Source organism: Plantactinospora sp. ZYX-F-223 (genome assembly GCF_039649625.1).
In the GTDB taxonomy this organism is placed as follows: Bacteria; Actinomycetota; Actinomycetes; order Mycobacteriales; family Micromonosporaceae; genus Plantactinospora.
In genome coordinates, this window is the sequence record NZ_JBDJAV010000055.1 from 1 (window position 1) to 57,254 (window position 57,254).

Sequence of the window (57,254 nt, forward strand, 5' to 3'; positions counted from 1 at the left end):
CACCGGTTGTCGGCCCCGGCCCGCACCCCGAAGCCGTCTCACATGTCGGTTAGCCCGCACCGCCCCCGGCGTCTGACCGGTCAGTCGGCGGCGGCAGGTGCGTCGGAAGTCCTTTCAAGAAATCTGGCGACTGAATTGTGGATGTCTTCGATGGTTCTGGTCCATACAAAGGGGTTCGGGCTGTTGGCCCAGGTGTCGACCCATCCGCGGACGTCTCGGTTGCCGGGGCGCCGACCCGGGTGCCCGCCGGACCCGAGGAGATCCTCGGCGGCCAGGGCGAACCAGCGTTCCACCTGGTCGAGCCAGGACCAGCCGGCCGGTGTGAGGTGGACGTGGAAGCGGGAGCGCCGGTCCAGCCACGTCCCGACCGTCGGCGCCCGGTGGAGGTCCTGGTTGTCGCAGACGACGTGCACCTCCAACCCGGCGGGCACGGCCCTCTCGATCGCGACGAGGAACCTCCGGTATTCGACGCCTCGGTTACGGCGGTGCCGTTGGCCGGTCACGATGCCGTCAGTGGGGTCGAAGGTGCCGAACCGGCTGGCCGGGCCGGGGCGCCACAGGTCCGGTACCGGATTTCGGGGCGTCGCCGGGTTGGTCTGCTGGCAGCGGTCTCCGGCCCGCGTCGGTGATCCAGGGTCCACGCCGAGCACGACCGCCCGGTCCGGCGGGTTGTGGTAGAGGCCGACCACGTCGACGACCCTGGACACGAACGCCGGATCGGTGGCGAGCGTGAACCCGTCCTGGACGTGCGGCTTGAGGTCGAACCGCCGCCAGATCCGCCCGACCGTCGACGGGGAGAGTCCGCTGTGCGCGGCCATCGACGCCCGGGACCAGCGCCGCGCGTCCTGCGGCGTCGACTCGAACGTGGCATGCAGCACCCGCTCGACCTGGTCCGCCCGGACCGACGGCCGGCCGGCGCGCCGCTTGTCGGCGAGCCCGGCCATCCGCTGCGCCGCGAACCGGGACCGCCACTTGCCCACCGTGGGCAGTGAGACGCCGAACCGGGCCGCGACCTCGGTGTTCGTGGCGCCGTCGGCGCACGCCAGCACGATCCGGCAGCGCAGGGCGTACGCCTGTGTGGAGTGTGCCGCGCGGGCCCCCCGGATCAACAGGGCTCGTTCCTCGTCGGTGAGCACCAATTCGATCTTTCCCCGCCCCCGTGTCATGGGCTCGATTATACATCGACGCAAACGAATTAAAGGCGCGTTCCCGTCGCAGGTGTCACCAATGATCGATAACGCGATATCCGCTTCTGGACAGCACGCGGAAGTCGTCGGTATGTTTCCGACCAGTGCCCGAGGTGAGGGAAGTCCGCTGTCGCAACGTCGCGGTGGCCCCCGTGGAATGACATGGAGACCGCCTTAAGTGACCACCAGCGATCTGCAACTACAGATGACATCGATCTGCGCGGAAGTGCTGAATCGGTCTACTCTCGGACCGGACGACGATCTGATCGAACTCGGCATGGACTCGGTCGCCGCGGTGGAGATCGTCACCCGGGTCGAGACGACCTACGGGGTGGACGTCGTCGACGTCATCTTCGACACCCCCACGGTGACCCGCCTCTGCGACGTCGTTTCCGGGGCCACCCGACGTGGCGAACCCCATGCCGCCGCCTAGCCCGCTGGCCGAGCCGGATCTCGCGGTCACCACCAACCTGCTCGACCTCGTCTCGGACGCCGCCGAGGCGTACGGCGACCGTCCGTACCTGCTGCCGGCCGAGGAGGGCGGCCCCGCCGTCACCTTCGCGGACGTGCTGACCTTCACCAGGGGCTGCGCCGCGCTCCTCGACGAGTACGACGTGCCGCCGGGGGCCCGGGTCGCGACGGTCATGCACAACTCGCCCCTGGCGGCGCTGCTCTTCCTCGGCGTCATCGCCGCGCAGCGCACCCTGGTACCGCTGAACCCGAAGTCCGGGGCGGGCGAACTGGACGCACTCCTGGCCCACTCCGGGCCGGTGTTCGGGTTCGGACCCGCATCGACGCCGGCACGGCTGCGGGCGGACCTGCGCTGGAGATCCGTCGACGACGAGGCGGCGGTCCTCGCCGACATCCTGGCCCGGGGCGCGGCGTACCGGGGGGAACTGGCCGGACGCGGCGACGACGGCGGTCGCGACGCCGAGATCGTCTACACCTCGGGATCCACCGGTACGCCCAAGGGCGTCGTGCTGTCCCACCGGGCCCTGCTCGCCAACTCGCTGGCGATGGTGCACTGGGCGGACGCCGGCCCGGACGACGTCCTGCTCAACGTCGTCCCGCTGTTCCACGCCGGCGGCCAGGGGTTTCCGACCCTGACCCCGCTCTGGTCCGGCGGCCGGACCGCCTGCGTACGCTCCGAGCTGGCGATGGTGCGGTTCTGGAACTACGTCGACCGCTACCACCCCACCTGGACCCTGGTGGTCAACGCCTACCTGGCGAACCTGGTCGAACGCCCGGAACGACCGGCCGCGAGCCGGCTCAAGGGCGTCCTGGCCGGCGGCTCGGCGCTCAGCCCGGAACTGATCCACCGGTTCGAGGGCACCTTCGGCATCCCGGTCTACCAGGTGTACGGCATGACCGAGATGACCTCGCTGACCACCGTGGAACCGCGGGACCGCAAGCCGGGCGAGCCGCGTACCGCCGGAGCGCCGGTGTCGTTCGCCCGGGTCCGGGTCGTCGACCCGGCCGGCCGCGACGTTCCGGCCGGCGAGAACGGCGAGGTGCTGCTGAGCGGCCCGAGCATCTTCACCCGGTACGAGCACGCGCCCGAGCTGACCCGGCAGCGGTGCAGTGACGACTGGGTCCGCAGCGGTGACCTGGGACATCTCGACGATAACGGCGAGCTGTCCATCGTCGACCGGATCGACAGCATGGTCATCGTCAGCGGCGAGAACGTCTATCCGGCCGAGATCGAGAACGTCGTGCCCCAGCTCGAAGGCGTCGAGGATGCCGTGGTCGCCGCCCTGCCGCACCCGGTGACCGGTGTGGAGCTGGTGCTCGTCTACCGCCTGCTCCCCGGCGCGGTCGCCCGGGAGGACGAGTGGCGCGGCACGCTGCGCAGGAACCTCAGCACCTTCAAGGTGCCGCGCCGGTTCGTCGCCATCGAGGAGATCGGGGTCGACAGCTTTCCGCGTACGCCACTCGGAAAGATCCAGCGACCGGAGGTCCAGCGACTGGCGATCGCACACCTGACCTGAAGCGGTATGGCGACCGCAGTCCGGAGGAACGGGGGGACATCTGTAAAAAGGGTGTGGCGGACAAGTTACAACAACGTTTAGCGACGAGAATGCAGATTCCTTTTTGGTCCCAATAGTGTGTGGTTGTCGACGCGAGGTGGTTCTCCATGTCAGTCCAGATCTTCGACGACGAGGAAGTCGTAGTCCGCACCCCTGAAGAGCTGAAGCGCATGCCTCGCGGCTATCAGAAGGCGCTGATCAGCCAGATCATGATCAATACGGAGGGCGAGCTCTCCGGCGGGGACGACTACACCATGATGTTCCTGCCGCTGGCCCCGAACGCCGAGGAGCGCCAGGTGTGTGCGGAACGCGCGGCGGAGGAGTACGACCACTACAAGATCGGCAAGCGCGTACTCGCCGAGATCGGCATCGACACCTCGCACATGGAGAGCCAGACGATCGAGGAACGCCGGCTCTTCGCGGACAAGCGGCTGCACGAGTGCACGACCTGGGCCGAGCGGGGGATCTACTCCTACATCGGCGAGGAGAGCGCGCTGATCATGATCAAGGAGTTCGCGCAGGGCAGCTACAAGCCCTGGGCCGACGCCGTCCGGACGATCATCCTCGACGAGAAGATCCACATCGCGCACGGCGCGCGGGTCTGCCGCAACCTGGCGACCACCGAGGAGGGTCGCGCGCAGTTGCAGGCCGGGCTGAACCGGCTCTGGCCGGTCTTCCGGGACCTCTTCGGCACCCCGGAGTCCGAGCGCGCCAAGCGGGCGGTCCGGTACGGGCTGCGCAGGACCACCAACGCCGAGGCGCTGGCGCAGTGGGAGAAGACCGTGACCCCGCGCATCCACGCCCTCGGCCTCGTCGTGCCCGACTGAACCTCTCAGCCCGAACACCGCGCGGCGCACGCGCCCCGACCTGCCCCCTGCGGCCACGGCGGACCGCGGGCAGAGGTCGAAGAGGTGCACCTGCGCGCCGAGCAGCCGGACCCGAGGACCCGAAAGGACGTCGTGCCATGCCCACGCCGATCGTGATCAATCCACGGACACCGTCCCGCCGGGAGGCGAAGGCCAAACTCCAGTCGCTGCTGGCCGGCCGCCCCGACCTGGCCGAGCGGCTCCAGGCCGTCCGGGACATCGGGCTGCGGGTCAGCGCCTGCGAGGTGCACCTCACCACCACCTGCAACATCCGCTGCAAGGGATGCTGGTATTTCGAGGGAGGCTTCGACGGGGCCGTCCGGGAGACCTCGGACCCGGTGCTGATCGCCGAGTTCGTCGACTCGCTCGTCGCCCGGGGTGTCACCCAGGCGACCCTGATCGGCGGTGAGCCGACGCTGGTACCCGCGCGGATCGCGCCGTTCGTCGAGCGGCTGCCGTACATCACCATCTCGACCAACGGGCTGCGGCCGGTGCCGCGCGCCGGGCTGGAGAACGTCGCGGTCGCGATCAGCCTGTTCGGCGGCGGCCCGCTGGACGACGCGCTGCGCGGGTACCGGGTGAACGGCTCGGCCTTCTCCGGGCTCTTCGAGACCGCGCTCGGGCACTACCGCAACGACCCGAGGGTGATCTTCGTCTTCGCGCTCTCCGAGGAGGGCCTCCAGTACGTCGAGCCGACCGTGCGGGCGATCCGGGACAACGGCAACCAGGTCACCTTCAACTTCTACTCGGCGCACGGCAGCGACCACGCGCTGCGGATCGAGAACGAGCGGCGCACCCTCGACGAGGCGTTGCGGGTCAAGGAGTCCTATCCGGAGACCGTGGTCAGCCACCCGTACTTCATCGAGACGCTCATCTCCGGGCGTACCCACTGGGGCGGGCAGTTCGGCTACGACGTCTGCCCGAGCATCAGCGTCGACCACCCCGACCACGCCGAGCGGATCCGCAACGGCAATCCCGTGCTGGACGGCTTCGCGGTCTACGGCGCCGACTACCAGACCCTCCAGTTCTGCTGCACCTCCGGCAACTGTGCCGACTGCCGGGACAGCCAGGGCGTCTACAGCTGGCTGCTGGTCAGCATGAACCGGTTCCTCGACGACGTGGGCCGGCTGGAGACCTGGCTGGACCTGGCCGAGAGCTACTGGCGGCAGTGGTACTGGGCGCAACTGCACTCCGCCAACTTCGCCCGCCGCGCACCGATGGCGGCCTAGCCACCCGATCCGACCGAAGGAGCCCGCGTATGTCCTCGCCATCGACCTCCGTCACCGCCTCCGCCGTCGAGGAGCGCCTCCGCGCCGAGCTGATCGACCTCGGCGTCGAGGAGGAGGCGATCACCCTGGACGCCAAGTTCGACAAGCTCGACATCGACTCGCTGGACGTCGCCGACCTGATGGCCATGGTGGCCAAGGAATACAAGGTGGAGATCCCGCGCAGCGAGCTGGCTGACGTCACGATCGGGCAACTCGTCGAGCGGATCGTGGCGGGCGTGTCGCGTTGACCTCGCTGCTGAGCCTGGACAAGCGCACCTACCTGGTCACCGGGGTCCTGAACAACGAGTCGATCGCCTGGCACGTGGCGGCCGCGCTGCAACGGGAGAACTGCGAGGTCGTGCTGACCTCGTACGGGCGGGTCGCCCGGATCACCCGCAAGGTGGCGGAGCTGCTGCCGTCCCGCCCCGAGGTGCTGGAGCTGGACGTCATGTCCGACCAGAGCGTCGACGCGCTGGCCGGCACGGTCGAACGCCGCTGGGGGCATCTGGACGGGGTGGTGCACAGCATCGCCGCCGCACCGCCGGAGGCGCTCGGCCCGGGGTTCGGCAGTACCCCGGCCGGTGAGGTGCTCGACGGGTTCCGTGCATCGTCGTACTCGTTCCAGCAGCTCAGCACCGCACTGGCGCCGCTGCTGGCGCGGGCGCCCGGCGGTGGTGCGGTGGTCGGGCTGACCGTCGACTCCGCCCGGGCGCTACCCGGCTACGGCTGGATGGGCGTCTACAAGTCGGCACTGGAGGCGATCGCCCGCTATCTGGCGATGCATCTCGGACCGTCCGGCATCCGGGTCAACCTGGTGGCCGCCGGCCCGATCGAGACGGTTTCGGCGCGCGGCGTGGGCACCTTCGCCGCGCTCGCCGAGCAGTACGAGCGGTGGGCGCCGCTCGGCTGGGACCGGGCCGACCCGGCCCGGGTGGTCGGGGCCGTGCTCTTCCTGCTCTCGGACCTGTCCCGGCACACCACCGGGCAGGTGGTGCACGCCGACGGCGGGATGCACGCCGTCTTCGGCGGAGTCGACCCGGCCGCCGGCAGCACGGCGTCGCGGCCGGACGTCACGGCCGGCTGACCACATACCGCGGGGAGGGAACGTGCGTCTCGTCGTCAAGGGGACGAGCGAACCGCTGGTGGGCGAACTCGACGTACCGGCGTCGAAATACCACGCCCACCGCGCGCTGATGCTGGCGTCACTGGCCGACGGGACCAGCCGGATCCACGGCGGCTGCGGCGCCGGCCACGTGCAGCACACCATCCGGGCCCTGCGCGACCTCGGCACCTCGGTCACCGTCACCGGCGACACCTTCCTGGTACGCGGCGGCCGCTACCGGCCGCGCCGCCCGGACATCTCGGTCGGCAGTTCCGGTACGACGCTGTACTTCCTGACCGGGCTGACCGCGCTGGCCGAGACACCGGTGACCATCACCGGCCAGAAGTACTTCCGGCGCCGGCCGATCCGGCCGCTGCTCGACGCGCTGGCCGGAATCGGCGTGGAAATCACGTCGGCGGACGGGTTCCTGCCGATCCGGGTCGCCGCCCGCCCGCCGGCCGGGGGCCGGGTGGAGATCCCCGGCACCCTCTCGCAGTGGATCTCCAGTCTGCTGCTGGTCGGCGCGTTCGCGACCGGCCCGACCGTGGTCGAGGTGGTCGGACCGTTCAACGAGCGCAGCTACGTCGACCTGACGATCGCGATGATGCGGCGGTTCGGCCTGCACGTGGCGGTGCACGGCGGCGGGCGGCGGTTCGAGATCGAGCCCGGACAGCGGCCCACCCCGGCGGTGGTGCACCTGCCGCCGGACGTCGGCGCGGCGGCGTTCGGCCTGGCCGCGACCGCCCTGCACCCCTCCGACGTGCTGTTCCGCAACCTGCCGGCGGTCGCCCCCGGCGAACTCGACCATCCGGAGGCCGACCTCTTCGCCAGCCTGCGGGTGATGGGGCTGCCGCTGCTGCGGGACCCGGCGACCGGCTTTCTCCGGGTCCGGCACGACGGGTCCAGGCTCGATCCGGTCCGCGTCGACTGCCGGGCCGTCCCCGACATGCTGCCGGTACTCAGCGTGCTCGGCGCGCACGCGCACGGCAGCACAGTACTGGAGCACGTCGCGCACGTCCGGCTCAAGGAGTCCGACCGGGTCACCGCGATGCTGCAACTCAACCGGATGGGCGGGCGGCTGCGGCTGGACGGCGACCGGCTGGTCTGCGAGGGCGTCCCGCGGTTGCGCGAGGCGGACCTGTCGTCGTTCAACGACCACCGGGTGCTGATGGCGCTGGCGGTGGCCGCCACCCGGGCCGGCGGGCAGAGCCGGTTGACCTATCCGAACGCGCACCGGATCTCCTATCCGCAGTTCCTCGACCAGATGAACTCGATCGGCCTGAACATGTCGGTGGACCGCTCCCGGGTCACCCGTACGCCGCGCCGGCCGGCCCTGCCCACGCCGGCCCGGCTGGCCGCGACCCCGGTCTCCGAGCTGGTCCGCCGGCACGCCCGGCAGCGCCCGTACGCCGACGCGGTGGTCGAGGTCGAGTCGCCGGGCCGGCCCGGTGGGGTGTTGAGTTGGCGCGACCTCGACCGGCGGGCCGACCAGGCGGCGGCCCTGCTGGTGGAGCTCGGTGTCGCCCCGGGCGACGTGGTCGCCTGGCAACTGCCGAACTGGTCCGAGTTCGTGGTGCTCGCGCTGGCCGCCACCCGGATCGGGGCGGTCTGCTGCCCACTGATGCCGTTCTTCCGGGAGCGGGAGGTCGAGTCGCTGCTGCGCCGGTCCCGGGCCCGGGTACTCGTGATCTGCGCCGAGTTCCGCGGCCGGGCGTACGTCGCCGAGACCGCATCGGTGCTGGACCGGCCCGACCCGCCGGAGGTGGCCCACGTACTCGTGGTCGGCGGCACCGGTCCGCTGCCGGCCGCCACCGGCGCCGTACGGTGGCAGCGGTTCGCCGAGGCGCTGGCCCGGCAGCGCCCGCACGCCGCGACCCTGGCCGCCCGGGCACCCGCCCCGGACGCCCTCGCGCAGCTCCTCTTCACCTCCGGCACCTCCGGGGAGCCGAAGGGCGTGCTGCACCGGATGGCGACGCTGACCCGGGCCGCCGCGATGCAGGCCCGGCACCTCGGACTGACGGCGGAGGACCGGCTCTTCATCCCCTCGCCGCTGGCCCACCAGACCGGGTTCCTCTACGGGATGTGGCTCGGCGTCGTCCTCGGCGCCCCGATGGTGCTGCAACCGATCTGGGACGGCCCGGCCGCCCTGGCCGCGCTGCACCGCACCGGCGGCACCTTCGTGCAGGCCGCCACCCCGTTCCTGGCCGACCTGGTCGAGGCGGTCGAGGACGGCGGCAAGCCGCCGCCGGCCCTGCGGGTCTTCGTCGCCACCGGCGCCGCCGTGCCGCGCGCGCTGGCCGAGCGGGCCACCCGGACCCTGGAGGCGGCCGTCTGCGGGGCCTGGGGCTCCACCGAGTCCTGCCTCGGCTCGCTCTCCGCGCCCACCGACGAACCCGCCCGCGCCTGGGGCACCGACGGCCGGGCGCTGTCCGGGGTCCGGCTGCGGGTGACCGACGAGCACGGCAACGTGCTGGCTGCCGGGGCGGAGGGCAACTTCGAGGTGGCCAGCACCTGCCTCTTCGCCGGCTACCTGGACCATCCGGAGTGGACGGCGGCGGCGCTCACCCCGGACGGCTGGTACCGCAGCGGCGACCTGGCGGTGATCGACGAGGCGGGCTTCGTCCGGATCACCGGCCGGGTGAAGGACGTGATCAACCGGGGCGGCGAGAAGATCCCGGTGGCCGAGGTCGAACAGTTGCTGCACGGCCACCCCGCCGTCCGCGAGGTCGCGATCGTCGCGATGCCGGATCGGCGGCTCGGCGAGCGGGCCTGTGCCTTCGTCGTGCCGAGGCAGCCGTTCACCTTCGCCGAGCTGCGGCGGTTCCTGGACGAGCACCGGGTGGCCAAGCAGTACTGGCCGGAGCGGCTGGAGACCGTGCCCGAACTGCCCCGCAACGTGGTGGGCAAGGTGCAGAAGTACGTGCTGCGGGAGCGGCTGCGCGACACACTCGGCGAGGAGGAGCAGTGAACGGCAACGACGACCCCTCGTTCGCGACCCTGGTACGCGAGGTCGAGTCCTTCGTACGCGGACCCGGCGAGGAGTACGCGGCGACGATCGAGCGTGCCCGGGAGGTCCCACCCGAACTCTGGACCGAGCTGCGCGACCGGGGCTACCTCCGGCTGGCCGCCCCCGCCGAGTACGGCGGCGCCGGCCTTTCCTTCAGCCGCTACCTGGAACTGCTCGAACTCTTCTCGATGTCGCACGCCTCGCTGCGGATGATCGTGCACGTCTGCAACGGCGTCTGGCGGGCGATGGACCAGTTCGCCACCGACGAGCAGCGCAAGCGGTTCGTGCTGCCGCAGGTCGCCGGGGACCTGCGGGTGGCGTTCACACTCACCGAGCCGACCGCCGGCACCGGGGCGGACCTGCGCGCCAGCGTGGTCCGGGACGGCGACACCTACCACCTCTCCGGCGAGAAGCACCTGATCACCTTCGGGGCGAGCTGCGACTACTGGCTGCTCTTCGCCCGGCTCGCGGGCACCAGCGGCAAGGACGGCACCGTCGCCCTGATGGTGCCCCGGCAGGTGCCCGGGGTTCGGGTCGAGCCGATGCCGGACACCATGGGCGTACGCGGCACCGATCACGCCCACCTGGTCTTCGACCGCGCGCCGGTACCGGTGGCCAACCGGCTCGGCGAGGAGGGCGCCGGGCTGGCGGTCGCGCTCGGCGGCTTCCTCACCCCGAGCCGGATCGGGGTCGCGATGACCTGCGTCGGCCTGGCCCGCCGGGCCCAGGAGCTGGCGGTCGCGCACGCCGGCCGGCGGGTCACCTTCGGCAAGCCGCTCGCCGCCCGCCAGGCGGTGTCGTTCGCGCTCGCCGAGAACGCCGCCGACATCGAGGCCGCCCGGCAGCTCACCCTGCACGCCGCCCGGCGGTGGGAGACGGGCGGGACCGACGCCGGGGCGCTCTCCTCGATGGCGAAGCTGGTCGCGGTGGAGATGCTGACCCGGGTCACCGACAAGGCGCTCCAGGTGCACGGCGGGATCGGCTACTGGGAGAGCAGCCCGATCGAACGCGTCTACCGGGACGCCCGCGCCCAGCGGTTCGAAGAGGGCACCAACGAGATCCAGAAGACCGTGATCGCCCGAGAGATCCTGGGAGGGATCCGGTGACCAGTTATCAGGGTACGACCGCGTTGATCACCGGCAGCTCGCGCGGCATCGGGCGGGCGCTGGCGCTGACCCTGGCCCGGGGCGGCGGCACGGTGGTGGTCAACTACAAGAAGAACGCGGAGCTGGCGGAGCAGACCCGCAAGGAGATCATCCAGCTTGGCGGCACGGCGCTCACCGTCGCCGCCGACGTCGAGCAGCCCGAGGAGATCGACCGGCTCTTCGCGGCGGTGGAGGCGGAGTTCGGCCGGCTCGACTTCTTCGTCTGCAACGCGGCGGCCAGCTCCTTCAAGAACATCCTCGATCTGAAGCAGCACCACCTCGACCGCTCCTACGCGATGAACACCCGCTCCTTCGTGCTCGGCGCCCAGCACGCGGTACGGCTGATGCGCGACGGCGGGCGGATCGTGGCGCTCTCCAGCTACGGCAGCATCCGCGCCTATCCCACGTACGCGAACCTCGGCGCGGCCAAGGCCGCCATCGAGGCGTGGGTCCGCTACATGGCCGTCGAGTTCGCCGGCCGGGGCATCAACGTCAACGCGGTGAACGGTGGCATCATCGAGACCGAGTCCTCCGAGTACTTCTACCAGGTCCCCGGGATGGCACCGCTGGACACCGTGCTGCCCCGGATCCCGAAGGGCCGGATGGGCAGCGCCCAGGAGGTCGCCGACGTCGTCGCGTTCCTGCTCTCCCCGGCGGCCGAGTACGTCACCGGGCAGACGCTGGTGGTCGACGGCGGGCTGTCGATCGTCGCCCCGCCGTTCACCCAGGACCTGAGCGCACCGCTGGTATGAGCAGGCTCGAACACGTCTTCCGGGCCGGCCGGATCGGCCGGCTGGTGCTGCCGCACCGGGTGGTGATGGGCGCCATGCACCTCGGCTGGGAGACCCGGGACGACGGGGGAGCGGCGCTGGCCGCGTTCTATCTGGCCCGGGTCCGGGGCGGTGCCGGGCTGATGGTCACCGGCGGCACGGCGGTGAGCCCGGCCGGTGCCGGCGGTCCCGGGTACGGCGTGCTGACCGACCCGGCGTTCCGGCACCGGCTGCGCCGGGTCGCCACCGAGGTGGCCCAGGCCGGTGGCCTGCTCGCCCTGCAGCTCTTCCACGCCGGGCGGTACGCCAAGCCGGGCCCGGCCGGCCCCCGGCCGGTCGCGCCGTCCGCGGTGTTCAGCCCGTTCTCCCGGCAGCTTCCGGAGGCGCTGCCCGGTGCAGAGGTGGAGCGCACCGTCCGGGACTTCGCCCGGGGCGCCGTGCAGGCCCGCGAACTCGGCTTCGCCGCAGTGGAGATCATGGGCTCCGAGGGGTACCTCGTGGACCAGTTCCTCTCCCCGCTGACCAACCATCGCGACGACGAGTGGGGCGGCGACCCGGTACGCCGGATGCGGTTCGGTGTCGCCGTGGTCCGGGCCGTCCGCGAGGCGGTCGGTCCCGACTTTCCGGTGATCATGCGGATGACCGGCGCCGACCTGATGGCCGGGGGCACCGACCGGGAGACCGTACTCCGGTTCGCCCGCGCGCTGACCGACGCCGGGGCCGACGCCCTGAACGTCGGGGTCGGCTGGCACGAGTCGCCGACCCCCACCGTCCAGGCGGTGGTGCCGCCGGGGCACTGGGTACCGGTCGCCACGGCCGTCAAGGCGGCGGTCGGCACGGTACCGGTGATGGCGAGCAACCGGATCACCCGGCTGACCCAGGCCGAGGCGGTGCTGGCCGGTACCTCCGTGGAGTTCGTCTCGATGGCCCGGCCGTTCCTCGCCGATCCGGCACTGGTCGACCGGACCCGCCGGGGCCTGCCGGTCAACGTCTGCGTCGCCTGCAACCAGGCCTGTATCGACCGCTCGCTGGTCGACAGCCCGGTCTCCTGCATGGTCAACCCGGCCGTCGGGCGCGAGCCCGTGCCGGCGGCGGAACACGGCGGGCGGCCCGGCACGGTCGCGGTACTCGGCGCCGGCCCGGCCGGGCTGACCGCCGCCCACCGGCTGGCGCTGGCCGGGCACCGGGTGACGGTCTACGAGGCGGACCGGGACCTCGGTGGCCAGTTCCGGCTGGCCTGCCGGGTGCCGGGCAAGGCCGACTACGCCGACGCGATCGGTTACCTGGTCGCGGAGCTGACCCGGCTCGGCGGCGACATCCGCACCGGCCGGCCGGTCACCGCCGCCGACCACGGCCTGCTCAGCGGCTACGACGGGATCGTGCTGGCCACCGGGGTACTGCCGAGACCGGTGCCGATCCCCGGTGCCGACCTGCCGCACGTGTGTGACTACGCCTCGGCGTTCTCCCCCGGAGCGCTGGGGGAGCGGGTGGTGGTGGTCGGCGGCGGCGGCGTCGCGGTGGACCTGGCCCACCTGGCCAGCCATCCCGGGTCAGACCGTCCGGCCCGGCAGGTGACGGTCCTGCACCGGGGCGACCGGCTCGGGCCTCGGCTGGGCCGGTCGACCCGGTGGGCGATCCTCGCGGCCCTGCGGGACCAGGGGGTGCGGATCCTGCCGGGGGTCCGGGACCTGCGGATCGATGCCGACGGGGTGCACCTGGTCGATGCCGAGGGGACGCCCCGGACGGTGCCCGCCGACACGGTGGTGATCGCCGCCGGCCAGCTCCGCAACGACGCCCTGGTGGCGACGGTACGCCGCACCGGGGTCTGGTACCGGGTCGTCGGCGGCGCCCGGGACACGTCGGGGCTGGACGCCGTCCGGGCGTTCGACGAGGGCTACGCCGCCGCACAGGCGTTCTCCGGCGTACGCGGACGAGACCGGGTCGAGGAGCAGGTATGAGCAGTTCGGAGCGGGCTTCCGCGCTCGGGGTGCTCCGGCGGGTCGCCGCCGACCGCTGGCGGATCCTCCGGCTGCTGCCCCGGGCCGGGTGGCCGGCGGTGACCGTCGCGGCACTCAACAACCTGCTGCTGGCCGCCGCACCGGTGCTGTTCGTCGTCGAGACGAGCCTGCTGGTCGGCCGGCTGCCCGCCGCGGTCCGCGACGGCGTCGACTCGGCCGCCTTCGACCGGCTGGTGACCGCGTTCGTGGTCGCGGCCGGGGCGCTGTGCGCGCAGCAGTTGCTGGCGCAGCTCCAGGTCGCGACCGGGCTGCTGGTGCAGCGCCGGATTGACGGCGAGGTCGCGGACGAGCTGATGGACGCCGCGCTGAGCAGCGTCAGCATGGCGCCGCTGGAGGACCAGGCCCGGCTCGACCAGCTCACCGAGGCGTCCCGCGAGGTCGAGCACGGCATCCAGAGCCCGGGAGCGGCCTGCGCCGGGATGCTGGCCCTGGTCGCCCGCTACGGGCAACTGGCCGGGTACGCGGCAGTGGTCGGCGCGGTCTTCTCCTGGCCGGCCGGGATCGGGCTACTCGTCGCCGTCCTGGTGTTCCGGCACGGCCAACGCGGCGGCCTGCGCAAGTACGCGTCGATATACGGCTCGATCGTGCCCCGGGTACGGAAGCTCAGCTACTTCCGTGGCGTCGCCACCGGCCTGCCGGCGGCCAAGGAGATCCGGATCTTCGGTCTGCTGCCCTGGCTGCGCGACCAGTACCGGTCGGCGTACCTGGACTGGATGCGTCCGGTCTGGGCGGAGCGGCGCCGGGTCTACCTCAAGCCCTACTTCGGGTACACCGCGCTCGGGCTGCTGGTCGTGGTCGCGCTGCTCGCCGCGCTGGGCCGGGGCGGTGCGACCGGGCAGGTCGACCTCACCCAACTGGCGCTGGTCGTCCAGGCCACCCTGGCGGCGATCCAGCTGGGTGACTTCTATCCGGAGGCCGACGTGCAGACCCAGTTCGGCATGAACGCCTACCGGGCGGTGCGGGACTTCGACGCCGGGATGCGCGCCTCGGCCGACCCGGCCGCGGCTACCGGACCGCCCGGCACCGCCGCACCCGCGCCGCGACCCGGCGCCGGACCGACCGTCCCGGCGGCGATCAGCTTCGAGTCGGTGTCGTTCCGCTATCCGCACCGGGCCACCCCGGTCTTCACCGACCTGGAGCTGACCCTGCGTCCCGGGGCCTGCACCGCGATCGTCGGGCTCAACGGCGCCGGCAAGACGACCCTGGTCAAGCTGCTGACCCGGCTGGCGATCCCGGACTCGGGCCGGATCACGGTCGACGGGCGCCCGATCGACGAGATCCCGACGGCCCGCTGGCGGCGGAGCCTCGCCGTCATCTTCCAGGACTACCTGCGCTACCCGAGCAGCGCGGCGGAGAACATCGCGCTCGGCGCCGTCGAGTACGCCGGGGACCGTGCCGGCATCCGGGCCGCCGCCGAGGCCGCCGGCATCCTCGACGCGCTCGACGCACTCCCGCTGGGCCTGGAAACGCCACTGAGCAGCCAGTTGCGCGACGGGGTGGAGCTCTCCGGCGGCCAGTGGCAGCGGCTGGCCATCGCCCGCGCGCTGTTCGCCGTCCGGCACGGTGCCTCGGTGATCGTGCTCGACGAACCGACGGCGAGCCTGGACGCCCGGGCCGAGGCACGCTTCTTCGACGAGGTGGTCGCCGCCACGGCCGGGGTGACGAAGGTGCTGATCTCGCACCGGTTCGGCACCGTCCGCCGGGCGGACCACATCGTCGTACTCGCGCAGGGGCGGGTCGCCGAGGAGGGCACGCACGAGGAACTGCTGCGCCGGGGCGGCCGGTACGCCCGGCTCTTCGCACTTCAGGCGGCCCGGTTCCGCGACGGGCCCGACCGTGCCCCGGTGGGCACCGCCGGAGAGCGGAGGGTCGGATGAGTCGAGGACTGCTGTCGGCCGCCTGGACCCTGTGGCGGACGTCGTTGCGGCAGGACCGGCGCAAGGCGGTCACCGCGCTGGCCCTGGTGGTCGCCGGTGCGGCGGCCTGGCCGCTGGTGGCGGTGCTGCTGCGTACCCTCTTCGACGCCGCGAGCGCTGGGCGCCCGGTGGCGGCGAGCCTGGCCGGGATCGGCGTGGCCGTGCTGCTGATCGCCGGACTCACCCTCGGGCACTTCGCGCACATCGCCTACTTCGAACTCTCCGAACTGGACGTGCTGCACCTGCACCAGGAGTTGATGGCGGCCACCAACGGGTCGCCGGGGATGGCGCACCACGAGCGGCCGGACCTCGCCGACAAGGTCGCGGTGCTGGAGCAGGACATCGAGCAGTTGCGGGTCGGCCTCCAGGCGGTGCTGACCGGGGTCGGGCTGGCCGTCGCCATGGCGCTGACCACGGCGGTACTCGGCTCGCTGCACCCGCTGCTGCTGCTCCTGCCGCTGGTCGCCGTACCGCCGCTGCTGGCCGGCCGGTGGGCGGAGCGGATGGTGGACCGGAGCCGGGAGGCCACCGCCGAGACCACCCGGCGGGCGCTCGGGCTGTTCCGGCTGGCCACCTCCGCCGCCGCCAGCAAGGAGCTGCGGGTCTTCGGCCTGGAGAACGAGGTGCGGCACCGGCACCGTGGACTGTGGCAGGACGCCACCGGCCGGCTGTGCCGCAGCCAGACCGTGGCGAGCCTGGTCCGGATGCTCGGCCAGTCGGCCTTCGCGGTCGGCTACATCGTCGCGGTACTGGTCATCCTGCGCGACGCCGTCGCCGGGCGCCGCAGCGCCGGTGACGTCATCCTGGTGATCGCGATCGCCGCCCAGGTCAACCAGCAGGTGGCCGCGGCGGTCGGGGTGTTGCAGGACCTCCAGCGGCTGCGCAGCGTCTACCAGCGGCTCGACGAGGTGCACGAGCTGGTCCGGGCCGACGAGCCAGCTCCCGCCCGGTCGCCCGGCACCCTCGCCCCGGCGCCGGACCGGCTGCGCGACGGCATCCGGCTGGTCGGCGTCGCCCTGCGGTATCCGAGTGCGGACCGGACCGTGCTCGCCGACCTCGATCTGCACCTGCCGGCCGGCAGCACGGTCGCGGTGGTCGGCGAGAACGGCGCCGGCAAGACCAGCCTGGTCAAGCTGATCTGCGGTCTGCTCCGGCCGACCGCCGGCCGGATCCTGGTGGACGGCGCCGACCTGGCCGAGCTGTCGGCGCCGGGCTGGCACGAGCGGATCGCGGCCGGCTTCCAGGACTTCGTGCGGTTCGAGCTGCCGGCCCGGCACACCGTCGGCCTCGGCGACCTGCCCCGGCTCGACGACGAGGCGGCGGTGCGGACCGCGTTGGACCGGGCCGGCGCCGGCGACCTCGCCGGAGCGCTGGAGGCGGGCCTGGACACCCCGCTCGGCAAGAGCTACACCGACGGCGTCGAACTCTCCGGTGGCCAGTGGCAGAAGCTCGCCCTCGGCCGGGCGCTGATCCGGGACGACCCGCTGCTGGTGGTGCTCGACGAGCCGACCGCGGCGCTGGACGCCGAGGCCGAACACGCGCTGTTCGAACGCTACCGGCAGCAGGCCGCCCGGGTCGGCCGGCGTACCGGTGCGGTCAGCGTCTTCGTGTCGCACCGGTTCTCCACCGTCCGGCTCGCGGACCTGATCGTGGTACTCGCTGACGGCCGCGTCGAGGAGGTCGGCAGCCACGCCGAGCTGGTCAGCGCCGGCGGCCGGTACGCGGAGATGTTCGACCTGCAGGCCAGGGCGTACCGATGACCAGGGCAGCCGATCCCGCCCGACCCAGGGTAAGGAGGAGATCGCAGTGACCAGTGCGACGTACACCGGGGAGTTCGACCCGTTCTCCCCGGAAGCCATGGACGACCCGTACCCGGCGTACGCCGAACTCCTCCGGCACGAGGAGCCGCTGTACCTGGAACAGCGGGACATGTGGCTGGTGATCCGCTACGACCACGTCCGCGCGGCGGCGAAGGACCACCCGGGCCTCTCCTCGGCCGAGGGGATCGCCTACCACCGTTCGGCGCTGCCGGTGCTCTTCGGCATCGACCAGCCGGACCACACCCGGCTGCGCGGGCTGATCAGGCACGCATTCTCGCCCCGGGGCGTGCAGGTCTGGCGCACCTTCATCGAGCGGGCCTGCGGCGAGCTGCTCGACGAGGCACTGGCGACGGGCGACGTCGACATCGTGCAGCAGACGATGATCCCGCTGCCGGTACGGGTCATCACCACCATCGTCGGGGTACCGGGCGACGACCTCACGACCCTCAAGCTCACCGCCGGGGTGCTGGAGAGCTTCATCCCGAACGCCCGGGTCGGGCCGCGCGCCGAACTCGAACCAGACGATCCCGCCGAGTCGGCACTCCGGCTCAAGGCCGCCAAGCAGACGCTCTCCGCCGTCGCCGGCCTCACCGGCTTCCTGCGTGGCGTCCTCGAACAGCGGCGCGCCCAGGCACCCCGGGGCGACCTGGTCTCGAAGCTCTTCGCGGTGGAGCAGGACCGGGTGAGCGAGGACGAGATCCTCTGGCTCTGCCTGACCCTCCTGGTCGGCGGCCAGGAGACGATGACGCACTTCCTGGGCAGCATGGTGGACGCCCTGCTGCACCACCCCGACCAGTTCCGGATGGTGCGCGAGCGGCCCGAGCTGATCCCGGCGACGATCGAGGAGACCGCCCGGTTCTATCCGGCGGTGCAGAACGTCTTCCGGACCGCCACCACCGATGTGCTGGTCGGCAACACCCGGATCCCGAAGGACGCCCGGGTGGAGCTGTCGTTCGCGGCGGCGAACCGGGACCCGCGCCGCTTCCCGGACCCCAACCAGTACCGGATCGACCGGATCACCGACGGCCACCTCGGGTTCGGGGCCGGCATCCACACCTGCGTCGGCGCGCACCTGGCCCGGCTCCAGGCGGCGACGTTCCTGCGCCTGCTCATCGAGCGCACCGACGACATCGAGCTGATCGGCGAGCTGGTCAAGGTGCAGAGCCCGGCGTTCCGGGGGCTCGACCACCTGCCGCTGCGGCTGACCCCGAGGTCCGGCACCGGAGCGCCGGCCGGCGCGGACAGCCGGACCGGAACGTCCTGAGCGGGAGAAGCCGAGTGACTGACGTGACCGAGACCGGCCGGGCCGGTACCGCGACGGGGCCGGACTGCGTCCGCCTCGACTTCGCCGCGGGAGAGCCGGCCACCGCGCCGTTGACCTGGGCCCAGCTGGTGATGTGGGGCCCGATCCAGTGGTTCGGCAAGGAGGCGAACCAGTTCAACCTCACCGGTACGCTGGTGCTCGCCGCGCCGACCGACCGGGCCCGGGTGCTGGCGGCCCTGCGTACCCTGGTCGAGCGGCACCAGGCGTTGCGGAGCCACTACGTCGACGCCGCCGACGGGCCCCGGCAGCGGGTCGCCGCCTCGGGTTCCCTGGACGTCACGGTGCTCGACGACCGGGCCGAGCCCGCCCAGGTCCTCGACGAGCTGACCGCGCGGCTGGCCGACGCCGCGTTCGACCACGAGGTCGAGTGGCCGCTCCGGCTCGGCTGGACCGTCGACCGGAACGGCCTGGTGACCGGGATCGCGCTGGTCGGATCGCATCTGGCCCTCGACGGCTGGGCGTTCACCACCCTGGTCGACCTGCTGCGCGAACAGCTCGCCGACGATCCGGCAGACCCGCATCTCGGCGGGGGTGCGGGTGAGCACGAGTCCGCGGACGACCGGCAGCCGAGCCGGGCGGGGTCCGGGCCGGCACCGACGCGTACGCCGGCCGGACCGGCCGGTGCCGGCTTCCAGCCGGTCGAGCAGGCCGTCCTGCAGTCCTCACCCGACGGCGAACGGCAGGGCCGGCTCGCGTTGCGGCACTGGGAGGACGCCCTGTCGGCGGCGCCGGCCTCGATGTTCGACCTGCCCCGGGCGGAGACCGGCGACCATCCCATCGAGCGGCACCTGCTGGACTCCGTCGCGGCCGCCGAGGCGGCGTCCTGGCTCGCGGCGCGTACCCGGACGTCCTTTTCCAGCGTGTTGCTCGGGCTGACCGCGATGATCCTGACCGCGTACAACGGCCACCACACCTGCGTACTCAAGCTGATCGCCGGTAACCGGCTCGACCGGCGCAGCCGCGAGCTGATCGCGATCAACGCCCAGGACGCCTTCCTGGCGTTCCCGGTGCCGGAGACCGACCTGCTCGACACCGTCCGGCAGGTGCACCGTCCCGCCTTCGACGCCTACCGCCGCGCCCAGTACGACCCGGTCGCGCTGGACGCCCTGCTCGCGGAGACCGGCCGGCGCCGGGGGGTCGGCTTCGACCTGTCGGCGTACTTCAACAACGGGCACCGGGGCAGTGACTGGCCGGCGGCCAGCCCGGACCTTCCGGCGGTGCGGCTCGACCGGCTCCGCCGGGAGTCCCGGTACACCCGGCTCGACCCGCTGTCCAAACACGACATGAAGTTCATGGTCGCCGCCAGCAACCCCGGCGGCGGGGTGTGCCGGCTCGGGCTGCTGGTCGACACGGCGTACCTGCCGGGGGCGCTCGGCGAGGTGATCGTGCGGGGGATCGAGACGCTGCTCTGCGCTGCGGTCACCGGCGAGGTCCGGTCCGCCGACATCGCCGCCCGGATCGGCATGACGCCCGCCCGGCGGGGCCCGGACTGGGTGCGTACCCCGGACGGTTGGGTCCGCCCCGACGACATTGCGGAGCTGGTACGCGAGGCTGCCGGTGGTGCCGCGACCGGGGTGTTCGCGCCGGACCGGGCCGATCCCGGGGGGGCCCGGGAGCTGACCGCGTACGTCGCCGCCGGGCGGATCTCGCCCGAGGAGCTGCACCGGCGGGTACTCGACGCGTTGCCCGGCCGGCCCGGCCTGGTGGCGCCGGCCGAGTACGTGATCTGCGAGCCGGTCCGCCGGGTCGGCGCCGGCTTCGACGCGTGGCGGGACGCCACCGTCGTCGCCACCGGATCCGGGCGGTCCGGGTGAGCGGGCGGGGACCGGAATCATTATCGTGGGTCGATCTCAGGTGCACCTGTGGCGACCGGTAGTGTGCGCTGAGTAGTTGGAGGGATGTCGGTGCAGAACGGGAGTTCTCGGGGGATGATCGCGGACGGCGTCGTCATCACCGGCATCGGCGCGGTCACGCCGCTCGGCCTCGACCGGGACAGCACCTGGCAGGGTCTGCTCGCCGGCAAGTCGGGCGTCGGCCCGATCACCACGTTCGACGCGGGTGACCTGGCCACCAGGATCGCCGCCGAAGTGCGCGGCTTCGTACCGGAGGAGCACTTCACCGCCAAGCGGATGCGCCGGATGGCGCGGTTCAGCCAGTTCGCGGTGGTCGCCGCGCGGGAGGCGGTCGCCGACGCCGCGCTCACCATCGCCCCGGACCTGGCCGAGCGGGTCGGTGTGGTGGTCAACGCCGCGGTCGCCGGCTTCGACACGGTCGAGGCGGCCACCCGCAGGCTGACCGGGCCCGACCCGGCCGCGCCCGGCGCCCACTTCGTGCCGGCCTCGCTGACCAACATGCCCGCCTGCGAGGTCGCCATCGACCTCGGCGCGCACGGTCCGGTGAACGCCAGCGCGCTGGCCTGCGCCAGCGGCACCTACGCGCTGCTGGACGCCGCCCGGCTGATCCGGGCCGGCGAGGCCGACGTGGTCGTCTGCGGTGGCACCGACGCGGCGATCACGCCGGTGATGTTCGCCGGCCTGGTCAGCATGGGGGCGATGTCGGAGCGCAACGACGACCCGACCGGCGCCAGCCGGCCGTTCGCTGCCGACCGGGACGGGTTCGTCTTCGGCGAGGGCGCGGTCGTGATGGTCCTGGAGTCGGCCGCGCACGCCCGGCGACGCGGCGCGACCTGGTACGCCGCCGTCGCGGGCGGGGCACTGACCTCCGACGCCTTCCACGTCAGCGCGCCCCGGCCGGGCGGGGCGCACGCCGCCGCGGCGATCCGGCAGGCCCTCCGGCGCGCCGAGGTACGCCCCGAGGCCGTCGACTACATCTGCGCACACGGCACCTCCACGAAGGCCAACGACCTGACCGAGACCGTCGCGATCCGCTCGGCGCTGGGCGGGGCCGCCGACCGGGTCGCGGTCAGCGCTCCGAAGTCGATGCTCGGCCACCTGATCGGGGCCGCCGGTGCGCTCGGCGCCATGGTCTGCGCCATGGCGATCCGGGAGCGGCTGGTGCCGCCGACCATCAACCTGCACCAGCCGGATCCGGAGTGCGATCTGGACTACGTGCCGCACCAGGCCAGGGAGATGCCGGTGCGGACCGCACTGACCAACGCGTTCGGCTTCGGCGGGCAGAATTGCGTCGCCGTGTTCACCGCTGCACCCTCGCCGGGAGATTGCGAATGACAGTTCAGTTTCCGTTGACCCGCACCGACCACCCGACTCCGGAGCAGACCCGGAAGGAGATCCTCGCCGATCCCGGGTTCGGCCGGTACTTCACCGACCACATGGCGACGGCCGTCTGGACGCCGGACGCCGGATGGCACGACCACCGGGTGACCGCGCTGGCGCCGTTCACCCTGCACCCCGGCTCGGCGGTACTGCACTACGCGCAGGAGATCCTCGAAGGACTCAAGGCGTTCCGGCACGCCGACGGCAGCGTCTGGCTGTTCCGGCCGGCGCTCAACGCCCGCCGGTTCGCCGCGTCGGCCCGCCGGATGATGCTGCCCGAGATGGACGAGGAGACCTTCGTCGAGAGCGTCGCCGCGCTGGTCCGCGCCGACGACGCCTGGGTGCCGGGGTACGGCGGCGAGCAGTGCCTCTACCTCCGGCCGTTCATGTTCGCCTCGGAGGCGTTCCTCGGGGTACGTCCGGCGAAGCACGTCAGCTACTGCGTGCTGGCCTGCCCGGCCGGGCCGTACTTCCGCAACGGCGTCACCGGGGTGACGCTCTGGATCAGCACCCGGTACAGCCGGGCGTCGATCGGCGGCACCGGCGCGGCGAAGTGCGGCGGCAACTACGGCGCCAGCCTGGCCCCGCAGGCCGAGGCGGTGGAGCACGGCTGCGACCAGGTGCTCTACCTGGGCGGGGAGAACCGGCGCAACATCGACGAGTCGGGCACCATGAACGTCTTCTTCGTGACCCGGGACCAGCAGCTCGTCACCCCGACCCTCGGCACCATCCTGGACGGCGTGACCCGGGACAGCGTGCTCAGGCTGGCCGCCGAGCACGGGCTCGCGCCGGTCGAGCGGTCGATCGACATGGCCGAACTGCGCGACGGGCTGGCCAGCGGATCGATCACCGAGGCGTTCGCGGCCGGTACCGCCGCGGTGATCACCCCGATCGTCGGGCTCAAGTGCGAGGAGTTCTCCAGCACGGTCGGCGACGGCAAGCCGGGCACGTACACCCAGCAGTTCCGCGAGCACCTGCTGGACATCCAGTACGGCCGGACCGCCGACCCCGCCGGCTGGATGTACCGGGTGAGCTAGTGAGCGCACCGATCGCCGTCGTCGGGATGGCCGTCCGCGCGCCGGCCGGGGTGAGCAGCCTCGACGCGTACTGGTCGGCCGTCGTGCACGCCCGTGACCTCACCGGCGAACTGCCCGCCGACCGGCGTGGCGCGTTCGGGGCGCAGTGGGACGGCATGGTGACCCGGGGCGGTTACCTGGACGCCCCGTTCGACTTCGACCCGAAGTTCTTCGGCATCTCGCCGAAGGAGGCCCGGGTGCTCGACCCGCAGCACCGGCTCCTGCTGGAGGTGGTGTGGGAGGCGTTCGAACACGCCGCGATCCCGGTCGCCGACGTGGCGGCGGGCACCGGCGTCTTCGTCGGGATCACCGGCCGGGACTACCGGCAGTGGCTCTCCGGCGAGCCGAACCCGTACTCGACGATCGGCAACGGGCACAGCTTCGCCGCCGGCCGGGTCGCGTACACCCTCGGGTTGCAGGGGCCGGTCTTCGCGCTGGACACCGCCTGCTCGTCGTCGCTGGTGGCGGTGCACCAGGCAGGCCGGGCGCTGGCGGCCGGCGACTGCGACACCGCGGTCGCCGGCGGGGTCAACCTGATCCTGGCGCCGAGCACCACCCGCTGGGTGAACCAGACCGGCGCGCTGTCGCCGGACGGCCGCTCGCGCCCGTTCGACGCCGCCGCGAACGGGTTCGTCCGGGGCGAGGGGTGCGGCATGCTGGTGCTGAAGCGGCTGGCCGACGCCCGCCGCGACCGGGACCGGATCCTCGCGGTGCTGCGCGGCACCGGGATCAACCACGACGGTCGGACGTCGGCGTTCACCGCGCCGAACATGTCGGCGCAGGCGAAACTCATCGACTCGGTGCTGGCCGCCGCCGGGGTCTCCGGGCAGGAGATCGGCTTCCACGAGGCGCACGGCACCGGGACCCCGCTCGGCGACCCGGTCGAGATGGCCGCGATCGTCGCCGCGCTGGGCCGCCGCGACGACCGGCCGCTCTACGTGGCCTCGGTGAAGGGCAACGTCGGGCACACCGAGGCGGCGGCCGGGGTACTCGGGCTGGTGAAGGCGATTCTCTGCCTGGTCCGGCGCACCATCGCGCCACAGGCGAACTACCGGACACTGAATCCCCGGATCGACCTCTCCGGGACCGGCATCGACATCCCGGTCGAACCGGTGCCCTGGGACGGCCGGCTCGGCGACTGCGCCTCGACCAGCTCGTACGGGATGAGCGGCACCAACGCGTACGCGGTGCTCTCCCCGGCCCCACCGGTCGACCCGGCGGTGGACCTGCCGGCGGCACCCGGGTTCCTGGTCTCGGCCGCCACCCCGGCCGCGTTGGCCGCGCTGGCCCGCCGCTACGCCGCGCACCTGGGTACGCTGCCCAACCGCGATTTTCCCGCCTTCGCCGGCACCGCCACCGCCGGACGTACCCGGCTGAAGCACGCGGTCTGGGTACGCGCCGCCGAGCCGCGCGACGCGGTGCCGGCGCTGATCGCGCTCGCCGCCGGCTCGGCGCACCCGGCCGTCCGCCCGCTCGACGCCGACGAGCCGGTGCCGACGCCGCCGGGCCGCGCGGTCGTCTCCCTGCCGGGCTATCCGTGGCAGCGCGGCAGCTATCTGGCCACCGTTTCGGCGTGACCGTCGGCCAGCGCCAGCCGGGTGGCCCGGGAGGGGAGCGCGAAGTGCAGCGTCGAGATCGCGACCAGGTGCTCACGACGGTCGCTGACCCGGACCTCCACCACCGCCGACCGGCTGGCCAGCTTGACCACCTCGGCCGCGACCCGCAGGATTCCGGGCTCGGCCGGTTCGAGGAAGCTGACGCTGCTGTGCGCGAGCGCCATCGCGGGCGTCGGGCCGACCAGGACGTTGACCGCGACGAAGCCGGTCAGGTCGATCGCCCAGAACATCGCCGGCCCGGAGACCGCGCCGTCCAGCCGGCGTTCCAGGCCGTGCGGGCCGGCTGCGCAGACCACCCGGGCACCGTCGACGGTCTCGATCCGCAGCCGGTCGGTGCCGGAGATGACCTCGGCGAGCCAGGCCCGCGCCTCGTCGAGCGGCATCACCGCTTGGCTGCGCATAGAGAACACTATATGCGTCGACCAGGTGGCCGCCGGGACGACGCGGCGCCGACGCACCGGGCGCGGCAACCTGGGCATCGATTGCCATGGATTGCATCGGTGCGCGCCGGAGCGTACCGTGCGTCCACGAGCCGGATCATCCAGTAACGCGCCAACGGACTGTGCCCATCCCACCCCCGAGAGCAGGGCAGCGATCGTCGGGGGCCCGCGCCGGTGGCCAGTCCGCCCTGCCCCGGTACCGGGGCCTCAGCTCGAGGTAGGTCATGAAGAGACGACTCGCTGCCTTCGGCGCCGTCCTGCTCGCGGTCGCCAGTTCCGTCCTGATCTCCGTCGGACCGGCGGATGCCGCCGTCGGCCTGCACGTCAGCGGCCGGAACATCGTCGAGGCGAACGGCCAGACGTTCGTCATGCGCGGCGTCAACCATCCGCACGTCTGGTACACCAACCAGACCAGCTCGTTCGCCAACATCAAGGCGCTCGGTGCCAACACCGTGCGCGTCGTACTCGGCAGTGGCCAGCGGTGGGGCCCGTCCACCGATGTCGGCGCCGTGATCTCGCTGTGCAAGCAGAACCGGCTGATCTGCGTCCTGGAGGTGCACGACACCACCGGCTACGGCGAGGAGGCGGCAGCCGCCTCACTCGACGAGGCGGTCGACTACTGGATCAGCCAGCAGAGCGCGCTGGTCGGCCAGGAGAACTACGTCGTCATCAACATCGGCAACGAACCGATCGGCAACACCGACGCGGGGCAGTGGACCGCCGCCACCACCGGGGCCATCGCCAGGATGCGCGCCAACGGCTTCCAGCACCTGCTGATGGTCGACGGACCCAACTGGGGCCAGGACTGGCAGTACGTCATGCGGGACAACGCCCAGACGATCCTGGACGCCGACAGCCAGCGCAACACCGTGCTGTCGATCCACATGTACGCGGTCTTCAACACCGCCGCCAGCATCACCGACTACCTCAACCGCTTCCAGTCCAACGGCTGGCCGCTGGTCATCGGCGAGTTCGGCTGGCGGTTCAACTCCGGCGAGGTGGACCACGAGACGATCCTGTCCGAGGCGAACGCCCGTGGCCTGGGCTATCTCGGCTGGTCGTGGAGCGGCAACACCGACCCGATCCTCGACATGGCCACCAGCTTCGACCCGACCCAGCTCACCACCTGGGGCGAGCGGATCTTCAACGGCGCCAACGGCATCCGGGCGACCGCCCGGCAGGCCACCATCTACGACAGCGGGACACCCGGCCCGACCACTCCGCCGGTCACCCCCACGGCCACTCCACCGGTGACCCCCACCGGCACCCCGCCGGGCGGGAGCCGTGGCTGCACCGCCACGTACGCCGTGGCCGGCCAGTGGGCCGGTGGCTTCCAGGGCGACGTACGGGTGACCGCCGGTAGCTCGGCCATCAGCGGTTGGACGGTGACCTGGACCTTCGCCAACGGCCAGCGCGTCTCGCAGGTCTGGAACGCGACCGTGACCAGCAGCGGGTCGGGCGTGACCGCCCGCAACGTGAGCTACAACGGCAGCCTCGCCGCCGGAGCGAGCACGACCTTCGGCTTCCTCGGGTCGTGGACCGGCACCAACAGCGCGCCCACGCTGTCCTGCACCGCGAGCTGAATCGGCGGGCGGTACGGCCCGGGTCGGGGCGATCCGGCCCGGGCCGTACCGCCCTCGCAGCTCCGACCGGCGAGTTCGGTGACACCCGGGACCGGGCCGACCGCCGCCGGGCCCCGGGAGCGCCGCCGAGCCGCCCGCACCTATGCCGCCGCTCGGAGCGGGCCCCGCCGCCGACGACTACCGAGCGCCACCGGCGCCCACCAGTCCGCCGCCCGCGACTACCGGTCCGGCTGCTGCCGCCCGCCGGCCGCCGCCGGGTAGACCCGGGTCTCGGTCGCCTTGACCGCGGCCCAGAGCGGCTGCCCGGGGGCCAGCCGTAACTGGGTGGCGGCCGCCGGAGTGATGTCGGCGGCGACCTGGATCGGGCCGGTCAGGTGGATCCGCAGGTTGTCGCCGTGGCGTTGGATCGCCGAGATGGTGGCCGGCCAGATGTTGCGGGGGCTGCCGTCGGGACGGCCGGGGTAGAGGGCGACGGCGGAGGGCGGGAACGCGACGAAGACCTCTCCGTGCGGGTGGTCGGTGGTGGTGAGGGAGAAGTCGTCGCTGATCCGTACCGCGTCCCCGTCGGCCCGGCCGCGATAGAGGTTGAGCCCGACGAGTCGGGCGACGTAGTCGGTGCGGGGCTGTGCGGTGATGGTGGCGGCGTCGCCCTCCTGGACGACCTGGCCGTCCTCGACGATCACCAAGCGGTCGGCCAGGACGAGGGCGTCGAGCGGGTCGTGCGTGACCAGCAGGGTGGCGCCGGGATGCTCGGCGAGGTGGCGTTGCAGTTCGGTACGGGTGTCGAGCCGGGTCCGGGCGTCGAGCGCGGCGAGTGGCTCGTCCAGGAGCAGGAGTGCGGGGTCGACGGCGAGGGCGCGGGCCAGGGCGACCCGTTGGGCCTGCCCGCCGGAGAGCTGCCGTGGTTTCCGCCGGGCCTGTCCGGCCAGGCCCATCCGGTCGAGCCACTCGGCGGCGCGCAGCCGCGCCTGCCGGCGGTCGGCGCCGTGCCGGCGAGGCCCGAAGGCGATGTTGTCGAGCGCGCTGAGGTGTGGAAAGAGCAGGTAGTCCTGGAAGACCACGCCGATCGGCCGCCGTTCGGGCGGGGTCCAGCGGTCCAGGTCGGGCCGGTCGAGGTCCCGGCCGGCGAGGGTGATGCGCCCGCCGCTGAGCGGCAGCAGGCCGGCGAGCGCCCGGAGCGCGGTCGTCTTGCCGGCACCGTTCGGGCCGAGCAGCGCGACGACCTCGCCGGCGCCGATCCGTAGCGGAAGGTCGAGCCGGAAGGCACCCCGGTCGGCGACCAGGTGCGCGTCGAGCAGCGGCGTGCCGGCCTCGGCGCCGGCCCGGGTCACGGAGACGGCGGTCACGGGCTGGTGATCCAGCGGTCCCGGAGGCTGGCCAGGATGGCCACCGAGACGACCAGCAGCAGCAGACTCAGCACGATCGCCGCCTCCAGGTCGGTCTCCAGCGCCAGGTAGACGGCGAGCGGCATGGTCTGGGTCCGGCCCGGGAAGTTGCCGGCGAAGGTGATGGTGGCGCCGAACTCGCCGAGCGCCCGCGCCCAGCACAGTACCGCCCCGGCCGCGATCCCCGGGGCCACCAGCGGCAGCGTGACGTGGGTGAAGGTGGTCCACCGGCCGGCGCCGAGGGTGGCCGCCGCCTCCTCGTAGCGGGTGTCGGCGCCACGCAGCGCCCCCTCGACAGCGATGATCAGGAATGGCATCGCGACGAACGCCTCGGCCAGGACCACTCCGGTGGTGCTGAACGGCAGGGTGATCCCGAAGGTGCTGTCGAGCCAGCCGCCGAGCAGCCCCCGGCGACCGAAGACGAGCAGCAGGGCGACGCCGCCGACCACCGGCGGCAGCACCAGCGGGACGGTGACCAGCGCGCGTACGACCCGGCGGCCGGGGAACTCGACCCGGGCGAGCAGCCAGGCCAGTGGTACGCCGAACAGCAGGCAGAGCAGGGTGGCGAGGGTGGCGGTCTGTAGCGACAGCCGGAGCGCGGCGAGTACTCCCGGCTCGGTGAGCCGGTGCGGGAGGGTGCTCCACGGTGTGCGTACCAGCAGGCCGATCAGGGGCAGCACCAGGAAGAGCAGGCCGAGCGCGGCCGGGACGAGCAGCGCGGCCGGCACCCGGCCGGTACGTCGTCGCCGCCGCGGCGACCGGCTCCTCCCGGCCGGGGTCGCCGCGGGTACGTCGTCGAGGAGGGACACCGGCTACGGCGCCTGGAATCCGGCGGCGGTGAGTACGCCCCGGGCGGCGTCGGAGCGCAGGTAGCCGACGAACGCCTGCCCGGCCGCCTTGTTGGGCGCGTCCTTCAGCACCACGATCGGATAGTCGTTGACCGCACCGGCCGACTCGGGGAACTCGATCCCGTCGACCTCGCCGGCGGCGGCCCTGGCGTCGGTCCGGTAGACCAGCGCCGCGTCGACCTCGCCGAGCCGCACCTTCGCCAGCGCCGCCTTCACGTCCTGCTCCAGGGTGACCGGCGTGAGCGTCACCCCGGCGGTGGCCAGAGCCTTCCTGGCCGCGGCTCCGCACGGCACCTGCTCGGCGCAGAGCGCCACCTTGGTGCCGGGCCTGGTCAGGTCGGCCAGCCTGGTCACCGCACCGGGGTTGCCCTTCGGTACGGCGATCACGAGTTGATTTCGCACGAACGTGACCGGGGTGCCGTCGCCGTTACCGGCGTCGGTGACGGTCTTCATGTTGGCCGGCGCGGCGGCGGCGAACACGTCCGCCGGCGCGCCCTGGTTGATCTGGTTGGCCAGCGCGGAGCTGCCGGCGAAGCTGAAGGTGACCCGCACGCCCGGGTTGGCGGCCTCGAAGTCCCTGCCGAGCCGGGTGAACGACTCGGTCAGCGACGCCGCCGCGAAGACGGTGACGTTTCCGGAGACCCGGGTGCCGCCGCCGGTCGGTGCCGGGCTTGCGGCGTCGTCGCCGTTGCCGCAGCCGGAGAGCCCCAGCACCGCCAGCGTGGTGAGCGCGGCCAGGACGCTACGGGATCGTGCTGCTCTCACGGACCGGTCCTCCCTCGGCTGCCGGCGGTCGTCGCTGGCTTCTCCACCACGACCGTGGTCGACTTGATCACCGCAACCGCCACCGAGCCGACCTCCAGGCCGAGGTCGTCGACGGCTTCCCGGCTCATCAGCGACACCAGCCGGAACGGCCCCGCCTGGATGTCCACCTGGGCCATCACCGTGTCCTTGACCACGGCGGTGACGATGCCCCGCAGCCGGTTTCGCGCCGACGACTCCTCCGTGCGCTCCGCCGGCTCACCTCCCTGCGCCTGGACGAATCCGGCGAGCGTCGCCCCGTCGATCAGCCGGTGCCCGTAATCGTCGCGCAGGGCGGGCAGGCGTCCGGCGTCGATCCAGCGGCGCACCGTGTCGACGCTGACGCCGAGCAGTTCTGCGGCCTCACCGATCCGGAACATCGTCACCCGGCCAGGTTACCGATCCGCATCTGCGATGTGAAGGTGGCCGCTCGGCCCGCGTCTGCCGTACTGGGTGGCGGGACGCCTGTGGCACCTGCTGCCCGCCTACGCCGCCGCGGTCGCGCAGGTGCGACCGCCGGCCGGGGGAGTGGCGGTGGACGTCGGCTGCGGCACCGGCCGCACGCTGCCCGCGCTCCGGCACGCGGTCGGGCCCGCCGGGCCGTGATCGGCCTCGACCTCACCCCGCAGATGGTGACCGCCCCGCCCGTCCACAGTGGTGGGGGCGACCCGGCGCATTGATCGTGATGGCTCTGTCGCTCTAGGATGGGCGGCGCACCGACGTGGGAGCGCTCCCGAGCCGGGTAGCGCCCGCGTCGACAACGGAATACACACGGGGGAGGACGTCTATGCACGTCGGCAGAGCGGTGATGGCTGCCGCGGTTTCGTTAACGTTGAGTCTCGGCGGCGGCGCCGCATGGGCGAGCCCGGCAGATCCGTCCGGTCGAGCGACGGCCGACGCCCGCACCCCGTTGCCGGACGGCTGGAAGCTGACGCAGACCGCGTCCGGGTGGGAACTCGAATGGCGCCGGACGCAACCGGTCCGGACCGGCGACGCCGCGATCGAGTTCTACGCCGGTAACCGGCTGCTCGGCCGGCCGGGAGCAGCGAGCGACCAGCGCCGTTTCCACCTTCCCATCGACGACGTCACCGCACGGAACCTGACGGATCTCCAGGTACGCGCCAGCGGGCGGCGCCTCGACGTGCCGGTTGACCCGAGCGACGCGCGCGGGAGCGGCGTACCGCCGACGTTCGCGGCGGCCCAACTGCCGCCGAACCCGGTCGACCCGGGCGTGCCCGGCCCGTATCCGACGATCAGCGGCGAGTACACGCTGCCGGACGTGCAGTTGCCGGGGCTGGCGGTACCGGTGGAGATGCGCGGCTACGTCGTGGCACCGCAGGGAACCTCCGGCCAGCGCCCGCTGGTGCTGATCCTGCACGGCCGGCACCCCACCTGCTACCAGGGCACCGCCGAGCCGACCACGGTCTGGCCCTGCCCGAGCGGCTGGAACCCGCTGCCCAGCCATCGGGGGTACGAGCGGATCCAGCAGGTACTGGCCTCGCAGGGGTATGTCACCGTCTCCATCTCGGCCAACGCCGTCAACGCGCAGGATGGCGCCGGCCTGCCACCGCAGGACGCGGGTGCGCAGGCCCGCTCCTCGCTGGTCCGGCTGCACCTGGGTCGCTGGGCCGACTGGGCCGGCACCGGTCGGCCCAGCGCGCCCGACGTGGTGCGGTCGGCGCCGGTGCCGAACATGTCCAACGTGCTGCTGGTCGGGCATTCCCGAGGTGGCGAGGGCGTCAGCCGGGCCGCCGTGGACAGCCTCACCCGGCCACCCGCCGGGCAGGACGGCTACCCGGGGACGGTGCGCTGGCAGATCCGCGGGCTGGCGCTGATCGCCCCGTCGATCTACAGCCACAACCCGGCTCCGGACGTACCGTCGATGACCATCCTGCCGAGCTGCGACGGTGACCTGTCCGACCTGGAGGGCCAGCTCTACGCGGACGCCACCCGTGGGGTGGGTCGCGGGTCCGCCCTGCACGGTGTCGTCTTCGCCGTCGGCGCGAACCACAACTACTTCAACACGGAGTGGACTCCCGGGCTCTCCGTCGCGAAGTCCTGGGACGACTACCCCAGCCCGCACGATCCGGTCTGCCGGACGGTCTCGCCGATGCGCCTGACCCCGGAGCAGCAGCAGAACGTCGGCGCCACCTACGTCGCCGCCGCCGCGGCCACCTTCGTGGCCGGCAACGATCAGGTACGCCCGCTGCTGGACGGCTCGGGATTCCGGGCACCCTCGACGGACCCGGCGACCGTGCTCAGTCACGCCGTGGGCGGCAACCGGACGCGTCTGCTCGTGCCCGACGCCTCCACCATGCTCAGCGGCGCCGCCGCCCGGCTCTGCGAGCAGATCGCCCCGGCGAGTTCGCCCGCCTGGTGCGGCAACTCCAACTCGCCACACTTCGCGACCTTCGACCCGATCGTCCCCGAGCCGGGCCGGTACGCCATCGAGGTGGACTGGCGGGCACCGGGCAGCCCGGTCGGTCTCCGGCCCCCCGCCGCGGTCTCGCTGTCGACGGCGGAGTCGGTGGCGTTGCGGGTGGTGGTTCCGGGCGGATCCCCGGGTACCCAGTTCGACGTCGCCATCGCCGACTCGGCGGGCCGGCAGGCGACGCTCGGCACCACCACCCTCGACCCGATGCCGATGCCCACCCAGACCTCGGACGACTGGGCCCAGGAGGTGCGGATGCCGTTGACCAACGCCAGGACGGCCGGGCTGAACCTCGGCCAGATCACCACTCTGGTGCTGGTACCACGGGCCGGTGAGACCTGGGCCAGGATCTGGCTGATCGACGCCTGGGGCTGGCGGCCCGGCACGCCCGCCCCGCAGCCGGTGTCGCTGCCCCGGGTCGACCTGGGCGAGCGGACGGTCCAGGAGGGCAACTCCGGGACGGTTACCTACCAGGTGCCGGCCCAGGTCTCCGGCAGCGGCAACGGGCAGGTACGGGTCTTCGTGGTGGACCCGCTGACCGGGCTCGCCACGACCAGCGTGCTGACCGTCACGCCCGGCAGCACCACCATCGCCATCCCGATCGCGGTGACCGGCAACACCCAACCCGGGGACGGCCGGCGCTACGTGGTCGCGGTGAAGGCTGTCCAGGGGGTCTCCGTCGGCGACGCCTACGGCCTGCTGACCGTCCAGGACGACGACGCATGACCTGACCCGCACGCCGACCTCCGCCGAGGGCGTCCCGCCGACCCGGGTACGCCCTCGGCGAGTCCGCGTCCCGGGACCACGAGTTCGTCGGAAGCGAACGATCCTAACCGGACCCCCTACCCTTTCCGGGGCGGCCGGCGGCAACTCGGCCAGCGGGGAGTGGCTGGCTGAACATTCAGCTCGGAGTGGGGGTCAGGGGATGAATTGCGCCTCCGGGAAGGCCGGGTTCGGGCCTTCGAGCAGTCGCTGCCGCCGGTGGCGTAGGTGCAGGTCGAAGAATGCGAGTGGGTACGCCTGCTGGATCCGTACCGCCCGGGCCGGGTCGAGGGTGCCGATCCAGTTCGCGAGTTCCTCGTCGCTCATTCCGGTGATCCTGGCCAGTTGTGGGACCAGCCACTGATGATCGCAGTACGACCCGTGGGCTCCGCCGTCGGCGTGTACGTTGAGCCGCCATCCGCGCAGGTGCGACCAGTACTGGCCGACGCTCGGCTCGGCGGCCCGGGTGAACTCGGCGGTCATCAGCATGAACGGCCGGTCGAGGTCGGTGACCGCTGGTTGCGACTGCATCGGGCCGTCGAAGCCGAGCCCGGCCCGGACGCGCTGGTCGGTGTTCATGACGAGGGCGGTCGCGGTCGCCCCCTTCGACCAGCCGAACATGCCGATGCGGCGCGGGTCGAGCGCGGCGCCTAGGCCGGCCGGCAGCGCTCGGTGTTCGGCGTCGGGGTTGCGGCCGGCGGCGAGGTCCTCGATGCGGTCGAGGAGGAACCGGATGTCGTGGGCGTGGTCCCATGGGGTGACCGGCAGATCGCCGGGGACGGTGAGGCGGCCGTCGGGGAATTCGCTGAACGCGTCGTACGTGTGATCCACCGTGACCACGATGTAGCCGTGACTGGCGAGTTCCTGTACCACGATGGTGGCTTCGGAACGGTGACCCCCGGCGCCGTGGGAGAACACGATCACGGGCAGCCGTCCGGGCGTCCGTAGCACCGCAGCGCCCTCGTGGCCGGCCGTGCGGGGTGCCGCCGCGGCATCGGCGTCGAAGCCGGCGGACCCGAGCAGCGCGCGCAGCGGCGCGGCAGGCAGCCATGGTGCCACCGGATGACGCCCGGCGTGCCGGGCGGCCGGATACCAGATGCTGGCCATCAGTTCGCGGTGGCGCCCCGGGCCGGCGACCGGATCCGGGCGGGAGGTGTCGACGAGGTACAGCGACACGGTGCCGACACGGTGCGGCCCGGTGGGTGGCGGCAGCGTGAGCCCTGCCGGGCCGGGCGGCGCTGACGCCGGTGCCGCCCAGCCGCGGCCGGTGCCGAGCGGCACGGCGACCCCGGTGGCGAGCGCGGCTGCGAGCAGATGCCGGCGGGTCAGTTCGGTATTCATCAGTCCTCCGGTGGGTTGGTGGTCGTCTCGACTCGCGGGATGAGCAGCTTGAGCCGCCCGATCTCGTCGGCGAGCGCGGTGTCGCCGGCGGCGGTGAGGGTGATCCAGGTCCGACCGCGCTCGGCCTGCCGGAGGCCGTGCACGATGCTGGCGGGTTCTACGGGTCACGGCGGTGGACCGCGACCACGGCGACAACGACGGCCGCGACGGCCCAGGCTGTGAACACGATCCACGCTTCGGTGACGGTGACCGGGTACTTGGTCATGGCGACGAGCGCCGGCCGTCCTGGGTCTGCGTTGTGCCGTGCCGGGTTCTCGGCCAGGGCCTGCCATGCGGGGTAGGGCATGGCGTTCCCTATCTCCTTGACCCACCGGTACGTTTCACCCTGGAATAGGGCCGGCAGGAGTAGGAGCAGCCCGATGGCGGCGACGATGGTGCCGGCGGCGTGCCGGATGACGGCGCCGAGAGCCATGCCTACCAGGGCGCACAACGGGGCCAGCAGCGCGGACGCGGTGACTGCCCGCAGCGCGCCCGGGGCGCCGATCGACAGGCCGATGCGGTGCTGGTGGTAGATCGCCTGGGTTACGCCGAACGACGCCACCGAGACGAGCGTGCCGAAGACGAGCATGACCGCTGACACGACGAGGACCTTGGCCGTAACCACCTGTCTGCGGACCGGAACGGCCGCGAACGTGGTGCGGATCAGCCCGGTGGTGTATTCGCCGAAGATTGTGATGGCTCCCACGCTGCAGGCGATGATCCCGAGGATCTGAAAGGCCTCCGTGACGAAGGCGGCATGCATCGGGTCGATCGCGAGGCGCTGCGACGGGTTTGGGCTTCTGCTGATGAGCGCGACGTTGGAGCGGGCGGAGTTCGTGGTGATGCCGACGCAGATCAGCACGCCGACCGCGAGTACCCCGTAGGTGGAGCGAAGCGACCAGAGCTTGATCCACTCGGAGACGAGCAGGTTGTGAAACCTGGCGCGGGTGTCGATGGCCGTCACCGCTGTTCTCCTGCCAGGTATTCGACGCTGTCGGCGGTCAGTTCCATGAACGCCTCCTCCAGGGAGGCGGCGTGGGTGGTCACTTCGTGCAGCATGATCCGATGGTCGAAGGCGAGCTGGCCGACGCGGGCCGCGGTCAGCCCGGTGACGGTGCGGCTGCCGTCGTGGTGTTCGGTGACGGTGGCGCCTTCGGTGGTCAGCACGGCTGTCAGGGCGCGGGGGTCGGGTGTGCGGACGGTGACCTGTTGCCGGGTGCTGCGAGCGGCGAAGTCAGTCAGCGGCTCTGCCGCGATCAGTTTGCCGCGGCCGCGCCGGCCAGTCCCACCTCCCGCAGCACCTCGTCGACCCTGCGGCGGGGCAGGCCGTTGCTGCGGGCCAGTGCCGACAGGTGGGCCCGCGCGCTGCGGCCGCCGTGCACGTCGCCGGCATTCAACAGCGCACCGACGTGACGCAGCCCGCGCGGGCGGTCGCGAAACCGGCGCCCGCCGACGGTGGCGGTGCCGCTGGTGGCCTCGGTGAGGCCGAGGATCATCCGTAGCGTGGTGGACTTGCCAGCCCCGTTCGGCCCGAGGAACCCAGTGACCTGCCCGGTGCGTACCGTGAATGTCAGGCCGTCGACGGCCGTGACCTTCCGGTAGCGCTTGGTCAGCTCGTTGACTTCGATCATGCACCTAACACTGTCGCCGGGCGCGTCCGCACCGCATCCTGCTGCCGGTGGCAATCGCGGCGGGCGGCTGTCGACCGTGGTTGTACAACCACGGGCCGACGCCCCCGTCGCAGCGGCAAGATTACGATCGGTGCGTGTCCACCGCTGCGAAGCTGCCGCTGCCCAAGGCCGTGCCGCCGGGCGTGTGGACGGCGTTGACCTGGTGTGCCGCCACGGCGTATGCCCTCGTCATGTTTGTCCGGTTGCCGGGCGAAGTGCCCACTATTCCGTTCAGGGATCCCTTTGACCGTTCGGCCGCATCCTGGTCGTACCTGGCGGTAGCCACCGTGGTCGCGCTGGCCGGCAGCGCTCTGCTGCGCCGCCGGCCACTGGCGGCCGTCGCACTGCTGCTGGTCGGGTCCGTCGCGGCAGCGATGGCGCTGAACTCGACCCGGATCGCGTTCCTGCAGTTCCTGGCGGTCGACGTGGCGCTATGTTTCATCGCCGCGGCCCAGCCGCGCCGTACCTCGATCGCCGCCAGCGCTATGGCATTGGCTGTGCTGGCTGGCTACGCGATCACCAGAGTGCTGCTTGGTTTCCCGATTGGTACCTCGACCCAGTCGGCCGTCGCCTTGAGCGCGGCCGTCGCCTGGCTGATCGGCAACACGATCAGGCAGACCCGCGACCACGCCCACCAGGTGGCTGCCAGCCACACGGCTGAAGCGGTCACCGCCGAACGGCTGCGGATCTCCCGGGAGTTGCACGACAGCGTCGCGCACAGCCTTGGCATCATCGCCCTGCAAGCCGGCGCGGCCAGCCGGGTCATCGACACGCAGCCGACCGCGGCGCGCAGCGCGATGAGGGCAGTGGAAGCTGCCAGCCGGCAGACGCTGTCCGAGCTGCGGCGGATGCTCGGTGTACTCCGGGAAGCCGAACCAGGCCATGACCGGGCACGGCTCGACGAGCCCACGCCCGGCGTGGCCGACGCCGAGCGGCTGGCCGCGACAACCAGCGCCACCGGTGTCAGCGTCGATCTCCGGTGGCGCGGGGAGCACCGGCCGCTGCCGCCCGACATCGACATCGCCGCGTACCGCATCATCCAGGAGTCGCTCACCAACGTGGTACGCCACGCCCACACCACCAACTGTCGGGTGTTGATCGACCAGCGAGACGACTGGCTGTCCATCGTGATCGAGGACGACGGACACGGCACCGGACACACCACAGGCACCGGACACGGCATCGCCGGCATGCAGGAACGGGTCGACCTGCTGCACGGCCACTTCCACGCCGGACCCCGCCCAGAGGGCGGCTTCCGCGCCACTGCCCGCATCCCCATACCAGCGGCGCCGTGACGACCATCCGCGTCGTCCTCGCCGATGACCAACCCCTCGTGCGCGCCGCCCTACGCATGGTCATCACCGACGCCCCCGACCTCGACGTCGCCGCCGAGGCCAGCACCGGCGCCGAAGCGATCCGGCTCACCGCAGACCTCCAACCCGACGTCGTCGTCATGGACATCCGCATGCCCGGCATGGACGGCATCGAAGCCACCCGCCTGATCACCACGAACCCCGGCACGGCCGCAGTACGCGTCATCGTGCTCACCACGTTCGACCACGACGAGTACGTCTACGCCGCGCTGCGCGCCGGCGCGTCCGGATTCCTCGTCAAAGACATGGCACTAGAAGACATCCTCGCCGCCATCCGCGTGGTCGCCGCCGGAGACGCCCTCATCGCACCCACCGTCACCCGCCGCCTGATCCAAGAGTTCGCCAGCCGACCCGAGCCCGCATCACCACCGCAGCCCGCGATCGAGGGCATCACGGAACGGGAACGCGAAGCACTGGCCCTTGTCGGGCGCGGCATGTCCAACACCGAGATCGCCGCCGCCATGTTCATCAGCGTCGCCACCGTCAAGACGTATGTGACACGACTCCTCGCCAAGCTCGACGCACGCGATCGGGTACACCTCGTCATCATCGCGTACGAAACCGGCCTCGTAGTCCCACGTCGCTCCTGACGACACCGCCACACGCACAAGGTCGGGCAAACCCGCCGGAAAGGCCACCCACCTCGCGGACCCGTCGGCGGCGGTGTCGCACAGCGACTGGTAGGCGTTCAGGGAGCGATCCCGCCGACGGATGCGGAACGGCGCGCCGGCTGCCACCCGCCAGTAGACCTCGGCGAACGCGTTGGCACCGCCAGTCGGTGCGTTAGCGGGCGACGAGCGCGCGGAGTACCTTGCCGATCTCCTCCGGTGCCTCCTCGGCCATGAAGTGGCCGGCCGAGGTGGTGTGGTGCACCAGGTTCGGGGCCCAGGCCCGCCACAGCGCGGCGGCGTCGTAGCCGAGCTCCGCCCCCCAGTCCTGCTGGACGACCGTGACCGGCATGGCCAGCCGGCGGGCGGCGGCCCGGTCCGTCTCGTCGTGCGCGACGTCGATCCCGGCCGAGGCGCGGTAGTCGGCGACGATGGACGGCACCGCCTCGCGGGACGCCCGGAGATACTCTGCCCGCACCTCCGGCGGGATCGCCCGCGGGTTCCGGGCCCAGCCGTCCAGGAAGTAGCCGAAGAAGGCATCCGGACTGGCCGAGATCATCTGCTCCGGCAGGCCCGGCGGCTGGGCCATCAGGTAGAGGTGGAAGGCGACCGCGGCGCGGGCGCCGTGCAGGACGTCCCACATGTCGAGGGTCGGCAGCACGTCGAGCGCGGCGAGGTGTGAGATCGCGTCCGGGTGGTCGAGGCCGGCACGGACGGCGACCAGGGCACCCCGGTCGTGGCCGGCGAGCGCGAAGCGCGGGTGGCCGAGTTCCCGGGCCAGGGTGACGACGTCGGCGGCCATGGTCCGCTTGGCGTACGTCTCGTCGTCGCGGGCGGCGGGCTTGTCGCTCGCCCCGTAGCCGCGCAGGTCGGGGCAGATCACGGTGTGCTCGGCGGCCAGGTCGGCGGCGACGTGCCGCCACATCAGGTGGGTCTGCGGAAAGCCGTGCAGCAGCACGATCGGGCTGCCCGCACCGCCCACCGCCACCGACAGCGTCACGTCGTCGTCGACCGTGACCCGACGGTAGTCGAAGCCGGAAATGGCAGCAGCCATGATGTTGTCCTCTCCTGGTCGGTCCTGCCCGGCTGGGCCCGTCCAGCGTGCCGATCGCCGATGAGCAACCGATGAGCGCGATACGTTGGTCGCCTCGGTGCGGAAGGGTGGATCGGTGCAGGTCAGCTTCGGGGTGCTCGGGCCGGTCGTCGTCTGGGACGCCTCCGGCGCGCCGATCGACGTGAAAGGGCCGAGACACCGCGCCGTGCTGGCCCGGCTCGTCGTCGCGCGCGGTCGGGTCGTCCCGGTCGACCGGCTCGTCGACGACCTGTGGCAGGAGCCTCCGACGGGTGCGGTGAGCGCGGTCCGGACGTTCGTGTCGGCGCTGCGGCGCGCACTGGAGCCGCACCGGCCACCGCGCGAGCCGGCCCGGCTGCTGGTCACCGAGGGACCGGGGTACGCCCTCCGGGCCGCGCCGGACACGGTCGACGCCTGGCGGTTCGAGGAGGCGGTCGCCGCCGGCCCTGCCGGACCACCCCAACCGGCCCTCGACCGCCTCGACCAGGCCCTCGGCTGGTGGCGAGGGCCGGCGTACGCCGGGTTCGACGACGAGTCGTGGGCCCGCCCGGAGCGCAGCCGGCTCGAAGAGCTACGGCTGCACGCGGTCGAGTCCCGGGCCGAGGCGCTGCTGGCGCTCGGCCGGGCGGCCGAGGCCGTGGCGGATCTCGACGCCCATGTGGCCGAGCATCCCTGGCGGGAGGAGGCGTGGCGGCTGCTGGCCCTCGCCCTCTACCGCACGGACCGGCAGGGGGACGCGCTGGCCGTGCTGCGCCGGGCCCGCGGTCTCCTCCTCGATCAGCTCGGCGTCGACCCGGGTCCGCGGCTGCGCCGGCTGGAGACCGACATCCTCCGGCAGACCGACCCGGACGCCGGCCCCGCGCCGTGGGCGGCCGACCGGGTCTGGGCGGAGGCCACGGCGGCCTACGACCGGACGGTGGCGTCCAGCGCCCGGGTCAGGCTGGAGTCCACGGTCGGCCTGCTGCGAAGTCTCGCGGTGGCCGGCGCGGGCGGACTCGAAGCCGCCCGGGAACAGCGGTTCGCGGCCATCGCCGCCGCCGAGCAACTCGGTGACCCGGAACTCACCGCGCGGGTGATCGGCGGCTACGACGTACCAGCGATCTGGACGCGTTCCGACGACCCGGAACAGGCGGGCCGGATCGTGGCGGCGGCCGAACGGGCCCTGGCCGCCCTGCACCCCGGCGCGTCCGCCGCCACCCGAGCCCGCCTGCTCGCCACGATCGCCGTGGAGTCCCGGGGCACCCGGGCGGCACGCGGGCCCGAGGCGGCCCGGGAGGCGGAGCGGATCGCCCGCCAGCTGGGCGATCCGGCCCTGCTGGCCTTCGCGCTCAACGGCGTGTTCATGCAGAGCTTCCGGCGCGCAGGGCTCGCCCCGCAGCGCGACCAGGTCGGCGCGGAACTCGTCGCGCTCGCCACCCGCAACGACCTGCCGACCTTCGAGGTGCTCGGCCACCTGATCCGGCTCCAGGCCCGCGGCGCGCTCGGGGACTTCGCCGCCGCGGACGCGCACGCGGCCGAGGCGGACCGGGTCGCCGAACGGCACGAACGGCCGCTGGCGGCCGTCTTCACCGGGTGGTACCGGGCGATGCGGCTGGCCGCGACCGGGGCGCCCGCGCCGGAGGCCGAGGCCGGCTACCGGGCCGCGGCGGCACAGCTCGCCGGCGCCGGCATGCCCGGGGTCGAGCGGGGGCTGCTGCCGCTGGCCCTGCTCTGCCTGCGGGTCTGGCACGGTCAACCGGCCTCCGCCGACCAGCACACCGACTGGGGCCCGTACGCGCCCTGGGCCCGACCACTCGTCCTGCTCGCTCAGGACCGCCCAGGCGATGCCGCGGTGGCGCTGCGCCGGACCCCGGAGCCGCCGCACGACATGCTTTTCGAGGCGCTCTGGTGCCTTACCGGCCAGGCGGCGATCATGCTGGAGGACCGGGCGATGCTGGAGCGCGCCCACGCCGCACTCGCACCGGCGGTGCACGAGCTGGCCGGAGCCGGCAGCGGCATGCTCACCGCCGGCCCGGTCGCCCAGCACCTCGACCGCCTCGGCACCGCCCTCGGCCGCGCCAGTTGGTGATCACTAACTCGATTCAGCAGCAACAAGCAGGATCGTGCAAGAGGTAGCGAGGATCGTTAAATCGGTGCGGCGGGTCGGGCTGCTGTAGTGGAGTGGTCCACTTCTGCGCCAGAACCTTGGGGAGCCGCACATGTCGCTCGATTCCTACCTCACCCTCGGCCGCTCCGGGCTGCGGGTCAGCCCCTTCGCCCTCGGCGCGATGAACTTCGGCGAGGAAGGCGGCTGGGGCTGCTCGGTCGAGGAGTCCGAGAGGATCCTGCAGACGTACCTCGATCGCGGCGGCAACTTCGTCGACACCGCCAACTTCTACACCAACGGCCACTCCGAGGCGATCCTCGGTGACTTCTTCGCGGCCCGCCCGGGCCTGCGCGACCGGGTCGTACTGGCCAGCAAGTTCTTCGGCAACATGTACCCGGGCGACCCGAACGGCGGCGGCGCCGGCCGCAAGGCGATCGTCGCCCAGCTCGAGCAGACGCTCCGGCGGATGAAGACCGACTACCTCGACCTGTACTGGCTGCACAACTGGGACGCGCACACCCCGGTCGAGGAGACCATGCGGACCCTCGACACGCTGGTCACCGCCGGCAAGATCCGCTATGTCGGCTTCTCCAACACCCCCGGCTGGTACACCGCGCAGGCGCACACCATGGCACTGCTGCGGTCCTGGACGCCGGTCATCGCCCTCCAGGTCGAGTACTCGCTGCTCGCCCGTACCGTCGAGGGGGAACTGGTCCCGCTGGCCCGGGACACCGGGATGGGGCTGACCCCGTGGAGCCCGCTGGCCGGCGGATTCCTCTCCGGCAAGTACCGTCGCGGTGTCGCCGAGGTCGCCGACACCCGGCGTGGCCAGATCACCGGCGGCCCCACCGAGGCCCAGTACGTCGTCATCGACGCGGTGACCGCCGTCGCCGCCGAGGTCGAGGCGAGCGAGGCCGCGGTGGCCCTCGCCTGGCTGCGCGCCCGCCCCACGGTCACCGCACCGATCCTCGGGCCGCGCCGCGTCGCACACCTGGAGGCGAACCTGGCCGCACTGGACGTCCGGCTCAGCGAGCAGCAGATCGCCGTACTCGACGAGGCGTCGGCGCCGAAGCTGAACTACCCGTACGACCTCAACCGGCAGACCGGCGCGATGTTGCAGTTCGGCGGCGCCACCGTCGACGGCGTCTCCTCGGCCGGCTATCCGCCGCTGGTCCAGGACAGCACCCGGTACTGAGCCGGCCTCGCCGAGGCGCCCGGCCGGACCTGGCTACAGGTACCTGCGCGCTCCGGCGTACTCGTGGGCGTACCGGTGCTCGTCGAGCTTGACGTACTCGACGCCGCTCTCCTCGGTGTCGGTGTTGGTCGGCGCGTCGACCAGGTAGCCGTCACCGGCGTACATGCCGACGTGGTGCACCCGTCCGGTGCCGTTGGCGCGGGCGAAGAAGACGAGGTCGCCGGGGGCGAGCTGGTCCCTGGCGACCGGAGTGCCGGCGTTGGCCTGGTCCTGCGCGTCCCGGCGGTGGCCACCAGCACCGCCCGGTCGAGCCGGGCCAGCTCTGGCTACCGGGCGCCCCGGCGGACGGCTATCGCGACCCGGTCGCCCTCCGGGTCGCCGTCGTCTTCGCGGTACTCCTGCGGGCGCTCGCCGCCGTGGCCCGCTTCGCGGCGGCCTTCTTCGCGGTGGCCTTCCGCGGGGCGGCTTTCCGGGCCGTGGCCTTCTTCGCGGCGGCTTTCTTCGCCGGCTTCGCGGCGGCACTCTTCGCCGGTACCCGCTTCGACGGCGCGGTCCGCTTGGCCGGAGCGGCCTTCTTCGCCGCCTTCGCCGCAGAGACCGCCCGCTTCTCCGGGGTCTTCGCGGCGGTCGCCCCGGTGGCCCGTCGGGTGGCGGTGGCGACCTTCTTCGCCCTCGCGCTGCTCTTCGCCGGGGCCTTCTTCGCGCCGGTGGCCTTGCGGGCCGCGGCCGGCCTGGTGGGGGTGCGCTTGCTGCCGCCTCGACCGTCCGCCGGCCGTCTCCCTTGGGTGACGGTGGATCGGATCGGGCCTGCTCGTCGTGCGTCGGCCACCTCGACTCCTCCTCGTCCGGTACCACCCCGGCGGACCGGTACCGCCGCAACGGCGGATCGTCCGGCGGGTGGGTCCCCGTCCGGAGACGCTGTCTCCCCTCCGCGCGAGCCGCTAAACACGCTCCGGCCCGCACCCGACCTGCCCGGCCGGGCCCGGCGATCGGGCACGCCGGAATGCGAGGCGCCCGGCCGGGATCTCCCAGCCGGGCGCCTGCCCGAACACCCGCCGCCGTCACCGGCCGACCGGCCATGCCCCGGCAGGGCCGCCGAGCCGTCCCGGATCACCGGACGGCCCGGCTCAGAAGACCGGTACGCCCTCGCGGACCAGCCGCCAGTTCGGCTGGAAGAAGTCGGCCGGGTCGATGCTGCCCTTGGCCTGCGCCCAGTCGATCAGCAGTTGGCGGATCTCCTGCTGCTCGTTGTAGATCTGCGGCTTCACGATGCCGGGGAAGTTGCCGCCCCCGCTGCGCCGGTAGTTGTTCACCGCGATCACGAACTGGTCGGTGTCGGCGACCGCCGCCCCGCCGCCCGGGTGGGTCAGCCTGGTGATCCGCTGGCCCACCGGCCTGCTGATGTCGATGTCGTAGTCGACTCCGGAGATGGTGTCGTAGTTGTAGTCCGGCACGCTCGGGTCGGTGAGCTGCGCCGGGTCGACCGGCGCGCCCGGGGAGAGGGTGCGGAAGTACTTCGCCGAGTACTCCAGGTAGGCGCGCAGCTCGGCGCCGCTGACCAGTACGGCCTCCAGAGTGTTGTCGTAGATGTAGAGCCCGGCCACGTCCTTGATGCGTACGTCCCCGGCCGGGAAGACCGCTGTCCGGCTGAACGGCGCGGCGATCGACAGTACCGGCAGGTCGGCGTACTGGCCGCCGGCCAGCGCGGCGGTGACGGTGTCGGTCTGCACCTTGTTGATGTAGTCGAGGATCGGGGTGTCCTGGTAGCGGGACTCCGCCGCCGACAGTTCGACCGCCGAGGTGGCGACCACCTGGTTGACGTACGCGACCGTCTTTCCGTGTTGCCGGCGTACCGCCGCGAGCACCTTCGGGTCCTCCGGCACGGTGTTGCTGTTCAGCATCGTGGCCCGCTTGCCGGTGATCCGCCAGCGGTTGCGGTCCCGCTCCAGGGTGAAGTCCATCCGGGTCAGCCGCTGGCCCCACTTCGACGGCTCCGACATCAGTACCCGCTCGCCGGTCCGGGTGTTGGTGACGAACCGCTCGACCACCTCGGCGTGGGCGTGCCCGAACAGGATGGCGTCGATCCCGGGCACCTCCTCGGCGATCATCGCGCACGGGTTCTCGTTCGGCAGCTCGGGTCCGTAGCTCGACGTACCGCTGTCGCCGCCGTGCGCGGAGATCAGCACGACGTCGGCGCCGCGCTGGCGCATCACCGGTACCCACTTCGCGGCGGTCGCGACCATGTCCTCGAAGCGGAGCCTGCCCTCGACGTGCCCCCGGTCCCAGATCGCGGTGCCGGGGTTGGTCAGGCCGAGGATGCCGACCCGCAGCGTCGGTGCCCCGGGCCCGAGCGACACCTTCTTGATGAGGTACGGGGTGAACGCCGGCTTGCCGGTGCGCTCGTTGACGGCGTTGGCGGCCAGGGCCGGGAAGCCGAGCTGCTTGATCCACTTATCCAGCAGCGGCAGCCCGTAGTTGAATTCGTGGTTGCCGAGCGTCACCGCGTCGTAGTCGAGGATGTTCATCGCCCGGGCCATCGGGTGCGTCTCACCGGTTTCGGTGATCGGTTCCTGCTTGGCGTAGTACGTCGCCAACGACGTGCCCTGGATGGTGTCACCGGCGTCGAGCACCAGCGTCGCCCTGCCGCGCCGCTCGGCCCGGATCTGCTTGACCAGGCTCGCCAGCTTCGCCACGCCGACGTCGTTGTGCGCGCTGTCGTCGTATTCGGCGTCCCGGTAGTAGTCCCAGTTGTAGACGTTGCCGTGGGTGTCCGAGGTGCCGAGTACGGTCAGGTCGTAGGTCTTCGGCCTGGTCTGCCGATGGGCCTGCGCCGGTGCGGCCCCGACGAGCGGTGCTGCCGCGGCGGCCGCGGCGACGGCGAGCACCTGGCGTCGCGAAGGGCCGGGAGGAGGGGTCATGCCGCGCCTTTCCTAAGACATGGGGAGCGCTGGGTAGCCGCGCCGACGGCACCATAACGACCGGTCGCGGGTCACGCCAGCCGAGCCGCCGGTGGACGACCACCGGCCATCCGGGCTCCGACCGGCGGACGGCTGCCGGTCACCCGCCCGTCAGGTCGACCAGCCCGTTCCGCTCCGGCCGAGGCCGCCACCGGGAAAGCCAGGGCCACCAGGGACGGGTGCCGTTCGTCACGTCCGGCGCCCGCGCATGATCATGAGACTTGATCGCCCGGGCCGGCTCCGTAGGATCTCGATATCCCCGAGGTCGGGGCGCGGACCAGCCACGACGGAGGCGTCCGAGACCTCGGCGGCAGCGGCCACGGCGGTACGACCAGGGCGGGGAGAGACGGATGAGCCTGCGCGAGGATGCGGCGGAGATCCAGGACGAGCTGGCCGGGCTGCGCCGGGAACTGCACCAGATCCCGGAGGAGGGCCTGCACCTGCCGCGTACCCAGGAACGGGTGCTGGCCGCGCTCGCACCCCTGCCGTTGGAGATCAGCACCGGAACCGGACTCTCCTCGGTCACCGCCGTGCTGCGCGGCGGTGCGCCCGGACCGGCGGTGCTGCTCCGGGGCGACATGGACGCGCTGCCGATCACCGAGAGCAGCGGCGTCGACTACCGTTCCCGGCACGACGGGGTGATGCACGCCTGCGGGCACGACCTGCACACCGCCGGGCTGGTCGGGGCCGCCCGGCTGCTCGCCGCCCGCCGCGACGAGCTCGCTGGCGACGTGGTGTTCATGTTCCAGCCCGGCGAGGAGGGTTACAACGGCGCCGGACACATGATCGACGAGGGGGTGCTGACCGCCGCCGGCCGCCCGGTCGAGGCCGCGTACGGGCTGCACGTGCTCTCGTCCATCCTGGACCGGGGCGTCTTCTCCTCCCGCCCCGGCCCGCTGATGGCCGGCTCGGCAGGTCTTTTCGTCACCGTCGTCGGGGCGGGCGGGCACGGTTCCCGGCCGCACGTGACCCTGGACCCGGTGCCGGTGGCCTGCGAGATGGTCACCGCGCTACAGACGATGGTCACCCGCCGGTTCGACGCGTTCGAACCGGTGGTGCTCACCGTCGGCACCTTCCACGCCGGAACCCGGCGCAACGTCATCCCGGACGAGGCGAGTTTCGAGGCGACGGTGCGGGCCTTCGACCCCGCGGTGCACGCTGAGCTGGGCCGGCACGCCGTCCAGCTATGCGAGCAGATCGCGGCGGCACATGGCCTGCGCGCCGAGGTGCGGTACGAACCGGAGTATCCGGTCACGGCCAACGACCCCGACGAGCACGAGTTCGCCGCGTCGACCGTCCGGGAGCTGTTCGGCGCGGAGCGGTTCGTCGACATGCGCCACCCGATGACCGGCTCGGAGGACTTCTCCCGGGTGCTCGGCCGGGTGCCCGGAGCCTTCGTCTTCCTCGGTGCCTGCGCCACCGACGACCCGGAGACGGCGCCCGGCAACCACTCGCCCCGTGCCGTCTACGACGACAGCGTGCTGGCCGACGGCGCCGCGCTCCTCGCCGAGCTGGCCACCCGGCGACTCGCTCGACCGGCCGCCGGCCCGCTTTCGCGTACGCCCTGACCCGGAGCGGGGAGCGGGGCGGGCGGTCCCTGCCGCCGGCCCACCCCGCGATCGTCTTCGGTTACCTGCTGCCGCCGCTCAGTCGACCAGGGCGAAGGCGGCGTAGAACTCACCGCGCGCGTCGCGCGGCGCCGTGCGGTCCGGGCTCACCTCCGTGCCGACCCAGCCTCGGAAGGCGCCGGAGTCATCGATGACCTGCAACAGCGGCCGGACGTGGCTGTTGTACTCGTAGCACGACTTGTACGACAGGCACTCGCACCAGAACTCGTACGTGTTCCGGCGTCCGCCGAACGCGTTGCTCAGGTAGTAGAAGCGCCGGTTCTGCGCCGCCAGCTGGTCGACGCAGGCCTGGTACCCCCGGGCCCGCGGCACAGCACGAGGCCGGGGAACAGCCGGCGTTGTCCTGCACGGAACCCAGGCACGAGCCGTCGTCGCACAACTGCCAGGTGTTCATGGTCAGCCCGCCCGCGCTGCCCCGGGTGTAGTTGACGATGCTGTTTCCGTTCCAGGCCTGTCCCTCCAGCAGGAACGTCTCGGACCTGGTCCGGACGCTGGCCATCGACGCCTTGGTCTCCTGGTTCAGGCCGGCGTTGCTGCCGTACCCGATGCCGCTGGTCAGCGAATAGTTGTCGCTCGCCAACTGCATCCGGCCGAGGGTGCTGCGTGGGCTCGACACGGTCCACGTCTCGACCAGGTTGACCGCGCTGGTGGTGCCGTCGACCGTGCTGCTGGTCCAGGTGATGGTCACCTCTCCGGCCGGCTGGTCGTACTGGTAGGTGCCGGTGAACCGGCCGTTCGGCTCCCCGGTGAAGCCCGGTGCCGTCTTGATCTGGCAGTTGTTGCGCGGGTTGCGACCGGGCACCCAGTCACCGCAGTAGTAGACGTCGCCGCTGCGGATCGGCAGCGGGTGGTCGGCCTGGTTCCAGGTCCAGAAGTTGTGCTCCACAGTGCTGCCCGTGGTGCCGAAGACCAGATAGCCGAGGCGTACGTAGTTGCGGTAGGCGTCCGTACGGAAGCCGGCCGTACTCACCACCCAGTTCTGCTTGCCCAACGGTGCGGGCGCGGCCTGCGCCGGCTGTACTGCCACGAGTTGGGTGACGGCGGTCAGGATGACAACGGCGAGTGCCGACAATCGTGTCGTGCGGCGCACTGCGATACCTCCCTGGTCCAAGATGGTCGAAGCGGCAGGGGTGCGAGGCAAGCCCACCGATGTTGACCAACCTGAGGTCCATGTCGATCAACCTATCGTCCTAGGATGCCCTACGGGTGGTGCGGGCAGGCACGCCGGAGGACCACGAAGGCAACAACCGGAGCCGGTCCGTGCCGGGCCTCCGGTTGCCGTGCCGCCGCCGGAGGCATATACCGGCAGATCGCCCGGCGGGGTGTCGACGTCTTCTACACCGGACCGATCGGCGCGGACCTCGTCGCGGCGGTGCGCCGCCCGCCGGTCGCCGCCGACCCGGCCGTGCCGTGGCAGTTCCCGATCCAGGCCGGCGGGATGACCCGGGCCGACCTCGCCCGCTACGAACTGCGGTTCCCCGCGCCGACCCGGTCGGACTACCGGGGCCACCAGGTGTACGGCATGTCGACGCCGTCCAGCGGCGGTGTCGCGGTCGGCGAGGCGCTGAACCTCCTGGAGCGGTTCGACCTGTCGAAGCTGACCGTCACCGAGGCGCTGCACCACTACCTGGAGGCGAGCGCCCTGGCCTTCGCCGGCCGCAACCGGTACGTCGGGGACGGCACCTCCCGGCGGATCCTCGGCGAACTGCTCGACGACCGGTACGCGGCCGAGCGCGCCTGCCGGCTCGACCCCGCCCGGGCCGCACCGAAGCCGGTACCGCCCGGCGACCCCGACGGCCGGTACGGCGACTGCGCGACCGTGACGGCCGGCATCGCGGCCAACCCCGGGCAGAGCACCACGAACCTGACGGTGGCCGACCGCTGGGGCAACGTCGTCGAGTACACCCTGACGATCGAGGAGACCGGCGGGAACGCGATGGTGGTGCCCGGGCGCGGATTCCTGCTCAACAACGAGCTGACCGACTTCACGTTCGCCCAGACCCCGGGTGCGGCGCCGGACCCGAACCTGCCCGCGCCCGGGAAGCGCCCCCGCAGCTCGATGTCGCCGACCATCGTGCTCGACGACGACGGCCGTCCGTTCCTGGCGCTCGGCACCCCCGGCGGCGCCACCATCATCACCACCGTGCTGCAAATCCTGGTCAACCGGATCGACCTCGGGATGTCCCTGCCACAGGCGTTGGCGGCACCCCGGGCCTCGCAGCGCAACAGTGCCGCACCGCAGGCGGAGCCGGCCTTCGTCACCGCGTACGGCGGTGCACTCGGCGCGCTCGGCCATCCGGCGTTCGCCGCCACCGCCGAGCTGGGTGCGGCCACCGCGATCGAGTTCACCGGTCGACGCGGTCTGCTGGCGTCGGCGGAACCGGTACGGCGCGGCGGCGGGGCGGCCGGCGTCGTCCAGCCCGGTCGGTGGGCGGCGTCGGGGTGAGAGGATGTCGGGATGCCGGCGCTGACGTTGCCCAGGGTGACCTATCTCGGCGGGCATCCCGACCGGACCGACCAGACCAGGCAGCTCACCGTCGTCCTCGACCGTCCCGGCATCGTGGTACGCGGGCGGTTCCGCCGCTTCCTTGAGTTCCGCTGGCCCGACCTGCGCGGACTCGACGTACGGTCACCGGACATCGTGACCTTCGTGCTGGCGACGTCGCTGTCCGAGGTGGACGGCGACGGCGCCACGCTGCACCTGGAGACCGACCGGGGGCGGGCCCGGCTGCACGTCAACGGCGTCCGCCAGGCTGACCTGCGGGCGACCCTCGCCGGGTGGGTGACCCGGGAGGCCGGGCCGGACGCCCCGTTGCCGGCGACGCCACCGCCCGCCCCGCGCCAGGTCGACGGCCAGCTCGGTACGGTGCGGATGGCCCTGGACGTCTGGCGGGCGGCCAGCCTCGGCCGGGAGCCGCTCGCCGACCGCAGCACCCTGGCCTACCGGCTGGCCGTGGCCGAGAACCACCGGCTCGGCGGGGCGTTCACCGAGGCCGTCGCCGTGCTCGGGCCGCTGGCGGCCGAGGCCGCCCGGGCGTTCGGCCCGACCGACGACGACACGTTGAAGGTCCGCAACGCGCTCGGCCAGACGTACCTCGCGGCCGGTGAGCTGGACGACGGGTTGGACGTGCTGCGCGAACTGGTGGCGGTGACCGAGCACCTGCACGGCGTCGACGGCGAACTCACCCTGGTGTTCCGGAACAACCTGGCGGTCGGCTACCAGCAGGCCGGCCAGTACGCCCTCGCCATCGACCTGCACGGGCAGAACGTCCGGCACACCGAGCGGCGGCGCGGGCCGGCCGACCTGGAGACGATCGGCCGGCGCAACAACCTGGCCGCCACCCTCGCCCTCGCCGGCCAGCGGGAACCGGCGATCACCGCGTACTGGGCGGTGCTCGACGCGCTGGCCGGCGCCGATCACGCGCTGGCGGTCACCGCCCGGCAGAACCTGGCCATCCTGCACAACCCGTCCTGGCGGCCCTGACCGTCGCGGCGCCTCGGCCGCGCCGTCGGCAACCGTAGGGGCGCCGGAGCACGTGAGTAGCGTGCGGCCGGCACGCCGTCAGCCGTGCAGCAGCGGCAGCGGGGGAGGAGCGCCGGCCGGTGCGACCGGGCGGAGTTGGCGTACCACGTCGTCCTTGCGGACGATCGCGCTGATCTCCGCCCCGGTCTCGGCGGTGAGCCGGCCCTGGCCGGACAGTCCCAGGTGGGTGGCGAGCTTGCGACCGTAGAGGTCCACCGCGGCCTCGACCAGGTCGGTGTAGACGCCGACGGCGAGCCGGGCACGATACCGGGCGGTGAGCAGGGCCACCGCCCCGACGAACAGGGCCGGCCACCAGAGGGCGCCGAGCAGGACGTACAGCACACCCCAGCCGGCGAGCCGGGCCGCCGAGGCGCAGCGGTCCTGCACCGCCGTCAACTCGCCGCGTACCGGCTCGGGCAGTACCAGCCAGAGTCGCGGCCACACCGCTGCCAGGTCGATCGCGTAGCTGCGGTGCACCCGGACGTCGGCCGCGTGCAGCCGGTCGCCGATCCAGGTCGGCCGCTCCGCCGCTACCAGGCCGATGGCGTCCCGCCGGGCGATCGCCCGGCGGGCCCGGGCCCGGGCCGCCGGATCGGCCGGATCGGCCAGCAGCGCGCGTTCCGCCTCCGCCACCTCGGCGTCCGCCGTGGCCCACCGCCGCTGCCGGGACCCGGCGAGCCAGCGCAGCACCGGCGCCGAGCCGGTCAGCCCCCAGGTCCACTCGACGAGCAGGCCCACCGCGCCGGCCAGCAGCCCGGCCGCGGCGGCGCCGAGCAGGAACCCGGCCGCGGCGATCAGCAGGGCCGCGTTGCGCCCGCTGGCCGGGGTGGCGCCGACCGTGTCCAGCCAGGTGCCGAGCACCCGACGGTCGACCGCATGGCGGTGCCCGAGCACCTGCGCCAGCACCACCGCCCCGGCGAAGAGCGCCCCCGGCACCATCAGGGTGGCGGTCCACCGGGTCACCAACTGCTTGCCGAGCTCGGCGAGGAAGGCGGTCACAGCGTGATCCGGGTCTCGACGAACGGCAGCCCGGTCAGGGCGCAGGTCGGCCGGTCACCGTCACCGGCCCGCTCCGCCCGGGCACACGCCTGCCGGTTCGGGCAGGTCCAGCCGGTGACCGTGGGATGCCCACCGCCGCCCCGCCAGGTCTCGAAGCCCCGGCTGCCGGTGGTCAGCCCGTCGATGCCGTGCCGGGCGAACACGACGTCGAGCCGGTCGAGGTCGGCTTCGAGTTGCCGGTCCAGCCGTCCCTGCCCGATCGCGTCGGCGATCCGGCCCAGCACGTCGGCGGCGCCGAACCGCTCGGCGTACTCCCGGAGTTGTCCGCCGCCGGCCTGGCCGCAGAGCCGACCGATGCGCTGCGCGACGAGTTCCATGTCCGCTCCCCGTGCGTCGGCCGGCCGGATTCCGCTGACACAGTAACGCCCGGCGCACCGCATCGTCGCGAGGCGCGGGCACCGGGTGGCGTCGCCGCGCACCCGCCACCCCGGTCGGCGAGACTGTGTGCCGGAAGGCGACCGCGGAGCAGCCTCGGTAGCCCGGCCGCACGATGGGACGCAGCGATGTCGAGAAGCGACCTGGATCTGATCACCGCCGCCCTCGACGAGTACGAGCGCAGCGCCGATCCGTCGATCCCGCTCGACGCGGAGCTGGCCGACGCGGCGCAGCGCCTCGGCCCACAGGTCGGTGACCGGGGCCCGGGTTGGCAGGTGGCGGGGGTGCTGGCTCGGCTGCACTGGTGCCGTTATCTGCTGCTGCCCGGGCTGGACGGGCTGCGGGAGCGCCAGGCGGCGGTCGAGCTGTTCCGCCAGCTCCAGCGCCGGGAACCGGATCTGGTGCCCGAGCCGCTGCGCGACGAGTGCCGTGAGCCCGGTCCGTCCGGAGTCGACGAACTCTCCGCCGTCCTGTTGAGCCGGCAGCAGGCCGAACGGGTCGACCGCCTGCGGCAGCGGCACCTGGCCGGCGACGATCGGGCGCTGCGGATGCTGGTCAGCCTCTACCGGGAGTGGCTCCCGTATGCGGCCCGGCAGCGTGGCTGGCCCGGCGTCCTGCTCCAGGCCGCGCTGCTGACCGACCTCGCCGACGCGCTGCTCGCGGTCGCCGAGCACGCCCTTGACGGACGCAGGTACGACGACGCGCTGGACACTGCCACGAAGGCGCTGACGGTCACCGCCGCCCGGGACCCGCACCGGCCGGCCCGGCTCACCTTCCGGGGCCGTCTCTTCGAGTTGTACTTCGACGAGGGCGCCGGCCCGAGGGCGCTGGAGATGGCGGTCGGCGACTACCGTCGGGCCGCGCAGCTCGGCTGGCACCGGCGGCCGACCGAGCTGGACCTCGTCGGTCGGCTCGGTGCCGCGCTGCGCCGGCTGGCGGAGCTTCCGGAACAGCCGTCGGTGGAGATCCTGCTCGAGGCGACGGCGGCCTGGCGGGACGCGGTGACCTCGTCGGCTCCGGAGGATCCGGAGCTGCCGTCCCGACTGGAGCGGCTCAACGAGGTCGGCAACCTGCTGGCCCATGCGGTCGGCCTCGAACCGGTGCGTACCGTGCTGGGCGCCGCCCAGCAGCCGGGGCTGCTGGACCGGCTGTTCCGGCGTACCGGGGAACTGGCCGACCGGGTCGGCGTCGACACCTCGCCGGAGGTACTGGCCGAGCGGCTCGACTCGGCCCTGGTGCTGTGCGCCGCGGTACCCGCCTTCGACCCGGCCCGGCCGCGTGCCCTGCTCCTGCTCGGCCAGGCGGAACACGACCGCTGGCAGCACGGCGGTGAACTGGACGGGGCCGAGCGGGCCGCGATCTGGGCCCAGATCGCCCTGGACGCCGCCGGCCCGGAGCACCCGCTGCGCCGGGAACTCCTGAACCTGCTGGCCGGGGCGGCCGGTGACGCGGGACTGCACAGGCGGTCCGACGCGCTGGTCGAGGCGGCCGTCAGCGCCGCCCGGGCCGCTCTGGAGCTGGCCGACGCGCACCCGGAGGCCCGACCGACCCAGCTCGGCGTGCTCGCCGACGCGTACGCCCGGGCCGGACGGCTGGCCGGCGACCGCGACGCCCTGGATCAGGCGGTGCGGCACCAGCGGGAGGCGGTCGCGCACACCTCGGCCGACCAGGAGGTGTACCCGGTGCGGCTGATGAGCCTCGCCAGCATGCTGGTGCATCGCGACGCCCTGGCACCGGACGACGCGCTGCTCGCCGAGGCGGTACAGGCAAACCGGAGTGCGCTCGCCGCCCTGCCCGCCGACGACTCCCGCCGGGTCGGCTTCACCTACAACCTGGCGAGCAGCCTGTCCCAGCACGCCCTCCGGCGTAAGGACCCGGTGGAGCTGCTGGCGGCGGAGCAGATCTTCGCGGAGGCGTTCGCGCTGCTGCCGCCGGGCCATCCCGACCAGCCGCGGATCCGCAGTTCGATCGCGGAGATGCGGTACCAGCGGTTCGTGCTCGGCGGTGACCTGGACGCGCTCGCCGGAGCCGTGGCACTGGCCCGGCAGGCGCTCGACGAGACTCCGGCCGGGCATCACTGGTGGCCGATCCGGGCCCTCATCCTGGCCCGGGCATCGGCCGAGCTGGCCGGCCTCGGCGGGCCCGACGCGGCGGCGGCGCGCGCCGAGGCGATCGCCACCTACGCCGCGATCGCCGCCTCGCCGGTGGCCGATCCGCAGCGCCGGATCGACGCCGAACGCCGCCAGGCCGAACTCGCCGACGAGGCGGCGGATCCGGCCGCCCGACTGGCCGCGCTCGAACGCGCCGTCCAGCGGATCCCCTCGGTGATCAGTCGGTCGACCGCCGGCCGGCGCCGGCTGGACGCCATCGCCCGGCTCGGCGGGCTGGCGTCCGAGGCCGCCGCGGTCGCGGTCGCGGCGGGAGATCCCGACGCCGCCGTCGAACTCCTGGAACGGGGGCGCGGCCTGCTCTTCAACGAGGCCCTGGACATCCGCGTCGGCGGAGCGGAGCTGGCTGCCGTCGATCCGCTGCTCGCCGCGGACCTGGCCAGGGTCGAACGTGAACTGGCCGAGGCGGACGCGTACACGCATGTCCGCACGTTCATCATCGAGGTGGAGCGGACCACGGCGTCCGGCGAGTCGCTGGCCAAGAGCACCCGGGAGTGGGATCCCCGGACCAGTTGGCTGCCTCGGACCCGCGAACTCGCCGCCGAGCGGGACCGGCTGGTGGCCCGGATCCGCGCGTTGCCGGGCTTCGCCGACCTGCTGCGGCCACCGTCGCTGCCGGTGCTCCGGGAACGGCTCCGGGGTCTGCCGGTGGTCGTCGTCAACACCTTCGGCGACCGGGGCGACGCCCTGCTGGTCCCGGCGGAGCCGGGACGGCCGGTGGAGCTGGTCCGGCTGCCCGAGTTGCGTGAGGCCGCCGTCCAACGCCAGGTCACCCGGATGTACGCGGCCGTGCTCGACGCCACCGAGCCGGCGGTACCCTTCGACCGGCGGGTCGCCGCCCAGGAGGATCTGCTCGACGTGCTGGCCTGGCTGTGGGACGCCGTCACCGGGCCGGTACTCGACCGGATCGCCCCGGCGGAGGGTCCGCCGCCGAGGATCTGGTGGTGCCCGGTCGGCTCGCTGGCCCGGCTTCCGCTGCACGCGGCCGGTCACCACCAGGCTGCGGACCGGTCGCGTACGGTGCTCGACCGTACCGTGTCGTCGTACACTCCGACACTCAACGCGCTCGCCCACGCGGCGACCGGGCGGCCCCGGCCACCGGCCGCCGCCACGGCGGTGGTCGTCGGCGTACCGGGCGCACCGCGATCGTCGGCGTTGCCGGAGGTACGCGCCGAGGTCGAGCACGTCGCCCGGCTGATTCCCGGCTCCGCCCTGCTCAGCGGGACGGAGGTGGCGCTGCGCGATGTCGAGGACCTGCTCCGGGTCCACCCGATCGCGCACTTCGCCTGCCACGGCGTCGCCGACACCAGCGCCAACGCGATGCTCGGCGGTGGACTGCGACTCGGTGCGGCGACGCTCAGTCCGCACCTGGTCCGCTCGTACCGGCTGGACCGGCCGGAACTGGCCTTCCTGTCGGCGTGCAGCACCGCCGAGGCCCATCCGACCTTCACCGACGAGCCGCTGCACCTGGCGTCGGCGTTCCAGCTCGCCGGGTTCCGCGGGGTCGTCGGCACAATGTGGCGTACCACGGACAGCGCCCGGGTCGCCGAGGCCTTCTACCGCACCCTGACCGGCGGTGGCACCAGGCCACCGGCGACGGCCGACGCGGCCCGGGCGCTCACCGACACGGTACGGGCGCTGCGCGACGAGTTCCCGTCGACTCCGACCAGATGGGCCGGATACCTCCACGTGGGGCTGAACCGGCCACTCTCCCCGGCTCCGAGCTGACGGGCCACCGGGCGGTCGGGCGGGTCAGGGGCGCGCGCGGACCGGGCGGCGACAGTCAGGTCGCGGGTATCGGATCGGGACTGCCGGCGTGCAGGGCGGCGGCCGTGGCGAAGGCGCGGATCATCGGGTGCACGACCGTGCCGTCCCCGGCGAGTTCGGGCTGGAAGAGGGTACAGAGGAAGAACGGGTGCCCCGGCAACTCGGCGACGCGTACGTCTCCGGCCTCGTCGAAGCCCGTCAGATGCAGCCCGTGCGCCCGGAGGACGTCCAGATAGGAGGGATTGACCCCGTAGGAGCACTGGTAACGCTCGACGCTCCGGCCGGCACCGAGCACCCGTTCGGCCAGCGAGCCGGCGGCGATCCGTACCGTCCCCTCGTGCCCGGCGAGCGAACAGGCCAGCGGTTCGATCAGCAGTTCCCCGGTCGCCTCCGGGTTGTTCTCGCCGTGCGCGGCCCCGGACAGCCCGCACACGTCACGCGCGTACTCCAACAGGGCATGCTGGAAGCCGCCACAGGTACCGAGGAACGGTATGCCCTGCTCGCGTGCGGTGCGGACGGCGCTGATCGCACCCACCTCACTCCGGTACGGGCTGCCCGGAGTGAGCCAGATCCCGTCGAAGCCGGCCAGCGTCCCGCCGTCCGCCGCCTCGGGCGTCGGGATCCAGTACAGGTCCAGGTCGAGCCGGTCACGCAGCCGCAGCGCGTCGAGGAGCACGGGCATGCGGGCATGGGCGCGGACGTGCGGAGAACGGTCACCGACGGCGGCGACCCGGGCGGTGAAGGCGGATCGGGTCTCGGACATGGCATCATCCTGGCCCGCCGACCCCGTGCAGCACCAACGATGATCAGTACTGGTCTGATAAGCAACACTGATGCGGTGGACCCGCACCTGCTGCGTACCTTCGTCGTGGTGGCCGACTGCCGCTCGTTCTCGGCGGCCGCCCGGCGACTCGGTTACACCCAGTCCGCGGTCTCGCAGCACATCGCCGCGCTGGAGGGCGATCTCGGCACCATGCTGCTGTACCGCCGTCCGGTGGCGCCGACCGAGGCGGGGGAGCGGCTGCTGGAGCACGCCGGCCCGATCCTGCTGCGGCTGGACGCGGCCCGGGTCGACGTCCGGCAGGCGGCCGCGGAGCCGACCGAGCCCCTGCGCCTCGGCATGACCCCGCTGGCCGCGACGGCCCGGGTCGCGACCGCACTCACCGCCGTACGCCGGACCCGGCCCGGCCTCGACGTGACCGTACGGGTCGCCGACCGGCAGTCGGTGGCTGCCGGTTTCGCCACCGGCGAGTACACCATCGCCCTTGTCGACGGCGTGGTCGCGCCGAGCGACCCGTTACGGCTGCTCGACTCCGGCGCGCTTGTCGGCGTCGCGGTCGCCGAGCAGCCGCTCGTCGTGCTGCTTCCGGAGGGCCATCCGCTCGGCCCGCGTCCCGGGCTCACGCTGGACGATCTGCTGGATGCCCGGTGGATCGACGCACCCGACGTGACGGCCGCGTTATCGGACCTGAGCGCCGTCGCCCGCTCGGACAACCCGCGACCTTCGATCCGGTACGCCGGCACCGATATCGCCGCGCTGGTCGCGCTGGTCGCGGCCGGGCACGGGCTCGCGGTACTGCCCCGGTCGGCGGTGCCGTCCTGCGCCGGGATCGACCAGGTGCCGCTGGCCGCTCCACGTCTGGTGCACCGGACGGAGTTGCTCAGACCTCGCGCTGGCGGATCGCTGGCCACCGCGCTCAGCGACGCCATCACCGGGCAAACCGGATAACCGGCAGTGTGCCACGTCCGATTTCATGATCGAGTCGGT

47 protein-coding genes and 2 pseudogenes are annotated in these 57,254 nt (G+C 72.8%); 29 read left to right on the forward strand and 20 right to left on the reverse strand.

The window, feature by feature from the left end; all coding sequences use genetic code 11:
• Positions 1–80 precede the first annotated feature (80 nt).
• On the reverse strand, positions 81–1,166 hold the full coding sequence (locus tag AAH979_RS36240) for an IS630 family transposase (protein WP_346262645.1): 1,086 nt from the start codon (positions 1,164–1,166) through the stop codon (positions 81–83).
• A gap of 199 nt (positions 1,167–1,365) precedes the next feature.
• Here AAH979_RS36240 and AAH979_RS36245 point away from each other — a divergent pair, with 199 nt between their 5' ends.
• The 17 genes from AAH979_RS36245 to AAH979_RS36325 all read left to right on the forward strand — a co-directional run bounded on the left by AAH979_RS36245 (position 1,366) and on the right by AAH979_RS36325 (position 24,336).
• Positions 1,366–1,620: an acyl carrier protein gene (locus tag AAH979_RS36245; RefSeq protein WP_346262646.1), complete on the forward strand. Its 255-nt coding sequence runs from the start codon at positions 1,366–1,368 to the stop codon at positions 1,618–1,620.
• The gene (locus AAH979_RS36250; protein WP_346262647.1) at positions 1,607–3,175 is read left to right on the forward strand and encodes a class I adenylate-forming enzyme family protein; all 1,569 of its coding nucleotides are present in this window, start codon (positions 1,607–1,609) and stop codon (positions 3,173–3,175) included. The genes AAH979_RS36245 and AAH979_RS36250 overlap by 14 nt, the downstream gene beginning before the upstream one ends.
• Before the next feature lie 146 nt (positions 3,176–3,321).
• Positions 3,322–4,041, forward strand: a complete 720-nt coding sequence (locus AAH979_RS36255; RefSeq protein ID WP_346262648.1) for a Phenylacetic acid catabolic protein — start codon at positions 3,322–3,324, stop codon at positions 4,039–4,041.
• A gap of 137 nt (positions 4,042–4,178) precedes the next feature.
• Positions 4,179–5,309: a radical SAM protein gene (locus AAH979_RS36260; RefSeq protein ID WP_346262649.1), complete on the forward strand. Its 1,131-nt coding sequence runs from the start codon at positions 4,179–4,181 to the stop codon at positions 5,307–5,309.
• 29 nt (positions 5,310–5,338) lie between these two features.
• The gene (locus tag AAH979_RS36265; RefSeq protein WP_346262650.1) at positions 5,339–5,596 is read left to right on the forward strand and encodes a phosphopantetheine-binding protein; all 258 of its coding nucleotides are present in this window, start codon (positions 5,339–5,341) and stop codon (positions 5,594–5,596) included.
• Complete coding sequence (locus AAH979_RS36270; RefSeq protein WP_346262651.1) at positions 5,593–6,432, forward strand: SDR family oxidoreductase; 840 nt, start codon at positions 5,593–5,595, stop codon at positions 6,430–6,432. The genes AAH979_RS36265 and AAH979_RS36270 overlap by 4 nt, the downstream gene beginning before the upstream one ends.
• A gap of 22 nt (positions 6,433–6,454) precedes the next feature.
• Positions 6,455–9,418 carry a 3-phosphoshikimate 1-carboxyvinyltransferase gene (gene aroA, locus AAH979_RS36275; protein ID WP_346262652.1) on the forward strand — a complete coding sequence of 988 codons (2,964 nt, stop codon included), beginning with the start codon at positions 6,455–6,457 and terminating at the stop codon, positions 9,416–9,418.
• Positions 9,415–10,563: an acyl-CoA dehydrogenase family protein gene (locus tag AAH979_RS36280; RefSeq protein WP_346262653.1), complete on the forward strand. Its 1,149-nt coding sequence runs from the start codon at positions 9,415–9,417 to the stop codon at positions 10,561–10,563. Before aroA ends, AAH979_RS36280 begins: the two co-directional genes overlap by 4 nt.
• Positions 10,560–11,354: an SDR family oxidoreductase gene (locus AAH979_RS36285; RefSeq protein ID WP_346262654.1), complete on the forward strand. Its 795-nt coding sequence runs from the start codon at positions 10,560–10,562 to the stop codon at positions 11,352–11,354. The genes AAH979_RS36280 and AAH979_RS36285 overlap by 4 nt, the downstream gene beginning before the upstream one ends.
• Positions 11,351–13,330, forward strand: a complete 1,980-nt coding sequence (locus AAH979_RS36290) for an FAD-dependent oxidoreductase (RefSeq protein ID WP_346262655.1) — start codon at positions 11,351–11,353, stop codon at positions 13,328–13,330. The genes AAH979_RS36285 and AAH979_RS36290 overlap by 4 nt, the downstream gene beginning before the upstream one ends.
• The gene (locus AAH979_RS36295) at positions 13,327–15,267 is read left to right on the forward strand and encodes an ATP-binding cassette domain-containing protein (protein ID WP_346262656.1); all 1,941 of its coding nucleotides are present in this window, start codon (positions 13,327–13,329) and stop codon (positions 15,265–15,267) included. Before AAH979_RS36290 ends, AAH979_RS36295 begins: the two co-directional genes overlap by 4 nt.
• Positions 15,264–17,066 (forward strand): ABC transporter ATP-binding protein, encoded by a 1,803-nt coding sequence (locus tag AAH979_RS36300; RefSeq protein WP_346262657.1) that lies wholly within the window; start codon positions 15,264–15,266, stop codon positions 17,064–17,066. The genes AAH979_RS36295 and AAH979_RS36300 overlap by 4 nt, the downstream gene beginning before the upstream one ends.
• Before the next feature lie 46 nt (positions 17,067–17,112).
• Complete coding sequence (locus AAH979_RS36305; RefSeq protein ID WP_346262658.1) at positions 17,113–18,390, forward strand: cytochrome P450; 1,278 nt, start codon at positions 17,113–17,115, stop codon at positions 18,388–18,390.
• Positions 18,391–18,404: 14 nt separating this feature from the next.
• Complete coding sequence (locus tag AAH979_RS36310; RefSeq protein ID WP_346262659.1) at positions 18,405–20,264, forward strand: hypothetical protein; 1,860 nt, start codon at positions 18,405–18,407, stop codon at positions 20,262–20,264.
• 114 nt (positions 20,265–20,378) lie between these two features.
• Positions 20,379–21,638 carry a beta-ketoacyl-ACP synthase II gene (fabF, locus tag AAH979_RS36315; RefSeq protein WP_346262660.1) on the forward strand — a complete coding sequence of 420 codons (1,260 nt, stop codon included), beginning with the start codon at positions 20,379–20,381 and terminating at the stop codon, positions 21,636–21,638.
• Positions 21,635–22,720, forward strand: a complete 1,086-nt coding sequence (locus tag AAH979_RS36320; protein ID WP_346262661.1) for a branched-chain amino acid aminotransferase — start codon at positions 21,635–21,637, stop codon at positions 22,718–22,720. The genes fabF and AAH979_RS36320 overlap by 4 nt, the downstream gene beginning before the upstream one ends.
• On the forward strand, positions 22,720–24,336 hold the full coding sequence (locus tag AAH979_RS36325) for a polyketide synthase (protein ID WP_346262662.1): 1,617 nt from the start codon (positions 22,720–22,722) through the stop codon (positions 24,334–24,336). Before AAH979_RS36320 ends, AAH979_RS36325 begins: the two co-directional genes overlap by 1 nt.
• Here AAH979_RS36325 and AAH979_RS36330 read toward each other — a convergent pair.
• The gene (locus AAH979_RS36330) at positions 24,312–24,776 is read right to left on the reverse strand and encodes a PaaI family thioesterase (protein WP_346262663.1); all 465 of its coding nucleotides are present in this window, start codon (positions 24,774–24,776) and stop codon (positions 24,312–24,314) included. The genes AAH979_RS36325 and AAH979_RS36330 overlap by 25 nt on opposite strands.
• Positions 24,777–25,039: 263 nt before the next feature.
• Here AAH979_RS36330 and AAH979_RS36335 point away from each other — a divergent pair, with 263 nt between their 5' ends.
• A complete protein-coding gene (locus AAH979_RS36335; RefSeq protein ID WP_346262664.1) occupies positions 25,040–26,398 on the forward strand; it encodes a cellulase family glycosylhydrolase in 1,359 nt (452 codons plus the stop codon).
• Between the two features lie 218 nt (positions 26,399–26,616).
• Here AAH979_RS36335 and AAH979_RS36340 read toward each other — a convergent pair whose 3' ends face one another.
• The 4 genes from AAH979_RS36340 to AAH979_RS36355 all read right to left on the reverse strand — a co-directional run bounded on the left by AAH979_RS36340 (position 26,617) and on the right by AAH979_RS36355 (position 29,818).
• Positions 26,617–27,744 carry an ABC transporter ATP-binding protein gene (locus AAH979_RS36340; protein ID WP_346262665.1) on the reverse strand — a complete coding sequence of 376 codons (1,128 nt, stop codon included), beginning with the start codon at positions 27,742–27,744 and terminating at the stop codon, positions 26,617–26,619.
• Positions 27,741–28,511, reverse strand: coding sequence for an ABC transporter permease (locus tag AAH979_RS36345; protein WP_346262689.1), 771 nt, complete (start codon positions 28,509–28,511; stop codon positions 27,741–27,743). The genes AAH979_RS36340 and AAH979_RS36345 overlap by 4 nt, the downstream gene beginning before the upstream one ends.
• An 84-nt stretch (positions 28,512–28,595) precedes the next feature.
• On the reverse strand, positions 28,596–29,342 hold the full coding sequence (gene modA / locus AAH979_RS36350; protein WP_346262690.1) for a molybdate ABC transporter substrate-binding protein: 747 nt from the start codon (positions 29,340–29,342) through the stop codon (positions 28,596–28,598).
• Positions 29,343–29,392: 50 nt separating this feature from the next.
• A complete protein-coding gene (locus tag AAH979_RS36355) occupies positions 29,393–29,818 on the reverse strand; it encodes a TOBE domain-containing protein (protein WP_346262666.1) in 426 nt (141 codons plus the stop codon).
• 67 nt (positions 29,819–29,885) lie between these two features.
• On the opposite strand from AAH979_RS36355, the gene AAH979_RS36360 reads away from it, so the two are divergent.
• Both AAH979_RS36360 and AAH979_RS36365 read left to right on the forward strand, forming a co-directional pair.
• Complete coding sequence (locus tag AAH979_RS36360; protein ID WP_346262667.1) at positions 29,886–30,038, forward strand: hypothetical protein; 153 nt, start codon at positions 29,886–29,888, stop codon at positions 30,036–30,038.
• Between the two features lie 181 nt (positions 30,039–30,219).
• On the forward strand, positions 30,220–32,589 hold the full coding sequence (locus tag AAH979_RS36365; RefSeq protein WP_346262668.1) for a hypothetical protein: 2,370 nt from the start codon (positions 30,220–30,222) through the stop codon (positions 32,587–32,589).
• Positions 32,590–32,781: 192 nt separating this feature from the next.
• Here the strand turns inward: AAH979_RS36365 and AAH979_RS36370 are convergent, their stop codons facing one another.
• The 5 genes from AAH979_RS36370 to AAH979_RS36390 all read right to left on the reverse strand — a co-directional run bounded on the left by AAH979_RS36370 (position 32,782) and on the right by AAH979_RS36390 (position 35,636).
• Positions 32,782–33,966, reverse strand: coding sequence for an acetylhydrolase (locus tag AAH979_RS36370; RefSeq protein WP_346262669.1), 1,185 nt, complete (start codon positions 33,964–33,966; stop codon positions 32,782–32,784).
• On the reverse strand, positions 33,966–34,109 hold the full coding sequence (locus AAH979_RS36375) for a hypothetical protein (protein WP_346262670.1): 144 nt from the start codon (positions 34,107–34,109) through the stop codon (positions 33,966–33,968). The genes AAH979_RS36370 and AAH979_RS36375 overlap by 1 nt, the downstream gene beginning before the upstream one ends.
• Before the next feature lie 14 nt (positions 34,110–34,123).
• On the reverse strand, positions 34,124–34,969 hold the full coding sequence (locus tag AAH979_RS36380; protein ID WP_346262671.1) for a hypothetical protein: 846 nt from the start codon (positions 34,967–34,969) through the stop codon (positions 34,124–34,126).
• Entirely contained in the window at positions 34,966–35,172 is a 207-nt protein-coding gene (locus AAH979_RS36385; RefSeq protein ID WP_346262672.1) for a hypothetical protein, read from the reverse strand. Before AAH979_RS36385 ends, AAH979_RS36380 begins: the two co-directional genes overlap by 4 nt.
• Before the next feature lie 89 nt (positions 35,173–35,261).
• Positions 35,262–35,636, reverse strand: a complete 375-nt coding sequence (locus AAH979_RS36390) for an ATP-binding cassette domain-containing protein (protein WP_346262673.1) — start codon at positions 35,634–35,636, stop codon at positions 35,262–35,264.
• 134 nt (positions 35,637–35,770) lie between these two features.
• Between AAH979_RS36390 and AAH979_RS36395 the strand changes: the two genes are divergently transcribed.
• Both AAH979_RS36395 and AAH979_RS36400 read left to right on the forward strand, forming a co-directional pair.
• A complete protein-coding gene (locus AAH979_RS36395) occupies positions 35,771–36,970 on the forward strand; it encodes a histidine kinase (RefSeq protein ID WP_346262674.1) in 1,200 nt (399 codons plus the stop codon).
• The gene (locus tag AAH979_RS36400; RefSeq protein ID WP_346262675.1) at positions 36,967–37,638 is read left to right on the forward strand and encodes a response regulator transcription factor; all 672 of its coding nucleotides are present in this window, start codon (positions 36,967–36,969) and stop codon (positions 37,636–37,638) included. Before AAH979_RS36395 ends, AAH979_RS36400 begins: the two co-directional genes overlap by 4 nt.
• 193 nt (positions 37,639–37,831) lie before the next feature.
• On the opposite strand, the gene AAH979_RS36405 is transcribed toward AAH979_RS36400, so the two are convergent.
• On the reverse strand, positions 37,832–38,710 hold the full coding sequence (locus AAH979_RS36405) for an alpha/beta hydrolase (protein WP_346262676.1): 879 nt from the start codon (positions 38,708–38,710) through the stop codon (positions 37,832–37,834).
• A gap of 115 nt (positions 38,711–38,825) precedes the next feature.
• Between AAH979_RS36405 and AAH979_RS36410 the strand changes: the two genes are divergently transcribed.
• Entirely contained in the window at positions 38,826–40,796 is a 1,971-nt protein-coding gene (locus AAH979_RS36410; RefSeq protein ID WP_346262677.1) for a BTAD domain-containing putative transcriptional regulator, read from the forward strand.
• Positions 40,797–40,926: 130 nt separating this feature from the next.
• The gene (locus tag AAH979_RS36415; protein WP_346262678.1) at positions 40,927–42,009 is read left to right on the forward strand and encodes an aldo/keto reductase; all 1,083 of its coding nucleotides are present in this window, start codon (positions 40,927–40,929) and stop codon (positions 42,007–42,009) included.
• 33 nt (positions 42,010–42,042) lie between these two features.
• Here AAH979_RS36415 and AAH979_RS36420 read toward each other — a convergent pair.
• The 3 genes and pseudogenes from AAH979_RS36420 to AAH979_RS36430 all read right to left on the reverse strand — a co-directional run.
• Positions 42,043–42,279: pseudogene (locus AAH979_RS36420) on the reverse strand (NlpC/P60 family protein); the annotation flags it as partial.
• Between the two features lie 79 nt (positions 42,280–42,358).
• Positions 42,359–42,838 carry a hypothetical protein gene (locus tag AAH979_RS36425; protein ID WP_346262691.1) on the reverse strand — a complete coding sequence of 160 codons (480 nt, stop codon included), beginning with the start codon at positions 42,836–42,838 and terminating at the stop codon, positions 42,359–42,361.
• Positions 42,839–43,136: 298 nt separating this feature from the next.
• Positions 43,137–44,927 carry a 5'-nucleotidase C-terminal domain-containing protein gene (locus tag AAH979_RS36430; protein ID WP_346262679.1) on the reverse strand — a complete coding sequence of 597 codons (1,791 nt, stop codon included), beginning with the start codon at positions 44,925–44,927 and terminating at the stop codon, positions 43,137–43,139.
• Between the two features lie 389 nt (positions 44,928–45,316).
• Here AAH979_RS36430 and AAH979_RS36435 point away from each other — a divergent pair, with 389 nt between their 5' ends.
• Positions 45,317–46,534, forward strand: coding sequence for a M20 family metallopeptidase (locus AAH979_RS36435; RefSeq protein ID WP_346262680.1), 1,218 nt, complete (start codon positions 45,317–45,319; stop codon positions 46,532–46,534).
• A gap of 78 nt (positions 46,535–46,612) precedes the next feature.
• Here the strand turns inward: AAH979_RS36435 and AAH979_RS36440 are convergent, their stop codons facing one another.
• On the reverse strand, positions 46,613–46,735 hold the full coding sequence (locus tag AAH979_RS36440; protein ID WP_346262681.1) for a hypothetical protein: 123 nt from the start codon (positions 46,733–46,735) through the stop codon (positions 46,613–46,615).
• Complete coding sequence (locus AAH979_RS36445) at positions 46,719–47,684, reverse strand: hypothetical protein (RefSeq protein WP_346262682.1); 966 nt, start codon at positions 47,682–47,684, stop codon at positions 46,719–46,721. The genes AAH979_RS36440 and AAH979_RS36445 overlap by 17 nt, the downstream gene beginning before the upstream one ends.
• A 210-nt stretch (positions 47,685–47,894) precedes the next feature.
• Here AAH979_RS36445 and AAH979_RS36450 point away from each other — a divergent pair.
• Positions 47,895–49,040, forward strand: a pseudogene (locus AAH979_RS36450) (gamma-glutamyltransferase); the annotation flags it as partial.
• A gap of 12 nt (positions 49,041–49,052) precedes the next feature.
• Positions 49,053–50,078: a tetratricopeptide repeat protein gene (locus tag AAH979_RS36455; RefSeq protein ID WP_346262683.1), complete on the forward strand. Its 1,026-nt coding sequence runs from the start codon at positions 49,053–49,055 to the stop codon at positions 50,076–50,078.
• Between the two features lie 78 nt (positions 50,079–50,156).
• On the opposite strand, the gene AAH979_RS36460 is transcribed toward AAH979_RS36455, so the two are convergent.
• Positions 50,157–51,116, reverse strand: coding sequence for a hypothetical protein (locus AAH979_RS36460; protein ID WP_346262684.1), 960 nt, complete (start codon positions 51,114–51,116; stop codon positions 50,157–50,159).
• Positions 51,113–51,493, reverse strand: coding sequence for a hypothetical protein (locus tag AAH979_RS36465; RefSeq protein ID WP_346262685.1), 381 nt, complete (start codon positions 51,491–51,493; stop codon positions 51,113–51,115). Before AAH979_RS36465 ends, AAH979_RS36460 begins: the two co-directional genes overlap by 4 nt.
• Positions 51,494–51,679: 186 nt before the next feature.
• Between AAH979_RS36465 and AAH979_RS36470 the strand changes: the two genes are divergently transcribed.
• A complete protein-coding gene (locus tag AAH979_RS36470; protein ID WP_346262686.1) occupies positions 51,680–55,447 on the forward strand; it encodes a CHAT domain-containing protein in 3,768 nt (1,255 codons plus the stop codon).
• A 55-nt stretch (positions 55,448–55,502) separates the two neighbouring features.
• Here AAH979_RS36470 and AAH979_RS36475 read toward each other — a convergent pair whose 3' ends face one another.
• Positions 55,503–56,249: a hypothetical protein gene (locus AAH979_RS36475; protein WP_346262687.1), complete on the reverse strand. Its 747-nt coding sequence runs from the start codon at positions 56,247–56,249 to the stop codon at positions 55,503–55,505.
• Between the two features lie 75 nt (positions 56,250–56,324).
• On the opposite strand from AAH979_RS36475, the gene AAH979_RS36480 reads away from it, so the two are divergent.
• Complete coding sequence (locus AAH979_RS36480; protein ID WP_346262688.1) at positions 56,325–57,215, forward strand: LysR family transcriptional regulator; 891 nt, start codon at positions 56,325–56,327, stop codon at positions 57,213–57,215.
• The last annotated feature ends 39 nt before the right edge of the window (positions 57,216–57,254 follow it).

What these genes read in the sequence shown, in the direction of transcription:
- AAH979_RS36240 (WP_346262645.1), bottom strand. Translation starts at nt 1,166, where the DNA reads ATGACACGGGGGCGGGGAAAGATCGAATTGGTGCTCACCGACGAGGAA.
- AAH979_RS36250 (WP_346262647.1), top strand. Translation starts at nt 1,607, where the DNA reads ATGCCGCCGCCTAGCCCGCTGGCCGAGCCGGATCTCGCGGTCACCACC.
- AAH979_RS36255 (WP_346262648.1), top strand. Translation starts at nt 3,322, where the DNA reads ATGTCAGTCCAGATCTTCGACGACGAGGAAGTCGTAGTCCGCACCCCT.
- AAH979_RS36260 (WP_346262649.1), top strand. Translation starts at nt 4,179, where the DNA reads ATGCCCACGCCGATCGTGATCAATCCACGGACACCGTCCCGCCGGGAG.
- AAH979_RS36265 (WP_346262650.1), top strand. Translation starts at nt 5,339, where the DNA reads ATGTCCTCGCCATCGACCTCCGTCACCGCCTCCGCCGTCGAGGAGCGC.
- AAH979_RS36290 (WP_346262655.1), top strand. Translation starts at nt 11,351, where the DNA reads ATGAGCAGGCTCGAACACGTCTTCCGGGCCGGCCGGATCGGCCGGCTG.
- AAH979_RS36295 (WP_346262656.1), top strand. Translation starts at nt 13,327, where the DNA reads ATGAGCAGTTCGGAGCGGGCTTCCGCGCTCGGGGTGCTCCGGCGGGTC.
- AAH979_RS36300 (WP_346262657.1), top strand. Translation starts at nt 15,264, where the DNA reads ATGAGTCGAGGACTGCTGTCGGCCGCCTGGACCCTGTGGCGGACGTCG.
- fabF (WP_346262660.1), top strand. Translation starts at nt 20,379, where the DNA reads ATGATCGCGGACGGCGTCGTCATCACCGGCATCGGCGCGGTCACGCCG.
- AAH979_RS36320 (WP_346262661.1), top strand. Translation starts at nt 21,635, where the DNA reads ATGACAGTTCAGTTTCCGTTGACCCGCACCGACCACCCGACTCCGGAG.
- AAH979_RS36330 (WP_346262663.1), bottom strand. Translation starts at nt 24,776, where the DNA reads ATGCGCAGCCAAGCGGTGATGCCGCTCGACGAGGCGCGGGCCTGGCTC.
- AAH979_RS36335 (WP_346262664.1), top strand. Translation starts at nt 25,040, where the DNA reads ATGAAGAGACGACTCGCTGCCTTCGGCGCCGTCCTGCTCGCGGTCGCC.
- AAH979_RS36365 (WP_346262668.1), top strand. Translation starts at nt 30,220, where the DNA reads ATGCACGTCGGCAGAGCGGTGATGGCTGCCGCGGTTTCGTTAACGTTG.
- AAH979_RS36370 (WP_346262669.1), bottom strand. Translation starts at nt 33,966, where the DNA reads ATGAATACCGAACTGACCCGCCGGCATCTGCTCGCAGCCGCGCTCGCC.
- AAH979_RS36390 (WP_346262673.1), bottom strand. Translation starts at nt 35,636, where the DNA reads ATGATCGAAGTCAACGAGCTGACCAAGCGCTACCGGAAGGTCACGGCC.
- AAH979_RS36405 (WP_346262676.1), bottom strand. Translation starts at nt 38,710, where the DNA reads ATGGCTGCTGCCATTTCCGGCTTCGACTACCGTCGGGTCACGGTCGAC.
- AAH979_RS36415 (WP_346262678.1), top strand. Translation starts at nt 40,927, where the DNA reads ATGTCGCTCGATTCCTACCTCACCCTCGGCCGCTCCGGGCTGCGGGTC.
- AAH979_RS36430 (WP_346262679.1), bottom strand. Translation starts at nt 44,927, where the DNA reads ATGACCCCTCCTCCCGGCCCTTCGCGACGCCAGGTGCTCGCCGTCGCC.
- AAH979_RS36435 (WP_346262680.1), top strand. Translation starts at nt 45,317, where the DNA reads ATGAGCCTGCGCGAGGATGCGGCGGAGATCCAGGACGAGCTGGCCGGG.
- AAH979_RS36455 (WP_346262683.1), top strand. Translation starts at nt 49,053, where the DNA reads ATGCCGGCGCTGACGTTGCCCAGGGTGACCTATCTCGGCGGGCATCCC.
- AAH979_RS36465 (WP_346262685.1), bottom strand. Translation starts at nt 51,493, where the DNA reads ATGGAACTCGTCGCGCAGCGCATCGGTCGGCTCTGCGGCCAGGCCGGC.
- AAH979_RS36470 (WP_346262686.1), top strand. Translation starts at nt 51,680, where the DNA reads ATGTCGAGAAGCGACCTGGATCTGATCACCGCCGCCCTCGACGAGTAC.
- AAH979_RS36475 (WP_346262687.1), bottom strand. Translation starts at nt 56,249, where the DNA reads ATGTCCGAGACCCGATCCGCCTTCACCGCCCGGGTCGCCGCCGTCGGT.